At 43.8% G+C, this 48,645-nt stretch carries 45 protein-coding genes; 24 read left to right on the forward strand and 21 right to left on the reverse strand.

All coding sequences use genetic code 11. The features are described 5' to 3' along the window. The 6 genes from A7D14_RS13745 to A7D14_RS13770 form a co-directional block, all read left to right on the forward strand. On the forward strand, window positions 1–2,162 hold a 2,162-nt coding region (locus tag A7D14_RS13745), incomplete at its 5' end, for an ATP-dependent Clp protease ATP-binding subunit (protein WP_067035727.1). Between the two features lie 155 nt (window positions 2,163–2,317). After that, the gene (locus A7D14_RS13750) at window positions 2,318–3,631 is read left to right on the forward strand and encodes a gluconate:H+ symporter (RefSeq protein ID WP_067035730.1); all 1,314 of its coding nucleotides are present in this window, start codon (window positions 2,318–2,320) and stop codon (window positions 3,629–3,631) included. A gap of 6 nt (window positions 3,632–3,637) precedes the next feature. Then, complete coding sequence (locus A7D14_RS13755) at window positions 3,638–4,105, forward strand: RidA family protein (RefSeq protein ID WP_067035733.1); 468 nt, start codon at window positions 3,638–3,640, stop codon at window positions 4,103–4,105. 8 nt (window positions 4,106–4,113) lie between these two features. Further along, window positions 4,114–5,178, forward strand: a complete 1,065-nt coding sequence (locus A7D14_RS13760; RefSeq protein WP_067035736.1) for a dipeptidase — start codon at window positions 4,114–4,116, stop codon at window positions 5,176–5,178. A gap of 152 nt (window positions 5,179–5,330) precedes the next feature. Further along, the gene (locus A7D14_RS13765; protein WP_067035739.1) at window positions 5,331–5,927 is read left to right on the forward strand and encodes a TetR/AcrR family transcriptional regulator; all 597 of its coding nucleotides are present in this window, start codon (window positions 5,331–5,333) and stop codon (window positions 5,925–5,927) included. A 325-nt stretch (window positions 5,928–6,252) separates the two neighbouring features. Further along, window positions 6,253–8,007 (forward strand): SMI1/KNR4 family protein, encoded by a 1,755-nt coding sequence (locus A7D14_RS13770; RefSeq protein WP_176712427.1) that lies wholly within the window; start codon window positions 6,253–6,255, stop codon window positions 8,005–8,007. Between the two features lie 17 nt (window positions 8,008–8,024). Here A7D14_RS13770 and A7D14_RS13775 read toward each other — a convergent pair whose 3' ends face one another. Further along, complete coding sequence (locus A7D14_RS13775; RefSeq protein ID WP_067035745.1) at window positions 8,025–9,470, reverse strand: PorP/SprF family type IX secretion system membrane protein; 1,446 nt, start codon at window positions 9,468–9,470, stop codon at window positions 8,025–8,027. A gap of 582 nt (window positions 9,471–10,052) precedes the next feature. Between A7D14_RS13775 and A7D14_RS13785 the strand changes: the two genes are divergently transcribed. Further along, entirely contained in the window at window positions 10,053–10,919 is an 867-nt protein-coding gene (locus A7D14_RS13785; RefSeq protein WP_067035751.1) for a DUF1963 domain-containing protein, read from the forward strand. A 427-nt stretch (window positions 10,920–11,346) separates the two neighbouring features. Beyond that, entirely contained in the window at window positions 11,347–11,868 is a 522-nt protein-coding gene (locus A7D14_RS13790; RefSeq protein ID WP_067035754.1) for a histidine phosphatase family protein, read from the forward strand. Here the strand turns inward: A7D14_RS13790 and A7D14_RS13795 are convergent. After that, window positions 11,865–12,608, reverse strand: a complete 744-nt coding sequence (locus A7D14_RS13795; RefSeq protein ID WP_067035843.1) for a DUF6503 family protein — start codon at window positions 12,606–12,608, stop codon at window positions 11,865–11,867. The genes A7D14_RS13790 and A7D14_RS13795 overlap by 4 nt on opposite strands. A gap of 80 nt (window positions 12,609–12,688) precedes the next feature. Between A7D14_RS13795 and smpB the strand changes: the two genes are divergently transcribed. Beyond that, window positions 12,689–13,150 (forward strand): SsrA-binding protein SmpB, encoded by a 462-nt coding sequence (gene smpB, locus A7D14_RS13800; protein WP_067035757.1) that lies wholly within the window; start codon window positions 12,689–12,691, stop codon window positions 13,148–13,150. A gap of 130 nt (window positions 13,151–13,280) precedes the next feature. Here the strand turns inward: smpB and A7D14_RS13805 are convergent, their stop codons facing one another. Next, entirely contained in the window at window positions 13,281–13,922 is a 642-nt protein-coding gene (locus tag A7D14_RS13805; protein ID WP_067035760.1) for a protein-L-isoaspartate(D-aspartate) O-methyltransferase, read from the reverse strand. 113 nt (window positions 13,923–14,035) lie between these two features. Between A7D14_RS13805 and A7D14_RS13810 the strand changes: the two genes are divergently transcribed. The 8 genes from A7D14_RS13810 to A7D14_RS13845 all read left to right on the forward strand — a co-directional run bounded on the left by A7D14_RS13810 (window position 14,036) and on the right by A7D14_RS13845 (window position 21,474). Next, a complete protein-coding gene (locus A7D14_RS13810; RefSeq protein ID WP_067035846.1) occupies window positions 14,036–15,001 on the forward strand; it encodes a Gfo/Idh/MocA family protein in 966 nt (321 codons plus the stop codon). Window positions 15,002–15,075: 74 nt separating this feature from the next. Then, a complete protein-coding gene (locus A7D14_RS13815) occupies window positions 15,076–15,963 on the forward strand; it encodes a 3-hydroxyacyl-CoA dehydrogenase family protein (RefSeq protein ID WP_067035849.1) in 888 nt (295 codons plus the stop codon). A gap of 6 nt (window positions 15,964–15,969) precedes the next feature. Continuing rightward, the gene (locus A7D14_RS13820) at window positions 15,970–17,205 is read left to right on the forward strand and encodes a DUF1015 domain-containing protein (protein WP_067035763.1); all 1,236 of its coding nucleotides are present in this window, start codon (window positions 15,970–15,972) and stop codon (window positions 17,203–17,205) included. An 8-nt stretch (window positions 17,206–17,213) separates the two neighbouring features. After that, the gene (locus tag A7D14_RS13825; protein WP_067035766.1) at window positions 17,214–17,873 is read left to right on the forward strand and encodes a YggS family pyridoxal phosphate-dependent enzyme; all 660 of its coding nucleotides are present in this window, start codon (window positions 17,214–17,216) and stop codon (window positions 17,871–17,873) included. A 17-nt stretch (window positions 17,874–17,890) separates the two neighbouring features. Beyond that, window positions 17,891–19,228, forward strand: coding sequence for an exonuclease domain-containing protein (locus A7D14_RS13830; protein ID WP_067035769.1), 1,338 nt, complete (start codon window positions 17,891–17,893; stop codon window positions 19,226–19,228). Beyond that, entirely contained in the window at window positions 19,225–20,067 is an 843-nt protein-coding gene (locus A7D14_RS13835; RefSeq protein WP_067035772.1) for an ion transporter, read from the forward strand. Before A7D14_RS13830 ends, A7D14_RS13835 begins: the two co-directional genes overlap by 4 nt. Beyond that, on the forward strand, window positions 20,064–20,993 hold the full coding sequence (gene miaA, locus A7D14_RS13840; protein ID WP_067035775.1) for a tRNA (adenosine(37)-N6)-dimethylallyltransferase MiaA: 930 nt from the start codon (window positions 20,064–20,066) through the stop codon (window positions 20,991–20,993). Before A7D14_RS13835 ends, miaA begins: the two co-directional genes overlap by 4 nt. Next, window positions 20,980–21,474 carry a gluconokinase gene (locus A7D14_RS13845; protein ID WP_067035778.1) on the forward strand — a complete coding sequence of 165 codons (495 nt, stop codon included), beginning with the start codon at window positions 20,980–20,982 and terminating at the stop codon, window positions 21,472–21,474. Before miaA ends, A7D14_RS13845 begins: the two co-directional genes overlap by 14 nt. Window positions 21,475–21,528: 54 nt before the next feature. Here the strand turns inward: A7D14_RS13845 and A7D14_RS13850 are convergent, their stop codons facing one another. The 13 genes from A7D14_RS13850 to A7D14_RS13910 form a co-directional block, all read right to left on the reverse strand. Further along, window positions 21,529–22,242, reverse strand: coding sequence for a response regulator transcription factor (locus A7D14_RS13850; RefSeq protein WP_067035781.1), 714 nt, complete (start codon window positions 22,240–22,242; stop codon window positions 21,529–21,531). A gap of 7 nt (window positions 22,243–22,249) precedes the next feature. Then, window positions 22,250–23,833: a sensor histidine kinase gene (locus A7D14_RS13855; protein ID WP_067035784.1), complete on the reverse strand. Its 1,584-nt coding sequence runs from the start codon at window positions 23,831–23,833 to the stop codon at window positions 22,250–22,252. A gap of 64 nt (window positions 23,834–23,897) precedes the next feature. Then, window positions 23,898–24,494 (reverse strand): dephospho-CoA kinase, encoded by a 597-nt coding sequence (coaE, locus tag A7D14_RS13860; protein ID WP_067035787.1) that lies wholly within the window; start codon window positions 24,492–24,494, stop codon window positions 23,898–23,900. After that, window positions 24,491–25,447, reverse strand: a complete 957-nt coding sequence (locus A7D14_RS13865; RefSeq protein ID WP_067035791.1) for a YbbR-like domain-containing protein — start codon at window positions 25,445–25,447, stop codon at window positions 24,491–24,493. The genes coaE and A7D14_RS13865 overlap by 4 nt, the downstream gene beginning before the upstream one ends. Window positions 25,448–25,449: 2 nt before the next feature. Next, on the reverse strand, window positions 25,450–26,457 hold the full coding sequence (locus A7D14_RS13870) for a glycosyltransferase (RefSeq protein ID WP_067035794.1): 1,008 nt from the start codon (window positions 26,455–26,457) through the stop codon (window positions 25,450–25,452). 121 nt (window positions 26,458–26,578) lie between these two features. Next, entirely contained in the window at window positions 26,579–27,391 is an 813-nt protein-coding gene (locus A7D14_RS13875; protein WP_067035796.1) for an enoyl-ACP reductase, read from the reverse strand. A gap of 219 nt (window positions 27,392–27,610) precedes the next feature. Then, window positions 27,611–29,263, reverse strand: coding sequence for a DNA repair protein RecN (gene recN, locus A7D14_RS13880; RefSeq protein WP_067035799.1), 1,653 nt, complete (start codon window positions 29,261–29,263; stop codon window positions 27,611–27,613). Window positions 29,264–29,309: 46 nt separating this feature from the next. Next, complete coding sequence (locus tag A7D14_RS13885) at window positions 29,310–30,200, reverse strand: DUF4835 family protein (RefSeq protein WP_067035802.1); 891 nt, start codon at window positions 30,198–30,200, stop codon at window positions 29,310–29,312. Beyond that, window positions 30,193–31,398 (reverse strand): bifunctional phosphopantothenoylcysteine decarboxylase/phosphopantothenate--cysteine ligase CoaBC, encoded by a 1,206-nt coding sequence (coaBC, locus tag A7D14_RS13890; RefSeq protein ID WP_067035805.1) that lies wholly within the window; start codon window positions 31,396–31,398, stop codon window positions 30,193–30,195. Before coaBC ends, A7D14_RS13885 begins: the two co-directional genes overlap by 8 nt. Before the next feature lie 3 nt (window positions 31,399–31,401). Beyond that, window positions 31,402–31,728 carry a DNA-directed RNA polymerase subunit omega gene (locus A7D14_RS13895; RefSeq protein WP_067035808.1) on the reverse strand — a complete coding sequence of 109 codons (327 nt, stop codon included), beginning with the start codon at window positions 31,726–31,728 and terminating at the stop codon, window positions 31,402–31,404. A gap of 23 nt (window positions 31,729–31,751) precedes the next feature. Then, complete coding sequence (locus A7D14_RS13900; protein ID WP_067035811.1) at window positions 31,752–32,591, reverse strand: outer membrane protein assembly factor BamD; 840 nt, start codon at window positions 32,589–32,591, stop codon at window positions 31,752–31,754. Window positions 32,592–32,697: 106 nt separating this feature from the next. Then, window positions 32,698–33,588, reverse strand: a complete 891-nt coding sequence (dapA, locus tag A7D14_RS13905; protein WP_067035814.1) for a 4-hydroxy-tetrahydrodipicolinate synthase — start codon at window positions 33,586–33,588, stop codon at window positions 32,698–32,700. Beyond that, window positions 33,588–34,133: a DUF6913 domain-containing protein gene (locus A7D14_RS13910; RefSeq protein ID WP_409552691.1), complete on the reverse strand. Its 546-nt coding sequence runs from the start codon at window positions 34,131–34,133 to the stop codon at window positions 33,588–33,590. The genes dapA and A7D14_RS13910 overlap by 1 nt, the downstream gene beginning before the upstream one ends. On the opposite strand from A7D14_RS13910, the gene A7D14_RS13915 reads away from it, so the two are divergent. Further along, on the forward strand, window positions 34,128–34,949 hold the full coding sequence (locus tag A7D14_RS13915; protein WP_255307465.1) for a 5'-nucleotidase C-terminal domain-containing protein: 822 nt from the start codon (window positions 34,128–34,130) through the stop codon (window positions 34,947–34,949). The two genes, A7D14_RS13910 and A7D14_RS13915, sit on opposite strands and share 6 nt — an antisense overlap. Beyond that, complete coding sequence (locus A7D14_RS13920) at window positions 34,949–35,860, forward strand: bifunctional metallophosphatase/5'-nucleotidase (protein WP_067035817.1); 912 nt, start codon at window positions 34,949–34,951, stop codon at window positions 35,858–35,860. The genes A7D14_RS13915 and A7D14_RS13920 overlap by 1 nt, the downstream gene beginning before the upstream one ends. A 218-nt stretch (window positions 35,861–36,078) precedes the next feature. Here A7D14_RS13920 and A7D14_RS13925 read toward each other — a convergent pair whose 3' ends face one another. The 5 genes from A7D14_RS13925 to A7D14_RS13945 all read right to left on the reverse strand — a co-directional run bounded on the left by A7D14_RS13925 (window position 36,079) and on the right by A7D14_RS13945 (window position 42,144). Further along, window positions 36,079–38,061 (reverse strand): BspA family leucine-rich repeat surface protein, encoded by a 1,983-nt coding sequence (locus tag A7D14_RS13925; protein ID WP_067035820.1) that lies wholly within the window; start codon window positions 38,059–38,061, stop codon window positions 36,079–36,081. 372 nt (window positions 38,062–38,433) lie between these two features. Further along, complete coding sequence (locus A7D14_RS13930; RefSeq protein WP_067035823.1) at window positions 38,434–38,736, reverse strand: hypothetical protein; 303 nt, start codon at window positions 38,734–38,736, stop codon at window positions 38,434–38,436. Continuing rightward, complete coding sequence (gene ligA / locus A7D14_RS13935; RefSeq protein WP_067035826.1) at window positions 38,733–40,733, reverse strand: NAD-dependent DNA ligase LigA; 2,001 nt, start codon at window positions 40,731–40,733, stop codon at window positions 38,733–38,735. The genes A7D14_RS13930 and ligA overlap by 4 nt, the downstream gene beginning before the upstream one ends. After that, window positions 40,730–41,659, reverse strand: coding sequence for a peptide chain release factor N(5)-glutamine methyltransferase (gene prmC / locus A7D14_RS13940; protein WP_067035829.1), 930 nt, complete (start codon window positions 41,657–41,659; stop codon window positions 40,730–40,732). The genes ligA and prmC overlap by 4 nt, the downstream gene beginning before the upstream one ends. Next, window positions 41,659–42,144, reverse strand: coding sequence for a GNAT family N-acetyltransferase (locus A7D14_RS13945; RefSeq protein ID WP_067035833.1), 486 nt, complete (start codon window positions 42,142–42,144; stop codon window positions 41,659–41,661). The genes prmC and A7D14_RS13945 overlap by 1 nt, the downstream gene beginning before the upstream one ends. Between A7D14_RS13945 and ribD the strand changes: the two genes are divergently transcribed. From ribD to A7D14_RS13970, 5 genes are all read left to right on the forward strand, one after another. Next, the gene (gene ribD / locus A7D14_RS13950) at window positions 42,143–43,225 is read left to right on the forward strand and encodes a bifunctional diaminohydroxyphosphoribosylaminopyrimidine deaminase/5-amino-6-(5-phosphoribosylamino)uracil reductase RibD (RefSeq protein WP_255307466.1); all 1,083 of its coding nucleotides are present in this window, start codon (window positions 42,143–42,145) and stop codon (window positions 43,223–43,225) included. The two genes, A7D14_RS13945 and ribD, sit on opposite strands and share 2 nt — an antisense overlap. Then, window positions 43,218–43,820 carry an HAD family hydrolase gene (locus tag A7D14_RS13955; RefSeq protein WP_067035836.1) on the forward strand — a complete coding sequence of 201 codons (603 nt, stop codon included), beginning with the start codon at window positions 43,218–43,220 and terminating at the stop codon, window positions 43,818–43,820. Before ribD ends, A7D14_RS13955 begins: the two co-directional genes overlap by 8 nt. Continuing rightward, window positions 43,821–44,684, forward strand: a complete 864-nt coding sequence (locus tag A7D14_RS13960; protein WP_067035838.1) for a DMT family transporter — start codon at window positions 43,821–43,823, stop codon at window positions 44,682–44,684. 217 nt (window positions 44,685–44,901) lie between these two features. Beyond that, window positions 44,902–46,968: a BspA family leucine-rich repeat surface protein gene (locus A7D14_RS13965; protein WP_067035841.1), complete on the forward strand. Its 2,067-nt coding sequence runs from the start codon at window positions 44,902–44,904 to the stop codon at window positions 46,966–46,968. A 359-nt stretch (window positions 46,969–47,327) separates the two neighbouring features. Continuing rightward, window positions 47,328–47,939 (forward strand): IMPACT family protein, encoded by a 612-nt coding sequence (locus tag A7D14_RS13970; RefSeq protein ID WP_067032377.1) that lies wholly within the window; start codon window positions 47,328–47,330, stop codon window positions 47,937–47,939. The last annotated feature ends 706 nt before the right edge of the window (window positions 47,940–48,645 follow it).

A 48,645-nucleotide genomic window follows, 5' to 3' on the forward strand; every position in this document is an offset into this window, starting at 1 on the left:
TGACCTCGCAAAGTGCCGAGGAAACCTATAATTCTTTGGATAAATACGCCAAAAACCTCAACAAATTGGCCGATAGCGGCAAATTGGATCCCGTTATTGGTCGTGATGAGGAAATCCGAAGGGTTTTGCAGATTCTATCCCGTAGAACCAAGAACAACCCGATGCTGGTAGGTGAGCCCGGTGTGGGTAAAACCGCTATTGCTGAAGGCTTGGCGCATCGAATTGTGCAAGGCGACATCCCTGAAAACCTCAAAGATAAGATCCTCTATTCTTTGGACATGGGTGCCTTGATTGCCGGCGCAAAGTATAAGGGCGAGTTTGAGGAGCGATTGAAAGCCGTGATCAAGGAGGTTACCTCCTCAGATGGCAATATTGTCCTCTTCATTGACGAAATCCACACCTTGGTAGGTGCTGGAGGTGGACAGGGTGCCATGGACGCCGCCAACATCTTGAAACCTGCTTTGGCAAGAGGTGAACTCAGAGCTATTGGAGCCACTACCTTGGATGAGTACCAAAAATACTTTGAAAAGGACAAGGCCTTGGAGCGTAGGTTCCAAAAGGTAATGGTGGACGAGCCCGATACCGAAAGTGCCATCTCCATCCTTAGGGGTATCAAGGAAAAATATGAAAATCACCACAAGGTCCGTATCAAAGATGAGGCTGTGATTGGTGCGGTTGAGCTTTCACAACGCTATATCACCAACCGGTTTTTGCCCGATAAGGCCATTGACCTTATGGACGAGGCCGCATCCAAGCTTCGTATGGAAATCAACTCCAAACCCGAGGAACTGGATGTGTTGGACCGAAAGATCATGCAGTTGGAAATTGAGATTGAGGCCATCAAAAGGGAAAACGACAAGGCCAAATTACAGACCTTGAACCTGGAGTTGGCCAATCTCAAAGAAGAGCGCCATGACATCTTCGCCAAGTGGGAAAGTGAAAAAACCGTGGTGGACAATATCCAAAAGACCAAACAGGATATTGAGGACTTTAAATTGGAGGCCGAACGTGCCGAACGGAACGGAGATTACGGAAAAGTGGCCGAGCTACGCTACGGTAAAATCAAGGAAGCCCAGGAAAAACTGGACAAGCTCCAAGACGATCTGGCCGAGCAACAAAGCGCTGGAACCTTGATCAAGGAGGAAGTTACTTATGAGGACATTGCCGAAGTAGTGGCCAAATGGACAGGGATTCCCGTGACCAAAATGATGCAGAGTGAGCGTGAAAAACTATTGAAACTGGAAGATGTGCTCCACAAACGCGTAGTGGGTCAGGATGAGGCTATTATTGCTGTTTCGGATGCCATTCGCAGAAGTAGGGCCGGATTACAGGATGAGAAAAAGCCGATTGGTTCATTCCTCTTCTTGGGAACCACCGGGGTAGGTAAAACTGAGTTGGCCAAAACGCTCGCGGCCTATCTGTTTGATGACGAAAATGCCATTACCCGGATAGACATGAGCGAATACCAAGAACGCCACTCCGTGAGCCGTTTGGTAGGAGCACCTCCAGGATATGTGGGGTACGATGAAGGAGGTCAGTTGACCGAAGCGGTACGTAGAAAACCCTACTCCGTAATCCTGTTGGATGAGATTGAAAAAGCGCATCCGGACACCTTCAACATTCTATTACAGGTTTTGGATGAAGGCAGGCTTACCGACAACAAAGGTCGCGTGGCGGATTTCAAGAACTCCATTATCATTATGACGAGCAATATGGGTAGCCATATCATCCAAGAGAAATTTGAAGATGCCGTGGATATGGAAAGTGCTTCGGAAGCAGCAAGAGTGGAAGTCATGGGATTGTTGCGCAAGACCATTCGTCCCGAGTTCTTGAACCGAATAGACGACATCATCATGTTCGCTCCGTTGAACAAGGCTGATATTAAAGCCATTGTGGAGCTTCAATTGAACAACTTGAAGAAAATGTTGTCCAAACAGCACATCACTTTGGATGCAACCCAAGAAGCCATTGAATACTTGGCCAAAAAAGGGTACGACCCACAATATGGAGCACGACCCGTAAAACGATTGATTCAGAAAGAAGTACTGAACAATCTATCCAAGGAACTGCTTTCCGGAAATATAAAATCCGACAGTGTGGTCCTCTTGGATTCCTTTGATGATGAATTGGTGTTCAGGAATCAAGGTGAGTTGATAGAATAATTTTAGTATAACTTATATTAGAAAAACCTTTCCCAGCATATTGGGGAAGGTTTTTTATTTGTCCCCATTTCTTCAAATAAGCTGATTGAAATCAAAAACAATCACAGGTGATTTGGTTTAAATCCTTATTTTAGCTTCAAACACATTTCCTAAATATGCCAATCGTAATTGCCGTCCTAGGTATTCTCCTGCTCTTCCTTTTAATTGCCAAATTCAAACTCAACGCCTTTCTAGCCTTCATCATCGTGTGCCTTTTTGTAGGGATTTTTCAAGGGATGGAATTGGCCAATTTGGTACAATCCATTCAACGGGGTATTGGGAACACCTTAGGTTTTTTGGTTTTGATTCTTGGACTTGGTGCCATGTTGGGCAAATTGGTCGCCGATAGTGGGGCCGCTCAACAGATAACCACCCAATTGGTGGCCAAATTTGGGATAAAGCACGTGCAATGGGCCATGGTGGTCACCGGTTTTATTGTGGGAATCCCCATGTTCTACTCCGTAGGCTTTGTTATTCTCATTCCTCTGGTGTTTACTGTCGCCATTTCAACCGGGCTTCCTTTGCTTTATGTAGGGCTTCCCATGCTAACGTCCCTATCAGTAACGCATGGTTATCTCCCGCCCCATCCTGCTCCCACGGCCATAGCGGCCATGTTCAATGCGGATATTGGCAAAACATTGCTGTATGGGCTTATCATTGCGGTTCCCGCCATAATCGTGGCCGGCCCCCTGTTTGCCCGAACCATAAAAAATGTTGAAGCCAAACCCTTAAAAGAATTTTACAATCCCAATATCATTCCCAAGGAAGAGCTGCCATCGACCTTTACGAGTATTTTTACAGCACTCTCTCCAATATTGTTGATCGGTGTTGCCATTGCTGCCGAACAATTTCTGGAAGAAGGCCTGCTCAGGAACATCCTTACGTTCATAGGAAACCCTGTGATTGCCTTGTTGATTTCCGTGCTGTTGGCCATCTACACCTTGGGGATTGCCAAAGGCAAAAAAATGTCCACGCTCATGGACTCCATTTCATCTTCGGTTTCCAGCATTACCATGATCTTATTGATCATTGCCGGAGCTGGGGCACTAAAAGAAGTTTTAATTGACAGCCATGTAAGCGATTACATTGCCGATAGTCTCAAAGGTTCCAGCATATCACCGTTGGTTTTGGCCTGGCTCATCGCAACGGCAATTCGGGTTAGTGTTGGGTCAGCAACAGTAGCAGGGCTAACGGCGGCCGGAATTGCACTTCCCTTGGCGTCAGGAACGGGAACAAGCCCGGAATTGATGGTCTTGGCCATAGGTTCTGGAAGTTTGATGCTTTCCCATGTCAACGATACCGGATTTTGGATGTTCAAGGAATATTTCAACCTTTCGGTAAAAGAGACGCTTTCCACCTGGACCGTTATGGAAACCTTGGTCGGCATTATGGGACTGCTTGGCGTTTTGGTATTAAGTACAATAATCTAATAAAATATGACTAGTTCACCTTCAAAACGTATTGAGGAATTAAATCTTCAACTCCCACCTGCTCCACCGCCTGCAGGGGTGTATAGGCCAATATTGGTCGTGGATAATTTTTTATATGTATCCGGGCAAGGCACCGTTAATTTGGACGGTTCCCTCATGAAAGGGCGCGCCGGGGATGACCTGGATGCTGACCAGGCTAAATTGGCGGCCCGGCAAGTAGGACTGACCATGCTTTCCACCATCATTACCCATTTTGGCAATTTGGACAACATTAAAAGGGTGGTCAAGGTATTGGGAATGGTCAACTGCACACCCGATTTTGGCAAACATCCCTATGTCATCAATGGTTTTAGTGAGTTGATGGCCGATGTATTTGGAGAAGAAAATGGCATTGGCGTTCGCAGTGCCGTGGGCATGATGCTCCCTGAAAACATTCCTGTGGAAATTGAGGCCATGTTTGAACTTCACCAATAACCAATTGTATGTTTCTATTTGATGTCCATTTAGACCTCGCCATGAATGCCATGGAATGGAACCGTGACCTTACCCTCCCTGTTTCTGAAATACGGGAACGGGAAAAGGGAAAAACGGACAAACCAGACCGTGGGAACAATACGGTTTCCCTCCCTGCCATGCGCAAGGGCAATGTTGGGCTTTGTGTGGCCACACAAATTGCACGCTTCGTAAAAAAAGACAATCCGCTTCCCGGCTGGCACTCACAACGCCAAGCGTGGGCCCATACCCAAGGACAATTGGCATGGTACAAGGCTATGGAAGAAGCTGGGGAAATGGTTCAGATTACGGATACGGAAAGTCTGGAGAAGCATCTCAAACTATGGGAAAGCGAGGACGGAAAAAAGCCCATTGGCTACATTTTAAGTCTAGAAGGCGCCGATTCCATTGTGGATATGGGCTATTTGGAGAAATCGTATGAATCCGGCTTGAGAGCCATCGGGCCGGCGCATTATGGCCCGGGAGTTTATGCGCATGGCACGGATTCGGTTGGTGGTCTAGGAGCCAAAGGACGGGAACTCCTCAATAAGATAGAGGAGCTCAACCTTATTTTGGATGCTACGCATTTGTGCGATGTGAGTTTTTGGGAAACTATGGAAATCTATAACGGTCCTGTGTGGGCCAGTCATAACCTTTGCCGAAAATTTGTGGACCACAATAGGCAGTTTTCGGATGAGCAACTCAAGGAATTGATCAACAGGGATGCCGTAATTGGGATTGCGTTGGATGCTTGGATGATGGTCCCCAATTGGGTCAGGGGAAAATCCGACCCCAAAGAAATGGGCGTCACCTTGGACATTATGGTGGACAATATTGACCATATCTGTCAACTGGCCGGGAACACGAACCACGTTGGCATCGGTACCGATCTGGATGGTGGTTTTGGTACAGAGCAGGGGCCTTATGATGTGGACACCATAGCAGATTTACAGAAAATCCCGGAATTGCTGTCCAAAAGGGGGTATGGCATATCCGATATTGAAAACATCACAAGCCAAAATTTTATCAAATTCTTGAAAAGGGTCTGGGGATAAACAGTATATCTTTCAAAAAAACGTCTGTTGTGCCCAATCATTTAGACGCTAAAAAGTTGCAACACTGTTAAAATAGTGGCTTTAGGTCCTTATCATACCAAACAGTATCTGTTTTTTTATATCTTAGTTCTACCCAACACCGACCAGCCACCATGACCAAAAAAGCAGAACGTACCACAGCATACATCATTGAGACCGTAGCGCCCATTTTCAACAGGTTTGGCTATGTAGGCACCAGCATGAGCGATCTCACCGAAGCCACGGGACTTACCAAAGGTGCCATTTATGGCAATTTTGAAAACAAGGAAGCTCTTGCTCTTTCCGCTTTTGAGTATAACCAAAAACAATTGTTGGCGACGATTGATGAAAAGTTGGATGTTGAGGGAAATGCTTTGGACAAACTTTACTCCTTGATGCAGTTTTATAAACAGTACGATATATTTTCCCTTCCCATGGGCGGGTGTCCCATACTCAATGTGGGGGTGGATGCCCAGAGCAACAACAGTCTTCTTGCCGCTGCCGTAAAGGAAACCATTAAGGAGATAGAAGGAAAAATTGCCCTTGTTTTGGAAAATGGGGTAAACCAAAACGAAATCCATTTACCTGTTCCTCCCCTACAATTTGCCAGGCAATTGTTCACCATGATCCAAGGGGCCATTGCCATGAGCACCATGACCCGGGACCGTAAATATCTCATCAATACTATTTCCTATTTGGAACATTTGGTACAACGGGAGATTAAAAAATAAGTTCTTTCATTACCCCCATGGATCATTTTCAATAAGAACACAGTTTAGAAGTTTATCAACCAGAAGCACGCTATCTTCAAGTGAAATCTGGGATCCATCAATTGGCACAACATCTTCGCTTTTATATACTATAGATTTACCCAAATAAGTAACTGTAAACTGACATCTCTGCCCTTTTGGAAGAACAAACTCATTTTGCCGAAAAAAAGACCGGATCTAACAGCCTTATCGCCCCAAAAAACTTACGCTCCATGCCCTTTGAAACAAGAACAACACCTACACGCATAGTATTATGATCGAGCAGCTCAAAGACAAAATAGAAAAAATGAAAGCGTTGATATTTGAACATTCACAATATCTCGCAACCATTGAAAACCATCAATACCTCCCCCTAAAAAATGAAGAACTAATTCAGTTTGAAGAAAATCATCAAATTGAACTGCCAATGGATTACAGGGCGTTTTTATTGCACATGGGCAATGGTGGGCTGGGTCCTGGACTTGGGATTCTTCCACTGGATTTGACCCGAAAATATAATGACCTGCATTTGCCTTGGACCAATCCAAAAATATACAATGCCCTTTTTCTGCATGACGACGACAAGGAAGACGAAGATGAATTTGATGAAAGAGTCGATGATCTTCTGAAAGATAATGGCTCCAAAGAATCACAGTTGTTCAATGCCAAAGACCATGGCGTGCTCCCCATTGCCAATATGGGCTGCGGCACCACCGCCCTTTTGGTTATCAATGGCAAGCATAAAGGGCAAATATGGATAGATTTGACGGCAACTGATGCCGGGCTTTCCCTCTTGGCAGAAAATTTTATTGACTGGTACAATGCTTGGCTGGATGAAAGAACAGAAAAAATCTTGGCTAAAAATCTTGCGGTCAAAAATATCATGGCCTTTTGTGAAAGCTCTTCCCCAAAATTGGATAGCACGAAAGCCCTTCACGAATTCATGGGCAAATTCTTGGATGTGAGGGACAAAAAAACCGTCCATGTTGTTTTGGAACGGTTGCTGAAAAGCAGTGACCTTGACCATCATGAAACAACCATGCCCATTATCCATTACCTTACAGAACATGAACAATTCACCAATTACCCACTGGCCATAAAGTATATTGACCGGGCTTTGGATACACTTTCCAGCGGTGATGATGCTTCCAGAAAGTCGCTGCTTGGCGCCAAAGGAAAAGCCCATGCCCATATAAAACAGTACAAAAAGGCCATATCATGTTTTAATGAAGCATTGGCCATAGATGTTTCCCATTGCCCAAAAGGAACCTTAACGGACGAATACATTAGGCTACTTGCCTTCTGTCATCTATGTTTGGGTGACTTGCCCAATACAAAAGCAGTCCTGGCGGCCAATGGCATGGCAAATGCGGTCTCCTTACTTACTGATCTGTATGAAAATCATCAAGATTATGAGCTGGCCCGATTATGGGGGCAAGAACTGTTGGGTTGGTCCTTTTACCAAAACTACCCCTACCAGAAAAGTTATGTCCTTACCATCAATACCCAAATAATTTATTCCTTGATCCAATTAAAGGACGATGCCCAACTGGAAGAAAATTTAAAAAAACTGGATGAACTTGAGGTAAACCCGGAACATCTGCCCTATGCCCATATAGCCCTAAAACTTTATGAACAAAAATATTACCAAAAAGCACTGCTGTACCTAAAGAAATATGAATCACTTGACAGTGCAAGCGACAACCTTTATTGGATCTATAATTTAAAAGGGTGTTGTTATAATGATATAGGAATGTATGAAAAAGGCATTGCCTTTTTTTGGAAAAGTTTTAATCTGCAAAAATGGATAGTGCCCTACTCCAATTTGATCCGCCCCTATATCAATTTAGGAAAATTTGATGAAGCACAACGTGTCTTTAATGAGATCATGGCCGCTGACCCATATTATTCGTGGAACTATTATCAATTTTCTCTTTTCTATCTTAAAACCAATAAACCCCATAAAGCGGTCAGCCTGCTAAATAAGTCCATCGAACTGGGGTTTGACAAAAAAATCATATTGGAAGATGTTGAGCTGAAAGGCATTTTAAAACACCTTTGATCGTCCATTGAACATGTTTAATTCCGTACCCTAAAAATCCAGATTTTGTCTGTGTATTTTCCATTAAACTGACTATCCCTGGCCTTTCGGGCTTCTTCCATGGTGTTGTACCGTTCTAGATATACGTAGTTGTATTTGTTTACGCTTCGGTAGAACGATTTTGGGTTTAGGCCTTTCTGTTTCAGGTTGAGCATAAAACTTTCGTAGTATTTTTTGGTCCCGAAAACATTGGTAATCAGATAAAAGCCCGGTTCCAGACCATTTTCACTGCTTACTTCCTCATATCTTTCATTGGGTCTTAGTTCCACCTCCTGTTTTTGGAGTTGTGCTATGCTATCTTGCTGCTCTTGTTTTCGTATTTGGCCAATACTATCCTGTACCCTTTGTTCCTTTAACTTTTGGGCCGCCATTTGTGCTTGGGCAATTGAATCTCGAGCTCTCTGTGCTTCAATCAGGCGTTGTTGTTGCATCTCCTCATCCTGCTGAACTTGTTGGGCTTCTTTTTCCCTTAATTCCTTTCGTCTCGCCTCTTCGGCCATTCGTTCTTGGGCCAGGCCATCTGCTTTGTCCACATCAAAACCGACAACTTTTGCTCGGCTATCTGTTTTACCAAATTGATAGGAGGCGACCAACTCGACGGTAGGGTCTTCATCACTCAACAAGGAATCCCCTCCAAATTCCATCAAACCCCCAATGGAAAATGTGTTGGCAAAAGTCACCCCTACTCCTCCGGATGCGCCATAAAAACTATTATAGCCACCCTGCACCCAAAATTTAGGGGTTGAGAGGAGCGTATTCAGACCAAATTGGGTATCCGCATCGGGTAACGACTTCACATAAAACATCGGTCTCACAAAACTATCACCCCAATTGGGAAACAACCCCACATTAAAATCGTTGCTCAGGATCCCTGTGAATATTTTAAAGTTTTCCGGACCATTCCCACTATCGGACAGGTTGAACCCAAAACCATTTTCAAAAGCAACACCAACACTAAATTGGTTGACTTTTAACCGAACCGCCGGGGAAAATTGCAATATAAAATCCTTGCTGTTTTCCAATTGGGGCAGGTCGATGTCCTGATCAGGCAAAAAACGATCATCCGCCAAGCTATTTTGAAAGGCAAATAGGTTCATCCCCGCCAAAAGCGCAATCCCTTCATCCAATGGAAACGTATGCACATAATTTAGGTTTGCCCCTGTGTTCAAAAAAACTCCAGTATTGTGCTGAAGAAAGCCCAGGGCAACAGAGGATGCTGTATTGATTTGATGTGAATAATTGGCAAAGATAGTGGTAGGGTCACCGTCAACGGACTGCCATTGCCAACGGGTCCAAATGGAAAAAGAGTTTGGATTGTTCCAGTCTGAGGCATAGGTAGCGTTCAACAAATTGGCATTGAATTGGGTAAGGGCATGCTGCCTAAAATCCGAAGGTAAAGTAGGCTCTTGTGACCATCCAACCATGGATATCAACCCCATTAGTAAACAAACCAAAAATCGAAGCATACGGGAAAATAGAAAATTAAACGTTACTTTTAAAAGCGAATACGATAAACTAAGGGAAACTTTAGACCAATACTATGCGAATAACCAAACTCCTAATTGCCTCTGCAATTATTATTGGATGTATCAGCTGAAAAAAGATACGAAAATTGTGGAAGATCCCGTGGTTTTCACCTACTATTTTATCAGACATTCCGAAAAGGACAGAACCGACCCGGATAAATTTCACAGAAGAGCTGCCATTCCAGGTTCCTGTTCAGATGTTCTTACAATATGCGGCCGGAATCTGCCGACTTGAAAATTAAAAAAGCCCATTTTTCGAGCTGGGACTCATTTTTAGGATTTCACAACAATTACAATAATTATTTGATAGTCAAACATATACATTTTTTCCGAACGCATATATCTTATCAATCCAGATAGGATTCCCATCAAATCAAATAACTCATTCATCAATTCTTGCCCCCATCTGTCTTATGGTTTCAATTAGATTTGGCAATCTGGAACAATACAATATAAACACCCATCCATCAAAAACTGAGCATGAATTTATTGGAAATCGCAAAAGTATTTTTTGAACGTTTTGACTTCACGGAAGAACAATTGGAACAGTATAAGGAAACGAACTCCAAAAATGATATGGTCTATCCAGAAAATATCAAAGAAGGATTTCAAAATGCCCTCGTCTACTTTTTAGAAATAGACACCCATGAGAATCAACCCGTCACCCTCGGATGCTCAAAACTTGGCGGGCTACCCGATTTACCGGAACAACTGGAATTCCCTGAAAAATATGTCTTTATCGGACAATTCAACATTGCAGATTTTAAACAATTTGACATTAACAATGTTTTTCCGGATAAGGGTATCATTTACTTGTTCTCTTCGATTGATTGTGGAAAGACCCTCTTTTATGATGGCCCCATGGATCAATTGAAACCAAGGGAGTATCTCAACAGTGTTTTGTCACAAGATGAGCAACTTCAGAAAGAGCTTGAAACGGAAGTGCGAATTTCATATACACCTAAATTGACTTTCAACGACATGTTCTATCCAAAGGATAGGGTTCTAACAGAAGAAGACTGGATTAAACTCATGGGTGATATCCCAGGATTCTCACAACACCCCTCCAGAATCCATTTGTTGGGATTGGGCAATTACCAACAGGAAGGTGTGAGCGAGGCTTATGATGTATTAGGAGATCCAAATGATCATGAGGATGATTTCGAGGAATGGATCAAGTTAATGTACCAATTTGACAAATGGCTACCCAATCAATTCCACTTCTTTAGCTATGAAACCAACTATGGAGGCTTCAACATGAACTTTTGGGTCGATTCTAAAATGGACGAAGGCTTTAGGGATGGTAATTTTCATAAAAAAATAATCGTTGTGGGGTCAACCACCTAAAAATCCCATCAAATCAAGAATATGTATTTTCAATTCTACGTCCTAAGAAACTAGGTTTTATAAAGATATCATTATCAGCTGTTCTTGATTCCACTGACGCTACCTGCCTGAAAAGTATAGCATACCAGTATAGCATTTTTGTTTGCCCCAGTATTGAAGCTGGACCTTATTAGGACAAAGGACAAGTCCACAATGAACATCCGATTCCTACGGAAAAATAATATGACCTAGGAGATCTATAAACAAGGATTAAATTACGTTGTAATTGTTTGGTTGATAAAAGCCATATCAGCTTTCCATTGCATTTAGCATTTTGAAAGCCTTACAGAACATACAATCCAAATTCCAATGTATACAAGAAAATGAAAATTAAACGTTACTTTTAAAAGCGAATACGATAAACTAAGGGAAACTTTAGACCAATACTATGCGAATAACCAAACTCCTAATTGCCTCTGCAATTATTATTGGATGTATCAGCTGCAAAAAAGATACGAAAATTGTGGAAGATCCCGTGGTTTCCACCTACTATTTTATCAGACATTCCGAAAAAGACAGAACCGACCCGGATAACCCTGACCCAGAGCTGAACCAAGATGGATTGGACCGGGCCATTCGATGGGCAGAAGTCTTTGATCCCATTGACCTTGATGTCATTTATTCCACAAATTACGAGCGTACCTCCATGACAGCGGCTCCCACTTCGGTCAAAAAAAATATTGATGTTAAATATTATGACCCAGACACCATCGATATTGAGCGGTTCAAAGCTGAAAATGAAGGACTCAATGTTTTGGTGGTTGGCCATAGCAATACCACCCCTGATTTTGTGAACAAGATCATCAATATTGAAAAATACAACGCCATGGACGACGATGACAACAGCAGTTTGTTCATTGTACGGATCATTGATGGCATACCCACGGACATCCGATTGAAAATGGATTAATCCTGCTCTACTTTGATGTCGGTCAGTTCTATTTTGGAAAGGAGTTCCAGTTCCCCCTTATTGAAAAGTTGTCCGATCTGTAAAATGTCGGAATCCTTATCTTTTGGTTTGTAATTGTCGTAATCCACAAAACGGATTCCGTTTACAAACCGTTCGTTATACGCTTTCCGAAAACGTTGCCCACCTCCATCCACATGAAAGCTATAGGCCAGATACATCGGTTTAAAGGTCTCCACATCAAACCAATACACGTACACATCATCATAGTCTTCACCTCCGCCGTTTTGGTCAAAAGTCACTTTGATTTTGTGATACTCCTTTCCCTCAATGGTTTCCTTGCCCAAAAGTTCCTTGTTCACCGCTGGGTCATTTAAACCATACGGAAGCCGTGCAAAATAATGCACAGAATTCACCGAATTGGCATACTTAGTGGCAATGGAATCTGAAACAGCCACAAGCGAGTCATTCATAAAACGTTGAAAATCGTTTCCCGTTTTTACATCGGTGATGGTAACCGAATCCACCTGAAAAATACGTTTCAACACCTTTTTCCCATTGTTGTTTTCAGAAACATACTTTCGATCTCGGAATTGAAAGGAGGTTTTATGGTCCTCGTATAGTTTTCCACCACTGTCCTCAATGGATTTATCCACAATTTCCTGTGCTGTAAGTGGGGCTTTCTGCTTTTCCTTGCAGGCCAAGGACAAAAGCAACAGTAGGGGAACAAAGATTCTTTTCATGGGTCTGGTTTTATAGATAATCGTAAAATCTGGCATAACATTACAATTTTCTCGGCAAAGAGTTTATATTTTTGCCCTCAATGCAGAAAAACATCAACATAAAGAACAGAAGGGCCCGATTCGATTATGAGATTTTGGACACCTACACCGCTGGAATTGTTTTGGGGGGTACCGAAATTAAATCGCTTCGTTTGGGGAAAGCTTCCATATCCCAAAGTTTTTGTGAGTTCAATGACAAAGGAGAACTTTTTGTCATCAACATGCAGATAGATGAGTACAGTCACGGAGGCCACTATAACCACAGGCCCAAGGCAGAACGAAAACTGCTTCTCAACAAAAGGGAACTGAAAAAACTCAGGAAAGAAGTCACCACAACGGGAAACACCATTATCCCCCTGAACCTTTTCATCAATGACCGTGGCCTTGCCAAATTGAAAATTGGATTGGCCAAGGGTAAGAAATTGTATGACAAACGGGAGACCATTAAAGAACGGGCCAGCAAGCGCAACCTAGCCCGAATCAAGAAAAGCTTCAACAACTGATTGAGCATTAGATTAATCAGTTATTGGGTTACTTAGTTACTGGTTTTTGGGATTTGGGATTTGGGATTTGGGATTTGAAACTTTTCCCTTGCACTTGAACTTGCACTTGTACTTGTTTTTTTAAACCCCATCAATTCTTATCTTCCAGCAAGGGAACAAAGCGAAAAGCACCCAATTCCTTTTTTTCAAATTCCTTTTCAGATTTTCGCACAAAAAGGGTCATTATCTGCTCATTTTCGCCAATGGGAATCACCAGCCTACCCCCTACTTTGAGCTGAGACATCAAGGGTTTTGGAACTTCAGGGGCTCCCGCTGTGACTATGATGCCATCAAAAGGAGCTTCCTCTGGCAGGCCTTTGTAGCCGTCCCCGAAAATCATTTTCTTGGGTCGGTAGTTCATTTTATTGAAAAACAACCGGGTTTTTTTAAAAAGTTCCAGCTGCCGTTCTATGGTGTAGACCTTGGCCTTTAAATGCAACAACACTGCGGTTTGGTAACCACTGCCCGTACCAATCTCCAAAATCTTGTCGTTGGGTTTAATTTGGAGCAATTCGGTCTGAAAGGCAACCGTATAGGGCTGCGAAATGGTCTGTTCCGCACTAATGGGAAAAGCCTTGTCCTGATACGCATGATCTTCAAAACTGCTGTCCAAGAACAAATGTCGGGGTATGGTCCTTATGGCATTGAGCACCCGTTTGTCCTGTATTCCCTTGGCTTCCAACAATTCCGCCAATTTGTTGCGCATTCCTCTATGCTTATGTGTGTCTTTCATGGTTTTGGTCTGGTACACGAATTTAAAAAGTTCCCTAAAACTTTACGACCAGTTCGCTTCTTATTTTTATGAAGAGTGCCGTCATATCCGTATTTTTGAAAAAAACAGATATTATGCTAAAAGTTGGTGTCCTCGGTGCAGGACATTTGGGGAAAATTCACCTTCGGCTCTTGAACCAATCTGAACACTACGAACTCGTTGGTTTTTACGACCCCGATGAAATCAATGCCAAAAAAGTGGCGGCCGAGTTTGGCTACACCTACTTTGAAAATATCAATACCCTCATGGATGCCGTGGATGTAGTGGATATTGTCACCCCCACTCTTTCCCATTACGATTGTGCCAAAAAGGCCATCGAAAAAGGAAGGCATATTTTTATTGAAAAACCCATCACCAACACTTTTGAAGAGGCACAAGAGCTGTTGCAATTGTCCCAAAAGCATGGCATTAAAGGCCAAGTGGGCCATGTGGAACGGTTCAATCCCGCATTTTTGGCCGTCAAGGACAAAATTGAAAATCCTATGTTCATTGAAACCCACCGGTTGGCCGAGTTCAACCCAAGGGGCACTGATGTTCCTGTGGTGTTGGATTTAATGATCCATGATATTGATGTTATTTTGAGCGTAGTGCCATCAGAAGTGAAACAAATCAATGCCAGTGGGGTTTCCGTAATCAGCAACTCTCCAGACATTGCCAATGCGCGAATAGAATTTGAAAATGGTTGTGTCGCCAACCTTACGGCAAGTAGAATTTCCTTGAAGAATATGCGGAAATCACGCTTTTTCCAAAGAGATGCCTATATCTCTGTGGACTTTTTGGAAAAAAAAGTGGAAGTGGTCAAAATGAAGGATGCCCCGGAACAGCCCGGTGATTTTGACATGATTTTGCAAAATGCTGAAGGGGAAAAGAAGCAGATTTACTTTGAAAATCCCGAAATTGACGTCAACAATGCCATTCTGGATGAATTGGAAACCTTTGCGGATGCCATCAATAACAATACTGAACCTGTTGTGACACTGGAGCAAGGCACCAAAGCATTGCAAGTAGCCCTTCAGATTATAGAGTCATTTAAAAAGTAGTGTGCCTGTCAGTTCGAGCTGTCATCTTGAGCGCAGTCGAAAGAACAGTCGAGAACGGCAAAATTCAAAATACCATGAAAAAAATAGCAGTTATCGGTGCTGGAACCATGGGCAACGGAATCGCCCACGTTTTTGCACAAAACGGATTTCAAGTTCATTTGATTGACATCGCCCAAACTTCCTTGGACAAAGGCATGGCCACCATCACCAAAAATTTGGACCGAATGATGGCCAAAGAGGCCATTGACCAAGCTAAAAAAGATACCACACTGGGCAATATTTCCACCTTCACAAACATGAAAGAAGGCGTTTCTCAAGTGGATTTGGTAGTTGAGGCCGCCACAGAAAATTTGGACATCAAACTTAAAATTTTCAAGGATTTGGACGAGGCTTGCCAAGCCGACACCATTTTGGCCACCAACACCTCCTCCATATCCATTACCCAGATAGCGGCAGCCACCCAACGGCCCGAAAAAGTGATTGGGATGCACTTTATGAACCCGGTGCCCATCATGAAATTGGTGGAAATCATTCGCGGGTACAGCACTTCGGATAAAGTGACCGAAACCATCATGGAACTTTCCAAAAAATTGGGCAAAACCCCTACCGAGGTCAACGATTACCCCGGTTTTGTGGCCAATCGGATATTGATGCCCATGATCAATGAAGCCATTGAGACGCTTTATAATGGAGTTGCAGGTGTGCAGGAAATCGATATGGTGATGAAATTGGGCATGGCCCATCCCATGGGTCCACTGCAATTGGCGGATTTTATCGGGTTGGATGTCTGTCTCTCCATTTTGAATGTGATGTACAACGGTTTTAAAAATCCAAAATACGCTCCTTGCCCATTACTGGTGAACATGGTCATGGCGGGAAAATTGGGCGTAAAATCGGGAGAAGGGTTTTATGACTATTCCGAATCCCGAAAAGCTGAACAGGTTTCTTCGCAATTCAAATAGAACCGTATGGCCCTCATAAAACCGTTTAAGGCAATCCGCCCCACAAAAGACAAGGTTTCCTTTGTGGCATCGCGTTCGTATGAGGAATATTCCGAAGAGGAGCTCAAAGCGGTGCTCCGATACAATCCGTTTTCCTTTTTGCACATCATCAATCCCGGGTTCAAATTCCATCAAAACATTACTGGGAAAGAACGGTTTCATTTGGTGCACAATCGCTATTTGGAATTTTTGGAAGAAAACACCCTCCAAAAAGATGAAGAAGCAAGTTTTTATCTCTATCAGATTGAAAAAGATGATTTTAAAAGCCTTGGCTTCTTTTGTACCTGCAGCGTGGAAGATTATCGAAAAAATATCATCAAAAAGCATGAGGACACCATAAAACACCGGGAAGAATTGTTTGCGGATTACCTGCAAACAGTGGGATTCAATGCAGAACCTGTGCTGATGACGTATGCGGATAACGATGCCGTTTGGGAGGTCTTTCAGGAAGAAATTCAACGGAAACCAGTGTATGATTTTACCACCACGGACCGCTTTAACCACAGTCTTTGGAAAATATCAAACGAAAAGGCCCTAACCAAACTTGAAGCTGCTTTTGCCCAAATGGATGCGCTCTATATTGCCGATGGCCATCACCGAAGTGCATCGAGCAATCTGTTGGCGCAACAAATGGAATCGGAAAATAAGGTCCACACGGGAAAAGAGGCCTACAACTATTTTATGGCCTACCTCATTCCCGAATCCCAAATCCGGATTTACGAATTCAATCGCATGGTCAAGGATTTGAATGGGTTTTCCAAAGAGGCGTTCCTAATTCAACTCGATGAACATTTTCGAATCGAAAAACAGGAAGAAGGACCTTTGAGGCCTACAAAAAAGCATCAGTTCATCATGTATTTGGATGGGTGCTTCTATTCGCTCTACCTTAGAAGTACCAATTACACCTTTACCGATGCACTGAGTCAGTTGGACACCCAAATCCTGTACAAAACCATTCTGGAGCCCATTTTGGGCATTACGGACCTTAGAAACGACGAACGAATTGCCTACGGCTATGGGAAAAACAACCTTATCCGAATGAAGGACAGTGTGGACAAAGGCAAGTTCGCAGTAGGGTTCAGCCTGTTGCCCATCACCATTGAAGAAATCAAGGCCATAGCCGATGCCGGTTTGGTAATGCCCCCAAAAAGCACGTATATTGAACCTAAATTACGCAGTGGATTGGCGATTTATGAATTGTAATAATTTCTATGTCGATAAAAGATAATCTTATATCCATCAAAAATGAATTGCCTGAAGGGGTAACCCTGGTCGCGGTGTCCAAAACGAAACCCAATGCGGATATTTTGGAAGCCTACGAAGCCGGACACCGAAACTTTGGGGAGAACAAGGTGCAAGAAATGGTTGCCAAGTGGGAAGAGTTGCCCAAGGACATTGAATGGCACATGATCGGGCATGTACAGCGCAACAAGGTCAAATATATGGCCGAGTTTGTCTCATTGATTCATGGGGTGGACAGCCTCAAATTGTTGAAAGAGATTGACAAACAGGCCAAAAAGCATGATCGCGTTATTCCTTGCTTGCTACAAATGCACATTGCCGAGGAAGACACCAAATTTGGTCTGGATGATTCCGAATTGGAGGCACTCCTTCAATCCGAAGAATTCAAGGCCATGGAGAACGTAAAAATTGTGGGGTTGATGGGCATGGCCACCTTTACTTCGGATGAAAACCAGGTACGGAAGGAGTTTGTCCATCTCAAATCCATTTTTGATAAACTCAAACAAAAATTGCCCGAAATCTCCATTCTCTCCATGGGTATGAGTGGGGATTATGCATTGGCCATTGCCGAAGGCAGTACCATGGTACGCATAGGAAGTAGTATATTTGGGGCAAGAAACTATCAGTAAACCGATTCAAATTTTTCATGTACGCCATACTTGATATAGAAAGTACCGGAGGAAAATACAATGAAGAGGGCATCATGGAAATTGCCATTCATCGGTTTGATGGACGTAAAGTCGTGGACAAGTTCATTTGCCTGATCAATCCGGAACGTGAGATACAGCCTTTTGTTTCCAAACTCACCGGAATCAACAATAAAATGCTGCGTTCCGCTCCAAAATTCCACGAAGTGGCCAAACGCATTGTGGAAATCACCGAGGGCACCACTTTGGTAGCGCACAATGCCCAATTTGATTATCGCATCCTTCGCACTGAATTTAGGCGATTGGGCTACGATTTCCAACGCAAGACCCTTTGCACCGTTGACCTTTCCAAACAAATGCTTCCTGATGCTGAATCGCACAGTTTGGGGAAATTGGCTCGCTCCTTGGGCATTCCCATGAGTGACCGACACAGGGCCAATGGTGATGCCATCGCTACCCTAAAATTATTCAAAATGTTGCTGGGGAAAGACTCGGACAAGAACATCATCAAAAATGTGGTGCGGGAAGAAACCCACGGTGAACTCTCCCCCACCCAACTGGATATGGTCTGTAGCCTTCCTTCGGAAACGGGGGTGTACTACATGCACGACAAAGAGGGTGAAATCATTTTTTTGGGAAAGACCAAGAACATTAAAAAAAGGGTGAACCAACATTTCACCAATGTGGGGAGCTTGGCCCGAAAACTCCAAAAGGAGACCAAAAAAGTCACTTTTGAGGAAACTGGAAGCGAATTGGTGGCCCTGCTCAAGGAATATCAGGAATTGCGAAGGACCAAACCCAAACACAACAACATTGCCCGAAGAAAACTCTTTTCCCATATCATCAATTTTGAGCAGAATGGTGAGGCACACATCATTTTGGATATTGAACATAGCAAATCGAAAGCTGACCAAAAGATTGGGTTCAACGGTATACCCTCTGCCAAAAACTTTTTGAATAAGATTCGCTCAGAATTTGAGATTTGCCCTTCTTGTCTTCATCCCAAGGCCCCTTGCTTGCAGAATAATGAGGAAACCGACACCTTGGATTGCAATGAAAAGGTATTGTCCGCCTTTGAGAAGTACAGCATCCATAGAAAAAACATTGCCCTTTTAGATCAAGGAAGAGAAACCGGCGAACGAAGTTTTGTTCTTATCAAAGAGGGTAGGCTTCAAGGATTTGGATTTGTGGAACTCAACCATCAAGTCAATAATATTCATATCTTGGAGTCGATAATGACCTCAATACCGGGTGATGAAAACACCACTTTTATCATTGAGTCCTATCTCAGAAAAAACAACAGACTCAAAGTTATTCCCTTAAATTCTGCCCCTTGAAGCAAGAAAAGCCACATTCTGGATGGAAACACAAACTTCATGAGGTTATTTATGAAGCCGATACCCCTGCCGGAAAGTTGTTTGACATTGTTCTTTTTGTGCTGATCATTCTGAGTGTCATCTTGGTCATGCTGGAAAGTGTAGACCAGATTGATGAGGAGCATCACAGGGTTTTACTGACGCTGGAGTGGATCATCACCATTTTCTTTTCGTTGGAGTACATTGCCCGAATCATCAGTATAAAAAAGCCCTGGAAATATATTTTCAGCTTTTATGGCGTCATAGATTTTGTTTCCACGATCCCGTTATATCTCTCCTATATTCTCGCAGGCTCCCAAGTGCTTTTGGCGGTAAGGGCCTTTCGCTTATTGCGGGTTTTCCGGATTTTGAAATTGGTAAAATTCATTGGTGAGGCGTCACAACTGCAAGCTGCCTTAAAGGCAAGTCGAACCAAAATTGCCGTGTTTATTTATGTGGTCTTGATTTTGTCTGTGATTCTTGGGACCTTGATGTATTTGATTGAAGGGGATGAAGCTGGGTTCACCAGCATTCCCACAAGTATTTACTGGACCATTGTTACCCTGACCACCGTAGGGTATGGCGATATTGCCCCGCAAACCCCTTTGGGGCAGTTCTTGGCCACGGTGATCATGATCTTGGGATATGGTATCATTGCTGTCCCAACTGGAATTGTCACCGCTGAGTTTACCCGAAGCAAAAAAGAAGGTGAAAACTCCGGCCATACGGTACATGTAAACACCCAAGCCTGTCCCAATTGTTCTGCCGAGGGACACCGGGACAATGCCACCCATTGTTATAACTGTGGTCATTTGCTATGAGCAACAAGGTATTAATAGCCGTTGTGGGGCCAACTGCCATAGGAAAAACAGCTTTGGGCATCCTTTTGGCACAACATTTTGATACAGATATTCTTTCCGCAGATTCCCGACAATTTTTTAAGGAAATGAAAATCGGTACAGCGGTGCCTTCTCCCGAGGAATTAAAAGCCGTTCAGCATCATTTCATTCAGCATAAAAGCATTTTTGAACCCTATTCCGTTGGTGATTTTGAAAAAGATGCCCTGAAGCTGTTGGACACCCTGTTCCAAAAAAAAGACATTGCGGTCATGGTGGGGGGCAGCGGGCTTTATGTGGATGCCGTGATCTCTGGACTTGATGAGTTTCCTGAAGTTGACCCAAAAATTCGGGAATCCTTGAACCAAGAGTTAGAGGAAAAGGGATTGGAACACCTCCAAAAAGAACTCAAATTCAGGGATCCCCAATATTACAAAAGGGTGGATTTGGACAACCCCCATCGGTTGATTCGCGCCCTTGAGGTTTCCATTTCGGCCAACAGGCCCTACTCCTCTTTTTTGTCCCAAAACAGGCCTGAAAGGCCATTTAAGCATCTCTACATGGGCATTGATGCCCCCAGGGAAGTGATTTATGGGCGTATCAATGCACGTGTGGACCAAATGATGGAGGCCGGATTGTTGGAAGAGGCCCAAAGATTGCCTCCCCATAAAAATTTGAATGCACTACAAACAGTTGGTTACAAAGAACTTTTTGAATATCTTGACGGACACTGTTCATTGGATGTTGCCGTTTCGGAAATCAAAAAGAACACGAGGCGTTTTGCCAAGCGACAATTGACCTGGTTACGAAAGAATGACAATATCCTTTGGGTGGATCATAAAACCAACACCAAACAAATTTTGAAAAAACTAAACGAACACCTTAAAGCCCTGAACCATGCCCAACGGTAAAAAAGTATTGGTGGTCATGGGCGTAAGCGGTACCGGGAAAACAACCGTGGGAAAACTTCTTGCAAACAAATTAAAGTATCCCTTTTTTGATGGGGATGACTTCCACCCCAAGGAAAATGTTGAGAAAATGAAAGCGGGCCAACCCCTCAACGATGAGGACCGAAAGGAATGGTTGCTACGTTTAAACCAAATTGCTCGCGAACATAGACATACGGGGGCGGTTATAGGTTGTTCTGCCTTACGCAAGAATTACCGAAGCCTTTTGCGTGCCGGTGTGGGGTCCTGTATGGAGTTTATCTATCTGAATGGTTCTTTTGAGCTGATCAAATCCCGTTTGGAGGCACGGAAAGACCATTTTATGCCCATTGAATTGCTTAAGTCACAATTTGCGACCTTGGAACCGCCCACAAGGGCCATCTCGGTTTCCATAACCAAGGAGCCTGCTATAATTATTAAGGAAATTGTTGCGCAGATAAAATAGTAAGACATAAAAAAGCCACCCAAAAAGGTGGCTTTATATTTTATGGAAAAGTTTTTATTGGTTTTCGGCCTTGACCACCAATCGAAACCCTTCTCCGTGAATGTTCAGGATTTCTACCAAATCATCCTTTTTAAGGTATTTTCGCAACTTGGCAATATACACGTCCATACTACGGGAAGTGAAATAATTGTCGTCCCTCCATATTTTGGTCAATGCCAATTCGCGCGGCATTAAGTCGTTCTCATGCAAGGCCAACAAACGCAAAAGTTCATTTTCCTTGGGTGATAATTTAATGGGTTCCTCTTCCTTATATTTTAAGAAACGGAGTTTTGAGTTTAAATGGAAGTTACCGATTTGAAACTCAAATTGTTTGCTGTCCGCTAAGGTACTGGAGGCCTTTCTTTGAAGTATGGCTTTAAGTTTCATGAGAAGCACTTCTGAATCGAAGGGCTTGTTCAAATAATCATCGGCACCTGCCTTATATCCTTTGAGCACATCTTCTTTCATGGTCTTGGCAGTAAGGAAAATGATCGGAACGTTCTCGTTCTTTTCCCGGATTTCCTTGGCCAAGGTAAATCCATCTTTATAAGGCATCATAACATCCAAGATACAAACGTCATAATTGTCCTTTTTGAACTTCTCAAAACCTTCCATACCATTTTTGGCCAGAACCACATCAAAGTCGTTCATGGTCAAATAATCCTTTAGGACAATCCCAAAATTTGGGTCATCCTCTACCAATAATATCTTCTTTTTTTCTGTTTCCATAGTTTGTTTAAATTAAAGGGAGTTTAATGTAAAAAGTGCTTCCTTTTCCTTTTTCACTTTCAGCATAAACTTCGCCTTGATGATCGTCTATAATTCGTTTTACGTAGGCCAATCCCAAACCGTGGCCTTTTACATTATGTATGTCACCGGTATGTTCCCGATAAAACTTCTCAAACACCTTTTTAAGGACAGCCTTGCTCATTCCGGCCCCGTGATCCTGTATTTTTATGATGATGTTGTTCTTTACCACTTCCGTGTACACATCAATCTTCGGTGATTCAGGTGAGTATTTTACCGCATTGTCCAGAATATTCACAATTACATTGGTCATGTGCATATCGTTGGCCAACACTTCTGATCTTTCCGCATCCAGGTGCTGGTTGACGTAACCTCCCCGGTCTTGGACAATCAGTTCAATATGGGCCGTGGCATCTCCAATAATATCATGGATATCGACCCTGTCCTTGGTGATGTCCAACTGATTTTTTTCCAGCTTCGAGATCCGAAGTACATTTTCCACTTGGGCGTGCATACGCTTGTTCTCGTCCCTGATCATTCCCAAATATCGTAGCACCTTTTCCTTGTCTTCAATGGATTTTGGATTTCGTATGGCCTCAACAGCCAAATTTATGGTGGCAATGGGCGTTTTGAACTCGTGGGTCATATTGTTGATAAAGTCCGACTTTATCTCGGATATCTGCTTTTGACGTATCAACTGATAAATGGCACTGGAATATGCTATCATAATCACCAATGTAAAGACCAAAGACAGCAATGCCATCCCCATAATGGAGCTGAACAGGAATTTTTTCATGCTGGGGAAAGTCAAGAGCAATGAAAAATTGCTGTTTCCCTCGCTATCCTTAAATATGGGGGCCTTGTACATTTTGGTTCCTGAAAATTTGAACTTTTTCGACCTGACCTTGGTAGGATACCCTTGGCTGTACACCCCATATTCATAGTCAATATCAATGTTCCTGTTTTTCAACTCCTGACTGAGCAGTAACTCCAATTCATGATTGGACACCCGCTTGTGAATGGGCCTGGTCTTGGCGTACTCCATGAACACATCTTCCCAAGCAGCTTTATCAATACTGGACAGTCCACCTATCTTTTCAGCCCTTTGGATGGGGGTTAAACTATAACTTTTGCCGTCCAGACCATATTCTTCCTTGTAAATGGCCTTGGTACGTTTACTGGTATAGTTTTTAAACGTGGTGGTATCCTCTCCTGTTTCTGTGTTATCAAAGAACGTAGATGTTATATTGTAGTCTTCTTCCAGAATTCCATGGGAGTAAAAAAGAATCTCATCGGAGTTTAAATCCCGGTCTACAAACAAAAAATTCCTGAACTGTGTGCTTTTGGGCTGACCAATACTGTCCACAAGCGAAGCCAAACGATCGGAATAATCCTTCATCTCCCTCTTCTCTACCCTGCTCGCCACTTTGTCCAATATGTCCGTGACCGTCCTTGAGAATTGTTCCTCCTTGTCGTTTATGGATGTTCTAATCCAATAGACCTGAACGAAAATTATCCCAGTAAGGGACAAACTCATAAGAATGACGAGAAGAACGAATAGCTTCTTGTTCATTGAACCAAAATTAAAAATTTAACATTTAGGCCTTTTACCGTTTAACCTAACCTTAACAAAAATGTTAAAATTTTGAGGTGGATAAGGCTACTAGTTTGGTGTGGAGGTCCTTTACCGTTTGCTTGGTGGTTTCCAAATCAACGTTCTCTATGCAAAAATCGGCCAGGGGTATTTTCTTGTTGTCCTCTATTTGGTTTTCCATACGTTGCACCACCTGCTGTTCCCCTACTCCGTCCCTATCCATCACACGCTGCAACCTCATCTCTTTTGGAGCGGTAATCAGTATAGTAAAATCATATTTGTCCTGTGCCCCATTTTCAAAGATCAGTGCGGTTTCCTGTATTACATAAGGTACGGATTTTTTTTGGGCCCATTCCAAAAAGTGCTCCCTTACCGCTGGGTGTACAATAGCATTCAATTTTTTTAGCAATTCTGGGTCTTTGAACACCTTTTCGGCAATGAAGGACCGGTTTAAAACATTGTCCCTGTATGCGTTTTTGCCCAACAGAGCTATAATGGCATCTTTGACCTCTTCCGAGGAATTCATCAATCTTTTGGCTTCCTCATCCGAATCGTAGACAGGAACCTTAAGCTCCCTGAACATTTCGGCCACGGTACTTTTACCACTGCCTATTCCACCTGTTAAACCAACTATTTTCATTGCTGTTCCAGTACAAAGTTAACGGACTTCTCTGAGAGCCTAACATCATATACATTTTCTGGCTTTTTGGTAATGGTCAGGAGCAAGGTATTTTTATTGGTGCCGTTTAATTGCGCATAATCAGCTTCCACCTCAAAATCTGCCGAGGATATCCCCTTTAATCGCTCTACGGTGGCCTTGCAAAGCACCGTCACGGCATTGGGGAAGGTTTTTACCTGATATCCTTCGGGCGGATTGACCACAGTTATGGGTGTTTGAAAAACTTTTTCCGAAAACCTGACCACTTTGCCCGAAACATTCGCTCTTCCCACAGAAAAAATACTGTTGTCCAACCCCTTTGGGAAAACCAAGGACACATCTTTTGAAAAATCTGTGGACAAATTGGTCAATTGTACAGGTTCGGTCTGGATTTCTTCCAAGGTATCAATTTCACTTTCAGGTCCCTTCACCACTACATGGTCTGGGGTAACCTGTGGCCTGCCATCCATGATGTGATTCTGCTGAAACTGCAAATCCAGATTTACCTTAATGGGTATTTCCTTGGAAGCGACTTGGTATAAATCCACTACCAATTGGCTTCGATCAAGATCCAACAGTGAAATGTTTTGTGAGAGTTGGGCGTCTATCTGTTTTCTCAATGCATCATCAGTCAGAATGTACTGCCCATTCTGATATGCCACTTGCGACACATCAACGTCAATCCTTTTTTTGACAAAATTGTAGAACAAAAACTGAAACCCACTGGTTCGCAACTTGGCCTCAATAATGTCTTCGGAGTTTTTCCCCAATAAAAGTGAATCAGGAAGGTTTCTGTAATTCAGGGTTAAATTGGCCCTTGACTCGTATGTTTCTGACAGATTGCTTAAAAACCAAGCAAAAAAAGAACACGCCAAGAACAGTGAAAATACCTTCACTTTCTTCTGATTGAGGCCGTGCAATACTTTTTTGAACACTCTTACTTGCGTTTAAAAAACAGTTTGGGGAACAGCTCTTCTGGCTCCTTGTTACTAAAGTTAAGCAAGATCGTAGACTTCAGAAAACCTATTCCATATCCTGTAAACTGCGTTAAGGCCGCAAAAATTGCCAAAAAGGCCACTTTTACATTTCTGTTCTTGAGCCAAGCATCCAAAAACAACACCAAAAAGTAAGCAACATACAACCACAATGGCAATAAAAAGCCCACCACCGCCAATAAAATTGATATGCCCAGTCCCAACATGAAAAACGTTGGAAACCAGTATGTGGGTCGTGTTGTACCGGGATGCCATTTGTTCAAAATAGGGCGCACCATGCCAAACTTGTTTACTTGGATGTAGAATTTGTTCCAGTCGATGCGTCTTTTGTGATAGACAAACGCCTTGGGGAACAATCGCGTATCGAATCCGGCCTTCCAGATGCGAAAGGTCAAATCCGGGTCTTCTCCGGGATGGATCCGTCCAAATCCACCTGCTTTTTCAAAAGCCTCTTTGGAAATTCCCATATTAAAGCTTCGCGGCTGGAACTTTCCAACAGATTTTTCGCCCCCACGTATCCCTCCTGTCGTAAAAAAAGAGGTCATCACATAATTTATGGCCTTTTGAACATCGGTAAATGAGGAATCCGCCGCATCTGGTCCACCAAAACAATGCACAAATGCCTGATTCAGTTCCTTATTGACCTCCGTGAGATATTGTTGGGGAAGGATACAATCCGAATCCAAAATGATAAAATAATTGCCCTGGGCCTTCTGCATTCCGTAGTTTCGGGAATCGCCTGGACCGGAATTTTCCTTGTAGTAATACGAAATCTGGAGCTGGCCTTGAAACTTCTTAACAATGTCCTCTGAACTTTCGGAAGAACCATCTTCCACAATCACCACTTCAAAAGGAGCAGCGAAATCCTGGTGCACCAAACTCTCCAACAGTTCCCGTATTTCTTCAGGTCGATTGTAAACAGGGACTATTATGGAGAATGATGTTTTCATGGAGAGTGTTGAATGTCAGTTCGAGCGCAGTCGAGAACGCTTTAAATTGGCATCAATGCAGCACATCTCGACTGCGCTCGATGTGACAATCAAAAAGCCCCTTTAAAACTTTTCGGTCTGTTTACTCGGTAAATTCATCAATTACCTCCTGGCTTACCCCTGTGTTGGAGAACCCACCATCATGGAACAGGTTCTGCATGGTCACTTTTTTGGTGAGGTCAGAAAATAGGGTCACGGTATAATCTGCACATTCATCTGCCGTGGCATTGCCCAGCGGTGACATTTTCTCTGCATAGTTGATGAATCCGCCAAATCCTTTTACGCCCTGGCCTGCCGTGGTCGGTGTTGGGGATTGTGAAATGGTGTTCACCCGTACTTTTTTCTCTTTTCCGAAGAAATAGCCAAAACTTCTGGCCACAGATTCCAAATAGGCCTTGTTATCGGCCATATCATTATAATCTGGGAAGGTTCGTTGCGCAGCCATATAAGTCAAAGCCACGATGCTGCCCCAAGGGTTCATGGCATCGGCCTTGTACAGCGTCTGTAATACTTTATGGAATGAAAGTGCGGAAATGTCCCATCCTTTGGCTGTAAAATCATAGTTCTCATCAGTATAGGCCCTTCCTTTACGGACATTCACGGACATTCCGATGGAATGCAGTACAAAATCCAGTTTTCCACCCAAAATCTCCATGGACTTACTGACCAAATTTTGCAAATCCTCTTCACTGGTGGCATCTGCAGGAATAATTTCAGAGTTGGTCTTTGCCGCCAATTCCTTAATCTGACCCATACGCATGGCTATGGGTGCATTGGTCAACACAAACTCCCCGCCTTCTTCATGGACGCGCTCTGCCGTTTTCCATGCAATGGAATTTTCATCCAAAGCTCCAAAAATGATTCCTTTTTTACCTTTTAAAAGATTGTATGCCATAGTTTTTGTGCTATTGTTGGTTCAACTGCAAAGATATTTATTCTATTTTGATTGTTCGTTATGGATAACCGTATAGATTTACGCCATGCTGAATCTTCCCGAATGGTACATACAGGCTTATTTTTCAGCACCCCTTTCCTATTTTTATCTTATGAGGATGAGACCCTGAAACCTGCCTTTGTCGGCATGCAGGAAAGTTCAGGGTAACGGACGAAAGCATCATTGTAACAACTGCCGTGCATGGGCCAAAGCAGATTCCGATAACGATTTCCCACCCAACATCTCCGCAAGTTCCTGTACGCGTTCGTCTCCGCTCAACTCTTTCATGTGGGTGCTGGTGCCTTCCCCACTCTCTTGCTTAAATACTTTAAATTGATGCTGCCCTTTGGAGGCCACTTGGGGCAAATGGGTAATGGAAAACACTTGCATGGTCTGGCTCATCTGCTGCATGATTTCGCCCATTCGGTTGGAAATTTCCCCGGAAACCCCGGTATCAATCTCATCAAACATCATGGTGGGCAATTGCTCATACGTGGCCAAAATGGATTTTATGGTCAGCATGATACGGGAAAGTTCCCCGCCCGAAGCAACTTTCTTCAATTCGCCATACTCCGAACCTTTGTTGGCCGAAAACAAAAACACCAAATCGTCCTTGCCATTGGGTTTAAAGGTTTCTGAGGGATTCACCTCAATTTTGAAACTGGCCGAAGGCATTCCCAAGGCATACAGATTTTCCTGAAGCATGCTCTTGAGTTTGGGTATTACTGTATTTCTTGCATGCCTTATATTCTTCGCACGCTCTTCTACTTGGTCAGCCAACTGCGAAACCTCCACTTTCTTTTTGGTAATCTTTGATTCGATGTTGGCCACCGCCTCCACTTTTTGGGACAGTTCTTCCCTGATGTTTATAAGTTCACCAACAGATGCGGCTTGGTGTTTTTTCTGCAAGTCGTACAGTTGCTGTAATTGACCGTTCACGGTTTCCAATCGCTCTGGATTGGCTTCAACCGAATCCTTTAGTTGCTCCAGTTCGGAGGCTATATCATCGGTTTCAATGAGCACGGATTGAATTCTATCGTTGAGGGAAGCATAGGCCGGGCCAAAATCGGCCAAGTTTTGGAAAGCGCGTTTTAAATCGGCCAAACGGCCCAAAATGCCCAATTGTTCATCATTCAACAACTGGTACCCAGCCGCTAGCTGCACCATGATTTCCTCCACATTGCTCAACTGCTCATATTCGGCTTCCAGCTCTTCCTGCATGCCTTCTTTTAGTTGGGCATCCTCCAATTCCTTCAACAAAAAACTGTTGTAATCGTGCTCCTTGTCTGCATTGGATTGAAAATTTTCCAAGTCCTGCAATTCTTTTGAGGCTTTTCGGTATTGCCCCAAATACGTTTTGTAGTTCTTTAGGTTCCCTGAATTATCAGCAAGGGCATCCACCACCTTCAACTGAAAATCGTTTTCGGTAAGGCGTAGGGTCTGATGCTGTGAGTGGACATCCACCAATTGATCGCCCAAAGCCTTCAGCACATCCAAAGTGACAGGGGTGTCATTTACAAAGGCCCTTGATTTCCCGCTGGGAAGGATTTCCCTCCGAAGAATGGTCCTGTCCTCATAATCCAGATCATTTTCGGCGAAAAAAGGCTTTAAATCGTATTTGGAAATGTCAAACTCGGCTTCAATGACGCATTTCTGCTCCGTGTTTTTAAGGGATGACAAATCTGCCCGTTTCCCCAATACCAAGGAAAGACCGCCCAGAAGTATGGACTTTCCTGCCCCTGTTTCGCCCGTAATGGTGGTAAAACCATTGGAGAACGTAACTTTTACGTCATCAATTAAAGCGTAGTTTTGGATGGAAAGATTTGCCAGCAATTCTAAAGATTTTATCCGTAAAGATAAATCTCTTTATAGAACTGCACTAGTAATTTATCTCATTCCAAGTACTGGAATAAAATGGAGCCACCTTGTTCAGGGTCTCCTTGAGCTTTACGATGTCCACTTTGGGGCCATCGGAGAAGATATTTTGGATTTCTTCTGACTTGGCATCGAAGAAGGTCTGAATCAAAAAAGCATTCGGCCTTCGGCTGATCAAGGTTTCAAATAACCGAAGACTCCCGGCAATAATCTGTTTTCCGGTACTGTTGTTATCCGCCAAAACATCCAACCCTTTTCGGTGGTAGTTGTACATGGCAATGCGATATTCCCGGAACGAATTGCTCAACAGGTTATCCACCAGCTCAAAACGGGTGCGCTCTCCCGTTTCTTGGCTCCATCCGCTAAAGTTGGAACCTTGTGCTTGGGTGACAATGTTCTGGGCCCTTCTGTAATAATCATCGCCGCCTTCCAGAGAAAAGGTATCAGCATCCAGACCCAAAATAAGATACACATAATAGGAAATGACCCCCACTAAATTGGAGTCGAACGAATTGGGATTGTATACCAACGGCTGAAATTCCTGATACTGAAAATTGAAAGCATCATCCTTGTAATTGAACACTGGACTTTCATACGACGTATTAAAAACAGGACGAGAAGACTGTATTTGGATATTTGCCTCAAACCGGTCGGATTCATACTGGGTAACGGTAATGAACATTCGGGCATTGACCCGTTCATTTTCCCGATACACCCGATTGGTCCACTTGCTATTGTTCACAAAATCGTTCAAGGAACGTTCCAAGGTCTTGAAAATCTGCTGATTGGTCTGGCCTACTTGATCGGAGTTCACGGTAACCACACAATTGAGTTCCTGTGCGGAGACCGCCTGAATGAAGACAAACAAAAAGGTGAGCAATAGAGTGTTACGCATGAATTCTGGAGATGATTTCTTCCCAAATATCGGAAGCCACTTCGGGCTTCGTCTTCAATCCAAACGTTTTAATCTTCAAATTCTTATCAATGAAGGTGATTTTATTGGTGTCGCGGCCAAATCCGGCCCCTTCATCCTTCAGGGAATTCAAAACGATACCATCCAGATTTTTGCGTTGTAGTTTGCCTTTGGCATTTTCCAATTCATTTTCGGTCTCCAAAGCGAATCCCACCAAAAACTGATGGGTTTTCTTTTCGCCCAAGGAAAACAGGATGTCGGGATTTCGTTCCAGTTCAATGTTCAAATCACCATCTTTCTTCTTCAGTTTTTCCTTGGCGGCATGCTTGGGGCGATAATCGGCCACAGCGGCTGCGCAAATGGCAACATCGGTATCAGCGTAGTGTTTTTGGCAAGCATCATACATTTCTTGGGCAGAAGTCACCCGAATCAAATCAATGGAACTGTGGGTGGCATCCAAATGCGTCGGTCCGGAAACCAAAACGACTTTTGCGCCCAGTCCGGCAGCTTTTTTGGCCAGTTCAAAACCCATGGTGCCCGAGGAACGGTTGCCCAAAAATCGGACGGGGTCAATGGCCTCGTGGGTGGGCCCTGCCGTTATGAGCACTTTTTTGCCCGTCAAAGGTAGGCCTTGGGCCAAATCTTCCTCAATGAACTGAACAATGTTCTCCGGCTCTGCCATTCTACCTTCTCCATGCAATCCACTGGCCAACTCCCCAGACTCAGCGGGAATCATTTTATTTCCGAAGGACTCCAATTTTTCAAGGGAAGCTTTGGTGGATGGGTGTTGGTACATATCCAAATCCATGGCCGGGGCAAAATATACCGGACATTTTGCGGATAGATAGGTTGCCAGCAGCAGGTTATCGCACACGCCATTGGCCATTTTGGAGAGCGTATTGGCCGTTGCCGGGGCAATGAGCATCAAATCGGCCCAAAGACCAAGCTCCACATGGTTGTTCCATGAGATACTGCCATCTTCTTCATTGACAAAATCCAGCAACACCGGATTCTTGGACAAGGTAGATAAGGTAAGTGGGGAAACAAAAGAGCCGGCACTCTGGGTCATTACAATTTTGACCTGGGCACCAGCTTTTATCAATAGCCTTACTAAAAATGTGGTCTTGTAGGCGGCAATTCCCCCGGTAATGCCCAAAAGAATATGTTTACCGCCAAGCATTTCTTAGGCGTCTTTCTCTGTGTTCCTGTAGTAGATTTTATCATCCAACCATTCCTGAACGGCCAACGCATGTGGCTTTGGCAACTTTTCATAGAACTTGGAAACCTCGATCTGTTCTTTGTTTTCAAAAACCTCTTCCAAACTATCGCTGTAGGTGGCAAATTCTTCCAACTTTTCCAACAACTCCTTTTTTATCTCGGAGTTGATTTGGATACCACGTTTGGACACTATGGAAATGGCTTCATAGATGTTGTTGGTTTTTTGATCGAATTCGTTCCGGTTAAGGGTAACCGTAGAAACCGGGGCTTTGGTATTTTTCAAATCTTGCATATGCAGTTGTTTTAAAAAACTTTTTACTTAGTAGTAGTATTGGAAACGGTGTATGCACTCAATTCTTTTTGAATCTTATCTGATAAATCATCCGCTTCTTTTTTAAACTGTGTCTCCGGAAAGTAGCGCAATAAGGTGTTGTACGAATCAAGCGCATTCTCAAGACGTTCTTGTTTTCTGTTTTCGGTGCTGTTGAGTGCCAAATTGGTGGTTGCCTCTATTTTGTAATACAAGGCTTCCTCCCTATAAATGGAGCCTGGATTGTCTGAAATAAAATTATCCAAAGCAGTGATCGCCGAAATTAAAATGGGGTAATTGAACTTCCCCAATTTATTGAACTGCTTGGCTATCTCCAATTGCTTCTTCTCTTTTTTCGTGGTCAATTCCCGAGCCATGGCATTGGCCTCCTCAAAATATTCCGATTCTGGATAGGTGTTGATAAACGTCTGGAGTTTGGCCAGGGCCTTATCCGTATCGGTTTGGTCCAACGAATACCTTGGGGAAAGCTCATAATAGCTTTTCGCACCCAAAAAACTGGCTTCCTGAATCTTATCACTCCTTGGATAGGATTTAATGAAACGTTCAAATTGATATCCCGCCAAATAATAATCGCCTGTTTTAAAATAGCAATCGGCAAAAAAGAACATGACCCTTTCGCCTTGAGGTTTTCCCACATATTTTGGGGCTATCTGTTCGTACAATCGTTTTGCCCTTTTATAATCCCCTTCTTCATAGAATTTCTCCGCCATGTCATATTTAGGCTTAATGTCCTCGTTCTTGAGTACTTTTTGGTATTCACTACAAGACACAAGCAATACAAGCACGGCTGTTAAAGGGAGTATGGACCTCATTTTCAAAAACATTTTGCAAAATTAGTGATAATGAACGGATATAAAAAAACATTTTACCATCCAAAAGTAACGGGTACAAAACCATCCTCCCAAGGTTTTGGGCAAGTTTTAACGAAATCTAGGCGTGCGCTGTGTTCTGTGCCCTCAAAAAACCAGCAATTCTATTTTTCAGGGAAGGGGTCGCTTCAACCAAGGGCAAACGCACCACTGCCGTGGAAAGTCCCAAGTTTTCAAAAACACTTTTGATTCCGGCCGGGTTACCCTCCTCAAAAATCAATTGCATCAGGGGCAATAGCTTATGATGGATTTTGTACGCTTCATCTGCACTTTCCTGGAGCCCCAAGTTTATCATTTTGGAGAATTGGGAAGGCAATCCCTGTCCCAAAACGGAAATTACCCCTGCCCCACCGGCCAAAACCGTGGGCAATGCTGTTGGGTCATCGCCGGAAATCACCATAAAATGCTCTGGTTTTTCCTTGATAATCTTATCAATCTGAACCATTTCCCCACAGGCTTCCTTGATCCCCAAAATATTGGGAACCTCGTGTGCCAAGCGAAGTGTGGTTTCGGGCAACATATTGCTGCCGGTCCTGGATGGTACATTGTACAAGATAACTGGCTTAGGGGAAGCTTTGGCTATGGCCTTAAAATGCTGGTAAATGCCTTCTTGGGTAGGTTTATTGTAATAGGGCGAAACGGATAAAATGGCATCGAATTCCGATAGATCCAATGCTTTCAACTCCTCAACAACGGCCATGGTGTTATTGCCTCCCACGCCCAAGACCAAGGGCAATCTTCCTGCATTGGTTTTGATCACGGTGTCCATCACCAATTGCTTTTCTGTATTTGTAAGTGTAGCCGATTCTGCCGTAGTACCCAATACCACCAAATAATCCACCCCACCTTGAATGTTGTGCTCAACAATCTCTACCAACGCATCCACATCCACCGAAAAATCTTCTTTGAAAGGGGTCACCAGAGCAACGCCCGTGCCTACCAATTTCTCCATCACAATTCTTTTAAAACCTTTAAATACTTTTTTAATTCACTCTTAAAGAGTGTGAAATCCTTCATATTGGTATTTAAGATCAAATCGTTAACCTTGGGATCTTGACTCCCCAAACCAACTTTTATCCTGGCCGGGGTCTTAACGGACAACAATTTCATCATCAAATTGTCCTCATCATAATAATTGATCAACATGTCGTACTCCCTACTCAAAAACTCCAGAACATAACTGTTCTCGATCTGACCTTTCCACCCAAGATCTTTATCTGAAAATATCTGGATGGCATACGGTGAGTTTTTGTCGTACTCCCTCTTATAACCAATGATCTTAATGGCATTGGGTCGCAGGGAAAACTCATCGATCAATTCATAAAAGGCCTCCGCATTCTGGAAATTATCCACATCAACAATGCAGCCAACGCTGGTAATTCCCTTTTCCCGGGCTATGGGCAAGGAGGGTTTTTCCATTTCCTCCTTTAAATATTTAAGCCCTGATTTAACCTTAAATTTATCTTGGAGCCCCTTTATAAACATATTTTTATGCATTTTTACAAAGGTAAATATTCTACCAAGATACTTAACAAAGATACGCACGTGATTGGTTTAAAATTCAAACAATTTGTTGTATTTACAACGCTTTGTTTTTTATTTTCCTGCAAACAGGAAACCGGAAAGCTCTCCAAAATTGATGGGGTGCAAATACCCATTGATGCTTCTTTGGAGGAAATGGATTCTATCTCCAGTTTTGTAGAACCCTACCGAAATAGAATAAATCAAGTTCTGGACAGCTCCCTGGCCTATGCGCCGAAACCTTTTTTATTGGATGATGGCGCGCACAATACCTCCATGGGAAACCTTATGGCCGATATTGTTCTTGAGGAAGCCGCTCCCATCTTTAAGTCACGCACCGGAAACAATCTGGATTTTGTGGCGCTCAATTACGGGGGTGTCCGTTCCATTATTTCTGCGGGAAATGTTACCGCCCGAAACGCCTACGAGGTCATGCCGTTCGAAAATTATATCGCCATCGTGGAAATGAGCGGCACTGCTGTTCGGGAACTCATTACATTCTTGGCTTCTGCTCGGGATGCCCACCCTATTGCGGGAATGCAAATTGTTTTGGACAAGAATGGTTCCTTGGAATCCGTGAACATTCAAGGGAAACCGTTTGATGAAAACCGGAATTATTTTGTGGGCACTTCCGATTATTTGGTGCAGGGCGGCCCCAGTGTTGGCTTTTTTAAGGATACCATTTCAACAACCCATATTGATTATCTATTGCGAAATGCCATTATAGATCATTTCAAAAAAGCAGATACACTGAAAGCCGCGGTAGATGATCGGTTTATTCAATTGAAGTAATGAATCGAAGAAAATTTATAACAAACACTACGGCCGCTTCCACATTGATTGGTTTGGGCGGACTCAGTTTGAACTCCTGCTCGGGCTTGGGCTCCAAACATATCACCATCTTGCATACCAACGATGTGCACAGCCATATTGACCCGTTTCCCACATCACATTCCCAATATCCCAACTTGGGTGGCGTGGCCCGTAGGGCCACATTGGTGCAGCAAATCAGAAATGAAAACCCAAACACCTTGCTTTTTGATGCCGGGGACATTTTTCAGGGTACCCCCTACTTCAATTTTTATGGTGGGGAACTGGAGTTTAAATTGATGAGCAAGCTCAACTATGATGCCAGCACCATTGGCAACCACGATTTTGACAATGGGATTGATGGCCTGTTGGCGCAAATGCCCCATGCGACATTTGATATGCTTTCCGCGAATTACGATTTTTCCAATACCGTGATGGAGGGTCATGTGAAACCATACAAAATCTATACTGTGGATGGGATAAAAATTGGGGTCTATGGCCTTGGGATTGCCTTGGACGGGCTGGTGACCAAACGATTGTACAAGGAAACCCGATACTTAAATCCCTTTGAGATTGCCTTGGATATGGAACGCCAGCTCAAGGAAGAAGAGCAGTGCGACCTTATCATCTGTCTTTCGCATTTGGGATACGATTATGAAAACCCCCAACGCCCTTCAGATACACAATTGGCGCAACAAACTTACCATACCAATCTCATTATTGGTGGGCATACCCATACCTTTTTGGAGCGACCTGATGTACGCATCAATAAAAATGGGGACTCCGTTTTGGTAAACCAAGTGGGCTGCTATGGCCTTAATCTAGGCCGAATTGACTTCTATTTTGATGCTGACAAGAATACTTCAGCCAACGGAGTGAGTATTTCGGTTTAATTCCTGCGGAAAGTTCAGGAATCAAGAGCAAGCTCCTCCCTGCGGCAGGGGTTATTGGGTTATTGGGATTTGGGATTTGGTGCTTGAAACTTGAACTTGAACTTGCTCTTGATTTTGTCTCCAGTCTATTGTCAGAATAAAAAAACACCGAGGGACAACATCCCCCGGCGTTCTTGATATACTAAACTAGGTGTTTAAGCAGCCTTTGGCCGTATGAATCAATTGCACATGTTGGTGCCCCCCTCATCAGTGATGGTCCATCCAAAATTGTTCAACAACAAATTACGTGCATTTTGCGTTAGCTGTGTATTGCAATAATAGACGAATTCAGCGTCCAACACAACATTGGACGGGCCATTATTGTTCTGCACTTGGGTTGCCCAACCTTGTAAGGTAGCACTGTAATTGTTGGGGCTAAGTGCTGCTCCATTCAACATCACTGTCATATCGGTGACACCGCTGATGTCCCATGCCCCAAGGTCCGAGTTGAAGTCATTGGCAGAAAAGAACATTCCAACCATGTAGGTGACATTGCCTGTATCCCAACCGCTGAGATCTGCATTAAAATCAACGGCAAAAGCGAACATACTACCCATATTGGTGACATTGCTTACATCCCAGCCACTGAGGTCTGCGTTGAAGGCAAAGGCCTCATAGAACATTCTAAACATATTGCTGACATTGCCTGTGTCCCAACCACTAAGGCCGATCCCTTCAAAGACTCTCGCAGTATGGAACATATCACTCATATCGGTGACATTGCTTACATCCCAACCGCTAAGGTCCCCGTTGAAGGTTTCGGCAAATCTGAACATATTAGTCATATCGGACACTTGGGAGAGATCTGGCACGTCAGTGGCGTTGTAGTTCGCCAAGTTTTGACAACCTCTGAAGGCATCAGCCATGCTGGCCCACAGGTTGGTGCCCCATTGCTCTATGCTTACCAATTTATCCCGGTCTGCTTGAACGAGATTGCCATTAACCATCCGTATTGCCGGAAAAGCGCCCTTTATGGCCACGGTATGGGCACCCGGTAGTACATATAGGTGCTGGGGGTCGTTGTTATCGGTGATGTTCTCCACCGTGCCATCGCCCCAGTCTATGGTATAGTCGTAGGTAAAGGTATTATCCACCCCGATTACAATGGTTTCATTGTTGGCCGTGGTCACCCATGTCGTGACAAAGGAGTCGGGGTCCTCGGCCAAGGTCTCAATGACATTGGTCACGGTGATGGTGATCTCTGCGGAAACCGGATTGTTGACACCGTCGGTCACGTCCACCGTAATGGTGTGCCCTTCGGCGGTCTCAAAGTTCAGGGCTTTGCCCTCGGCAAGGCTCAGCTCACCATCTGTGGTGATCTCAAAAAGGTCGTTGTCGTTTGTGGTTATGGAAAAGGTAAGGGCATCGTCCTCGGCATCGGTGGCCACAACGGCACCGATCACATCGGTATCGGCAATGTCCTCCGCCGCTTCAAAGCCTTGGGCCTGGATCACGGGGGCATCGTCCACATTTATGGTGATCGTGGCCGTGGCACTGCTGTTCCCGTCCGATACGCCCACCGTTATGGCATGGCTTTCGGCAATCCCAAAGTCCAATGTTTTGCCAAGGGCAAGGCTCAGCTCGCCATCTGTGGTAATCTCAAAAATATCGTCGTCGTTTGTGGTTATGGAGAAGGTAAGGGCATCCTGTTCCGGGTCTGTGGCCACAACGGTACCGATTACATCGGTGTCGGCAATGTCCTCCGCCACTTCAAAGCCTTGGGCCTGGATCACGGGGGACTGGTTCTCCGGATCCACCACCTCAGTCACCTCAGTGACATTTATGGTGACATCGGCCTTTGCGGTGACCGTTCCGTCGTACACGCCAATACTGAGCACATGCTGACTTTTGGTGGCAAAGTCCAGTGTTTTGCCAGAGGCCAGGCTCAGGGCGCCGGCCTTGGTAATCTCGAACAGGTCGTCGCTGTTGGCAGCGATGCTAAAGACAAGGGCGTCTTCGTCGACATCGGTGGCAGTGACCGTTCCAATCACAGAAGTATCGTTAATGTTCTCCGCTACACTGAAGGTGTATGCCTTTATCACAGGGGCGGTGTTCACATAAATGGAATCCGGTTCATTGGGCTCACATGACCATAGGGCAACCATGGCAAAGACACCCAAAAAAAGATTTCTAATTTTCTTTTTTCCTTTTTTTTGTATCATTTTCTTAAAATTTAAAGGGTTGAAACCACAATTTCCCAAAACCCGGGCTGACTTTTTGGGACGATCTGACGGATACTGTTTTTGAGTTGATGTAGGCCGCCTTTGGCTGATGGAGGGTATGGGTTGTTCAGCTATTCAGTTATTGGTTACTCAGTTATTGGAAGTCGGGAGTCGCCTGCCCGCCGCAGGCGGGGGAGTCAGGAGTCAGTAGACAGTCAGCAGTAAATCCCGTTTTTGATTTTGAGATTGCCCGCCTGCCGTAGGTAGGGGTTATTCGGTTATTTTGTTACTGTGTTATTGGTATTTGGTATGTTGGTGCTTGGGGTTTGGAATTTGGAGTTTGGGATTTAAGAATTGCTTACTGCCAACTGCTTATTGCACATTGATAATTGCATTGACCAAAACTTTGAGTTCCTCTTCCAAAGAATAATTGGGAAAGGGTTTTCCAGCCTGCCGATACCAATAGCCTGCATTCCATTTATCACCCTCTTTGCGGTGCAAATAGGCATGAATCCAACTGCCAATGGCTGAGTGGATGTCTTGGGCAATGTTGTGCGAAGCTTCCCAATCGCCCTTGGCATCATACCACAACGCTTGAAGCGCTTCCGGCCATTCTTGGGAAGGTTCATTTTCCTGCAAAGTTTCTTGAAATTCAATATAGGAACTTGGTCTCATGCATTCAGTTTTTCCATAAATTCCTGTTCCGAAATAATGGGGACCCCCAAGCTTTCCGCCTTGGTCTTTTTGCTGGGTCCCATATTGTCACCAGCTACCACAAACGACGTTTTTGAGGAAATGGAAGAAGCCACTTTGCCCCCATTGTCCTCTATCAACTTTTTAAGGTCGTTTCTGCTGATATTTTCAAACACCCCGGAAACCACAAAGGTCTGCCCTTTTAATTTATCGGTCTGATTTTCCAATTGTGCTTCGGAGAGGGAAAATTGCAATCCGTAGGATTTCAATCGGTCTATGATTTCCAAATTGGTGGGTTCCGAAAAGAATTTGATGACGCTCTCTGCAATGCGTTCCCCAATTTCATCCACTGCCACCAACTCCTCATGGCTCGCCACCATCAATGCATCAATATTTTTATAGGCCTTGGCCAACTTTTTGGCGACAGTCTCGCCTACATAACGGATTCCCAATGCGAACAATACCCGTTCAAAAGGAATGGTTTTTGAAGCCGCTACGCCATTGACCAGATTTTCTGCGGATTTTTCGGCCATGCGCTCCAAGGGCATGACTTGCTCCTTGGTCAATTCGTATAAATCGGCATAATTGGAAATGAGTCCCTCCTTGAACAGCAATTCCACAGTTTCACTGCCCATGCCTTCAATATCCATGGCCTTCCGTGAGATAAAATGTTGAATGCGGCCAGTAATCTGTGGGGGGCAACCTGTATCATTGGGGCAAAAGTGTTGCGCTTCACCTTCTTTTCTGATCAATTCAGTGCCACATTCGGGACAGTTTGTAATATATTGGGTGGGAACTGAATCCACAGCACGTTTGGTGAAATCCACGGCTATGATCTTGGGAATGATCTCTCCTCCTTTTTCCACAAAAACAGTGTCCCCAACCCGAACATCCAACTTGGCAATTTGGTCGGCATTGTGCAAAGAAGCCCGTTTTACCGTGGTGCCCGCCAACAATACCGGCTCCAAATTGGCCACAGGGGTAATGGCCCCGGTACGCCCCACTTGGTAGGTGATTTCGTTCAGGACAGTCGTAGCTTGCTCCGCCTTAAATTTATAGGCCATGGCCCAACGTGGGGATTTTGCCGTATAGCCCAGCTCTTCCTGATGCTGGATACTGTTCACTTTGACCACAACCCCATCGGTTTCAAAAGACATATCGTGACGGTGGATATCCCAATAATCCGCAAACTGCATCACCTCTTCCATACTCTTGCAGAGTTTGGCCACGGTTGGGACCTTAAAGCCCCACGAGCGTGCTTTTTCCAAGACTTCAAATTGGGAGGAGATGCCCAAATTATTTCCAGCAATACTGTAGAGCAGGCACTCCAAAGGACGTTGTGCCACCAAGGCGCTGTCCTGCAATTTTAAACTTCCGGAAGCTGTGTTTCTGGGGTTCATATAAGGGTCTTCCCCAGCCTCAATTCGCTCTTGGTTCATTTTGGCAAAACCTTCGAGAGTCAAAATAATCTCCCCACGAATATCAAATTTGGGTGGATAATCCCCTTTCAATTGCAAGGGAACGGATTTTATCGTTTTGATGTTGTTGGTTACATCATCGCCTTGAAAACCATCACCACGGGTCACGGCCTTGACCAATTTTCCATCTTCGTAGGTGAGACTAATGGAAGCGCCATCATACTTCAACTCACAAGTGAATTCAACCTCAACATCGCCCAAAATACGTTGGATACGCTTCTCCCAATCCTCCAAATCCTCTTTGGAATACGAGTTTTCCAAGGAGTACATGCGATGTTCGTGCACTACGGTCTCAAAATTCTTGGTCACTGCGCCCCCAACCCGGATGGTGGGCGATGCAGGGTCATAAAACTCTGGGTGTTCGGCCTCCAATTTCTGGAGTTCCTTCAGCTTCATATCAAACTCAAAGTCCGTGATGGAAGGCTGGTCCAGCACGTAGTACTTGTAATTGTGTTCCCTGAGCTCATCCCGCAGGGATGTTATTCTTTCTTTGATGTTCATGAATTACGTGCTTTAAGCATTCGGTCGTTGCCAAAAAGGTCTTTTCGCAGTTCAATTTCCGAAAAATTATGGGCTTTCAAAAGGGCTTTGGTTTCCTCTCCCAGATATTGGTTGATTTCCAAATACAAGCTGCCACCTTTCTTCAAATTAGCTTTGGAAAATTGCGCAATGGCCTTGTAGAATAGTAAAGGGTCTTCATCGGGGACGAAAAGTGCTGTTCCAGGCTCATGTTCCTTTACATTGTTTTTGATTTTACCCTTTTCCAACTCCCTGACATAGGGTGGGTTGGAAACGATGATGTCAAAATCAAGTGCAAGTGCAAGGTCAAGGTCAAGACCAAGTTCTGGGTTCGGCGCAAGAATATCTTGATGAAGAAAAGTGATATCCACTTGATTTTTTTGGGCATTTTCCCGCGCTACTTCCAATGCGTCTTCGGAAACATCCAAAGCAAACACCTTTGCAGTTGGAATATGTTTGGCCAAGGCAATGGCAATGCAGCCGCTTCCGGTGCCGATGTCAAGAATTTGCAAAGAACGGTCATTGGGCGGAGTCGAAATGACGCTTCGACTCCGCTCAGCGTCCTGATTACTCTGTTTTTCAAAATCCTCCAAAATCCATTGTACCAATTCTTCGGTCTCCGGTCTTGGGATCAAAACACTTTCATTGACCTTTAACTCCATGTCCATAAAGTGGGCCATGCCCAAAATATATTGCAGGGGGCGTTCCTGTTTTAATTGGGAAAGGGCTTCAAACAATGGCTGTTCTTCTTCTTTGCCCAATGTCAGTTGGGGTTGCACCGCCAAAACGAACCGTTCCAGCTTTAAATAGTGCTCCACGCATCGGTAAAAAAAGGCATCTACCTCCTCAATGGGATAAATCTCATCCAACTCCTTATGGAATATGTTCTTGATTTCCCTCAGCAGCATTACAATTTTTTAAGCATCCAGACGGGACAGGAATAGTGTCCTGTGTTGCCCATGGGAGCATCGATATAGTCAAAACCGTTCTTTTGATACAGTTTTTGGGCCGCTTTCATATAGGGCATGGTTTCCAGGTAGCATTCCTCAAACCCAAATTCCTTGGCTTTCTCCAAACAGACGGTAATCATCTCAGAACCAATTCCTTTTCCTCTGGCCTCTTCCAAAAAATACATTTTTTGCAGCTCGCAGACATTGCCATCATAGTTCTGCAACTGTGCGATTCCGGCGCACCCAATGATCTTTTCTTGGTGTTCCACTACAAAGTAGGCCGCTTTGGGCACATCGTAGGCCGCAAACATATCATCCAAAGCTTTATCGGCATACGCTGTACCTACCTTTGGTATTCCCATGTCCTCAAAAACTTTTCTGATCACTTGGGCCACTTGGGCATTATCTTCTGGTGTGATTTCACGAATCACCATATCCTTCATGTTGCGTTTATTGTTCTATTTTTGCGGGGTGAATATACACCAAAAATACATCCTCAGAAGCATTGAACTGGGCAAAAAAGGGCTGGGCACCACAGCTCCCAATCCCATGGTGGGCTGTGTTATTGTCCATAAGGACAAAATCATTGGGGAAGGATATACGAGTCCCTACGGCGGCCCCCATGCCGAAGTGAATGCCATCAATGCTGTTGTGGATAAACATATACTGAGCGAAGCTACGCTGTATGTCACCTTGGAACCCTGTTCACATCATGGGAAAACACCGCCCTGTGCCGATTTGATCATAAAACATAAAATTCCAGAGGTGGTCATTGGCATTAAGGACCCCCATGAAAAAGTGGCCGGAAAAGGGATTGAAAAATTGGCGGCGGCCGGCTGCAAAGTTAGCGTGGGCGTACTTGAGGATGAGTGTCGCAAACACCTCAAGCGCTTTTTGACCTTTCAGGAGAAGAAAAGACCCTACATTATATTAAAATGGGCCGAAACCGAGGATGGTTTTATCGCCCCAGACCCAAAAATCAGAAAAAACACTCCTGAACCTTTTTGGATCACCAACCCCTACTCCAAACAATTGGTGCACCAATGGCGGAATCAGGAACAAGCCATTTTGGTGGGAACACATACGGTTTTGGAGGACAACCCTAAATTGAACACTCGAGATTGGGCCGGAAAGAATCCCATTCGTGTGGTTTTGGATAAAAATCTTAGGATCGATTCTCATTTTCATGTGATGGACCAATCAGTAAAAACTAGTATTCTGACCCAAATCGAAGATGAATCTAAATATTTGGAGGGTATTGATTACGTAGTAATCGATTTTGCAAAACCCGTGGCTGCCCAAATCTGTGAGGTGCTGCACAAGCATTCCATAACCAGTGTGCTTGTTGAAGGAGGTTCAAAGATGCTTCAAACTTTTATTGATGAAGGTTTATGGGATGAAGCCCGAATTTTTACGGCTCAAAAAACCTTTAAAGGAGGTATTGCAGCACCTCGTATAAAAGGAAAGCTCCTGAGTAAGGAACGTATTTTGTCGGACACTTTATCCATCTACACCCATGATTAAAAACATTATCCTTGATTTTGGCGATGTGCTCATCAATTTGGACAAACCGGCCACGGCTAGGGAAATGCTGAAATTTGGGTTTACGGGCATCACCCCAGAACTGGATATTTTGTTTAAAAACTACGAAAAGGGGTTGGTTACTTCCGATCATTTTCTAGATACGATCTCAAATCAATTTCCACAAGCCAACATGAACGATTTGATAAACGCTTGGAATGCCATTCTGCAGGATTTTCCTGAAGAGCGATTACGGTTTCTTGAAAATTTGGCCCAAGCCAACCAACACCGACTCTTTTTGTTGAGCAACACCAATGACCTGCATATTGAATGTGTAAAGGAACAAATGGGCAGGATGCGGTTCAGTCGGTTTAAAAATGCGTTTGAGGTGTTTTATCTCTCCTACGAAATAGGCATGCGCAAACCGGATACGGAGATTTTTGAATTCGTGTTGGAAAAAAACCAGCTATCCGCACAAGAAACCTTGTTTGTGGATGATGTAAAGGAAAATACCGATGCGGCCGCCAATTTGGGCATCCATGTTTGGAACCTTCAAGTGGGGGAAGAAGACATCACACAATTAAACCGATACCTATAAATGATAGCCCTGATCCTTAGCATTCTCAGTTCCACCCTGATTTTTGTGGTTTTTAAATTGTACGATACCTACAAGGTGCAAACCCTGTATGCCATTGTGGTCAATTACATCGTTGCATGCATCACCGGTTTTTTTCTTTATGAAGGCTCTGTGGAAATGGGCCAATTGGTGCACAGTTCTTGGTTTTGGGGACCGGTTGCCATGGGTGTCCTGTTTATCACCATTTTCAACCTTATGGCCAAGACGGCCCAAGTATCCGGGGTATCGGTAGCCTCCGTGGCCACAAAAATGTCGTTGGTGATCCCCGTGATCTTTGGAATATGGCTGTACAATGAAAGTTTAACATGGATTCAGGTAATTGGGATTGCACTGGCATTGGTAGCCGTGTACTTGGCATCCTTGAAGGAAAAGCATATTGTCATCAACAGAAAAACCCTCTTACTTCCTTTTTTGGTGTTCTTGGGTTCCGGGGTTATTGACACGAGCATCAAATACTTTGAGGAACTGCATCTGACGGACGAAGAAATTCCCATTTTTTCTTCCATGATTTTTGGTTGCGCCGCATTATCTGGATTACTATTCATTGGTATTCGGTCTAAAAAAACTCCTCTCAAAATCAACTTTAAAAATATTTTGGGCGGAATCGCTTTGGGGATTCCCAATTATTTCTCCATTTACTTTATCATTCGGGCTTTGCGTTCAGATTTGTTGAACAGTGCCGCCATTTTCACCTTGAACAATGTGGCGATTGTGATGTTCTCCACTTTAATGGGAATTCTGCTGTTCAAAGAACGATTGAGCATGAAAAACTGGGGCGGGGTGATCTTGGCCATTTTGAGTATCGTCCTTGTCGCATTATTTTAATGAATCAAGGCAGATTGTTCATTAAGAGCTTTGCTCGGTTTTCACCCTTTCCATGATTCAAAATCTACCCTTAAAAAGCCACAAAAACATCTCTTGTCCTGTCTTTTAAAATCCAATACTTTGACATCTGTCAATTCAAAAGGAGTATTCGTCAATTCATGCCCCCAGCTTCCATTATTAAAAAATAAATTCACTTATTAACCAAAATTGGGCAACAATGAAAAACCTACTCTATGCAATATTTGTTACATGCATCGTATTGTCTTGCAGTAAAGATGATGGTCCCAAACAATCCACGAACATTGCCCCTGTAATCAATACACAAACATTTACTGCCCATGAGAACATCACTGATGGGGAGATAATTGGCACAGTCGTGGCCACAGATGCAGATTCAGAGGCCCTAACTTTCAGCATTCAGACCAACAGCAACAATCTGTTTGAATTAACCCCTGCCGGTGTCCTGAGCCTAGCCAGCGGCAAAAAGTTGGACTTTGCTTCTGCCCAGACCCACATCATAAAGGTGAGCGTGAGCGATAATACCATCAGTTCCAGCGCAGAGATTATCATCAATGTTACGGAGAACCAAATCCCAACAATAGCAGCCCAAACCTTTGAAGCAACCGAAGATATTGCTGATACCTCAATCATCGGATCCATTATGGCAAATGATCTCGATGGGGATGCTCTTGTGTTTTCCATATCGACCAATGACAACGACTTGTTTGAAATCTCGGAATCGGGAGAGTTAAAACTGACCAGTGGGCAGAACCTTGACTTTGAGACTGCCCCGGAACATAACATAACTGTTAGTGTTTCTGATGGCTCCCATAGTGCAGAAGCCCAAGTGACCATAACTGTGGGCAATGTAATTGACACCCTCGCTGAGGAGTCTGAATCTTTTGTGACAACCTGGAAGACCGAAACGGACAACGAGACCATTGCCATTGGGGTGAACCCTTTCTATTCCTATAATTACAAAATTGAATGGGGTGATGGTACTATCGAGGAAATAGCCACCAATTCAAACCCACAGCACACCTACGCAACGGCAGGCACCTATACCGTGGCCATACAGGGGGATTTTCCTGCGATTCAAATGAGCAATGAGCCACTACATGCAAGTAAACTTGTAAGTGTAAAGCAATGGGGTACCATTGAATGGAAGAGCATGGGATCTGCCTTTAAAGCATGTAATAAAATGGAATACCATGCCACGGACGTTCCCGACCTATCCAAAGTGACCAATCTTTCATATATGTTTTGGGGCGCAAGTTCCTTTAATGGAGTAATCGGCAATTGGAACACAGAAAATATAATCGATATGACAGCCATGTTCCATTATGCCAGTTCATTTAACCAGGATCTCAACAATTGGAATGTGCAGAAAGTGCAAATTATGAATTCCATGTTTGCACATGCGGTTGCCTTTAATGGGAACATTAGTGAATGGAATGTTAGCAATGTCGTCAATATGAACAGCATGTTTTACAGATGCCTTTCTTTTAATCAGGACATAGGTGGATGGAATGTAGGCAAAGTAAACAATATGGCAGCGATGTTCGAAGGTGCCGAAGTATTTAACCAAAATCTCAATGAGTGGAATGTGGGCACGGTTACGGATATGTCGAATATGTTTACAGGTGCTTCTGCCTTTAATGGGGACATCAGCGCATGGAATGTGGGCAATGTATTGAATATGTCAAGTATGTTCCATTTTGCAGGTTCCTTCGACCAAGATATTGGCGCATGGAATGTAAGTAAGGTACAGAATATGATATTTATGTTTCATTCCGCCCATGCATTCAACCAAGATATAAGCGGTTGGGATGTGAGTCAGGTTGGCTTAATGTCCTCTATGTTCTCCAGTGCCTCTTCCTTTAACCAGAACATTGGAGGATGGGATGTAAGCAGTGCTATACAAATGTATGAAATGTTCGCCAGTGCCACCTCCTTCAACCAAGACATCAGTGGATGGAATGTGAGCAATGTCACAGATATGAGATATATGTTCAAATATGCAAGTTCCTTTGACCAAAACCTTGGGACATGGAACATTGCAAGTTCAGGACATCTATATGGTATTTTCAATAATTCAGGGCTTTCCACTACCAATTATGATAATATCTTGATTGGGTGGGCTGCTAATCCCAATACCCCAGAAAATTTAACATTGGGAACGAACAATGTTACTTACTGCAATGGAGCTAATGCTAGGGGTGAACTGATCAATACTAAAGGGTGGGACATTTATGATGATGGACTTGATCACAATTGCAATTGAGCACTATATTGGTAGCTCTTTTCTAATAACAATGGACAATTAGCAATTTCCAATATCTGAAGAACTGAAAACCCCTGCCTATGGCAGGCTTCCAGTAGGCAGTAGATCAGTAGGCAGTAACTCAGTAACTCAGTAACAAAATAACCCATTACAAGAGACAAGAGACAAGAACAAACAATCCTTCATGCTAATTCCTGCCTGAGTCAAAACCAAAAACAGGAATTACTGTTGACTGTGCACTGCATACTGCATACTGACTTCTGACTCCCGACTTCCCCGCCTGCGGCGGGCAGGCGACTTCTGACTTCTGACAGTCCAAAATGCTTCCCATCTCATTCTGAATAGGTAGTTTTGCTCTGATGCAAAAAAATGATGTCTACAAAACCGTTGCCCAACCTTCGGAAGAAATCCTCTACAAAGACCGGAAGAGCAAGTTTTTTGCCCAAGTATTTCCTATTACTTCGGAAGATGAGGTAAAGCCCATTGTTGAGGAGTTGAGACAAAAATACCACACGGCCAATCATGTTTGCTATGCGTGGCAATTGGGAGAACAGAACCGCTCCTATCGCGCGAATGATGACGGGGAACCCAACAATTCTGCCGGAATGCCCATTTATGGGCAAATTCAATCTTTTGATGTGACCAATGTGCTGGTGACCGTCACCCGAATCTTTGGCGGCACCAAATTAGGGGTCGGCGGGTTGATCCAGGCCTACCGCACGGCGGCGCAAATGGCCCTTGAAAATGCCAAAATTGTGGAGCGGGTGATTGCATCCAAATTTGAACTCCGATTTGAATACCCTGAAATGGACAAGGTCATGCGCACCATCAAACAAAAAAACCTGAACATTGTCTCCCAAAAAATGGAAATGGATTGCGAGTTGGTCATCTCCGTAAGACAAAGTGAAGCGGAAAAAACGCAACATCTTTTTGAAGATATGCAGGGTGTGGGCATTAAGATAAAAGAGTAAAGACCGCTTCGCTACTGGACACAAGAACAAAGACTTTCCCGTCTTGCCTTCCGACTTCTGACCAAATCCCAAATCACAAACTCCAAATTCCAAGCACCAGATACCAAATTCCAATAATCCAAAGACAAGAGACGAGAGCAAGTTCAAGCCCAAGTATCAAGTTCAAATAACATAATAACCAAAGAACCAAGAAACTAGAGACTAGAGACTAGACAAGAGCAAGAGCAAGTTCAAGCCCAAGTATCAAATTCAAATAACACAGTAACAAAATAACTGAATAACCTATTACAAGAAACTAGAGACTAGAGATTAGAGACTAGAGACTAGAGACTAGAGACTAGAGACCGTCCATCAAGTAAAAGTTCAAGTTCAAACTTCTGACTTCCCCGCCTGCGGCGGGCAGGCGACTTCCAACTTCCAACAACAAAATAACTGAATAACTCAGTAACCCAGTAACTCAATAACCCAGTAACTCAATAACCCAGTAACTCAATAACCCAGTAACCCAGTAACTCAGTAACAAAATAACTGAATAACCCCTGCCTACGGCAGGCAGGCAGTAACAAACCAAAAACGGCCTACATCAACCCAAAAACGCCATCCGTCAGATCGCACCTAAAAGTTTGTCCGGGTTTTGGGAAATTGTGGATTTAATGATAAAACTTTAGAAATTATGTCACAAAAAAAATTGTTTTTCCTGGCCCTT

This window comes from Allomuricauda sp. CP2A (assembly GCF_001683915.1).
In the GTDB taxonomy this organism is placed as follows: Bacteria; Bacteroidota; Bacteroidia; order Flavobacteriales; family Flavobacteriaceae; genus Flagellimonas.

Coding starts and splice junctions, on each gene's coding strand:
- A7D14_RS13755 (WP_067035733.1), top strand. CDS start 3,638: ATGACTAGTTCACCTTCAAAACGTATTGAGGAATTAAATCTTCAACTC.
- A7D14_RS13895 (WP_067035808.1), bottom strand. CDS start 31,728: ATGCAAGATTTGAAAAATACCAAAGCCCCGGTTTCTACGGTTACCCTT.
- A7D14_RS13945 (WP_067035833.1), bottom strand. CDS start 42,144: ATGAAGGATATGGTGATTCGTGAAATCACACCAGAAGATAATGCCCAA.
- A7D14_RS13910 (WP_409552691.1), bottom strand. CDS start 34,133: ATGCATAAAAATATGTTTATAAAGGGGCTCCAAGATAAATTTAAGGTT.
- ribD (WP_255307466.1), top strand. CDS start 42,143: ATGTTGCGTTTATTGTTCTATTTTTGCGGGGTGAATATACACCAAAAA.
- A7D14_RS13750 (WP_067035730.1), top strand. CDS start 2,318: ATGCCAATCGTAATTGCCGTCCTAGGTATTCTCCTGCTCTTCCTTTTA.
- A7D14_RS13870 (WP_067035794.1), bottom strand. CDS start 26,457: ATGAAAACATCATTCTCCATAATAGTCCCTGTTTACAATCGACCTGAA.
- ligA (WP_067035826.1), bottom strand. CDS start 40,733: ATGAACATCAAAGAAAGAATAACATCCCTGCGGGATGAGCTCAGGGAA.
- coaBC (WP_067035805.1), bottom strand. CDS start 31,398: ATGCTTGGCGGTAAACATATTCTTTTGGGCATTACCGGGGGAATTGCC.
- A7D14_RS13885 (WP_067035802.1), bottom strand. CDS start 30,200: ATGCGTAACACTCTATTGCTCACCTTTTTGTTTGTCTTCATTCAGGCG.
- A7D14_RS13855 (WP_067035784.1), bottom strand. CDS start 23,833: ATGAACAAGAAGCTATTCGTTCTTCTCGTCATTCTTATGAGTTTGTCC.
- A7D14_RS13850 (WP_067035781.1), bottom strand. CDS start 22,242: ATGGAAACAGAAAAAAAGAAGATATTATTGGTAGAGGATGACCCAAAT.
- A7D14_RS13965 (WP_067035841.1), top strand. CDS start 44,902: ATGAAAAACCTACTCTATGCAATATTTGTTACATGCATCGTATTGTCT.
- A7D14_RS13900 (WP_067035811.1), bottom strand. CDS start 32,591: ATGTTTTTGAAAATGAGGTCCATACTCCCTTTAACAGCCGTGCTTGTA.
- A7D14_RS13825 (WP_067035766.1), top strand. CDS start 17,214: ATGTCGATAAAAGATAATCTTATATCCATCAAAAATGAATTGCCTGAA.
- A7D14_RS13795 (WP_067035843.1), bottom strand. CDS start 12,608: ATGAAAAGAATCTTTGTTCCCCTACTGTTGCTTTTGTCCTTGGCCTGC.
- miaA (WP_067035775.1), top strand. CDS start 20,064: ATGAGCAACAAGGTATTAATAGCCGTTGTGGGGCCAACTGCCATAGGA.
- A7D14_RS13875 (WP_067035796.1), bottom strand. CDS start 27,391: ATGGCATACAATCTTTTAAAAGGTAAAAAAGGAATCATTTTTGGAGCT.
- A7D14_RS13820 (WP_067035763.1), top strand. CDS start 15,970: ATGGCCCTCATAAAACCGTTTAAGGCAATCCGCCCCACAAAAGACAAG.
- A7D14_RS13790 (WP_067035754.1), top strand. CDS start 11,347: ATGCGAATAACCAAACTCCTAATTGCCTCTGCAATTATTATTGGATGT.
- A7D14_RS13960 (WP_067035838.1), top strand. CDS start 43,821: ATGATAGCCCTGATCCTTAGCATTCTCAGTTCCACCCTGATTTTTGTG.
- coaE (WP_067035787.1), bottom strand. CDS start 24,494: ATGAAAATAGTTGGTTTAACAGGTGGAATAGGCAGTGGTAAAAGTACC.
- A7D14_RS13770 (WP_176712427.1), top strand. CDS start 6,253: ATGAAAGCGTTGATATTTGAACATTCACAATATCTCGCAACCATTGAA.
- A7D14_RS13845 (WP_067035778.1), top strand. CDS start 20,980: ATGCCCAACGGTAAAAAAGTATTGGTGGTCATGGGCGTAAGCGGTACC.
- smpB (WP_067035757.1), top strand. CDS start 12,689: ATGCAGAAAAACATCAACATAAAGAACAGAAGGGCCCGATTCGATTAT.
- A7D14_RS13920 (WP_067035817.1), top strand. CDS start 34,949: ATGAATCGAAGAAAATTTATAACAAACACTACGGCCGCTTCCACATTG.
- A7D14_RS13760 (WP_067035736.1), top strand. CDS start 4,114: ATGTTTCTATTTGATGTCCATTTAGACCTCGCCATGAATGCCATGGAA.
- A7D14_RS13930 (WP_067035823.1), bottom strand. CDS start 38,736: ATGAGACCAAGTTCCTATATTGAATTTCAAGAAACTTTGCAGGAAAAT.
- prmC (WP_067035829.1), bottom strand. CDS start 41,659: ATGCTGCTGAGGGAAATCAAGAACATATTCCATAAGGAGTTGGATGAG.
- A7D14_RS13925 (WP_067035820.1), bottom strand. CDS start 38,061: ATGATACAAAAAAAAGGAAAAAAGAAAATTAGAAATCTTTTTTTGGGT.
- A7D14_RS13805 (WP_067035760.1), bottom strand. CDS start 13,922: ATGAAAGACACACATAAGCATAGAGGAATGCGCAACAAATTGGCGGAA.
- A7D14_RS13810 (WP_067035846.1), top strand. CDS start 14,036: ATGCTAAAAGTTGGTGTCCTCGGTGCAGGACATTTGGGGAAAATTCAC.
- A7D14_RS13970 (WP_067032377.1), top strand. CDS start 47,328: ATGCAAAAAAATGATGTCTACAAAACCGTTGCCCAACCTTCGGAAGAA.
- A7D14_RS13775 (WP_067035745.1), bottom strand. CDS start 9,470: ATGGTTGGATGGTCACAAGAGCCTACTTTACCTTCGGATTTTAGGCAG.
- A7D14_RS13785 (WP_067035751.1), top strand. CDS start 10,053: ATGAATTTATTGGAAATCGCAAAAGTATTTTTTGAACGTTTTGACTTC.
- A7D14_RS13915 (WP_255307465.1), top strand. CDS start 34,128: ATGCATTTTTACAAAGGTAAATATTCTACCAAGATACTTAACAAAGAT.
- A7D14_RS13955 (WP_067035836.1), top strand. CDS start 43,218: ATGATTAAAAACATTATCCTTGATTTTGGCGATGTGCTCATCAATTTG.
- dapA (WP_067035814.1), bottom strand. CDS start 33,588: ATGGAGAAATTGGTAGGCACGGGCGTTGCTCTGGTGACCCCTTTCAAA.
- A7D14_RS13815 (WP_067035849.1), top strand. CDS start 15,076: ATGAAAAAAATAGCAGTTATCGGTGCTGGAACCATGGGCAACGGAATC.
- A7D14_RS13765 (WP_067035739.1), top strand. CDS start 5,331: ATGACCAAAAAAGCAGAACGTACCACAGCATACATCATTGAGACCGTA.
- A7D14_RS13830 (WP_067035769.1), top strand. CDS start 17,891: ATGTACGCCATACTTGATATAGAAAGTACCGGAGGAAAATACAATGAA.